This is a genomic window from Flagellimonas oceanensis (assembly GCF_003992595.1).
Taxonomy (GTDB): Bacteria; Bacteroidota; Bacteroidia; order Flavobacteriales; family Flavobacteriaceae; genus Flagellimonas; species Flagellimonas oceanensis.
Genome location: NZ_RZNA01000047.1, coordinates 115,343 through 173,013, shown reverse-complemented (window position 1 = coordinate 173,013; position 57,671 = coordinate 115,343). Strand labels below are relative to the sequence as shown.

The 57,671-nt window shown below is 43.4% G+C and carries 52 protein-coding genes and 1 tRNA gene (2 of these 53 running past the window's edge); 27 read left to right on the top strand and 26 right to left on the bottom strand.

Going from position 1 to position 57,671, the window contains the following annotated elements; all coding sequences use genetic code 11:
* From EO132_RS13795 to EO132_RS13780, 4 genes are all read left to right on the top strand, one after another.
* On the top strand, positions 1–1,202 hold the 3' portion of the coding sequence (locus tag EO132_RS13795) for a DUF3667 domain-containing protein (RefSeq protein ID WP_127138423.1). It extends 52 nt beyond the left edge of the window; the window shows 1,202 of its 1,254 coding nt (coding positions 53–1,254); its start codon lies off the left edge, out of view; the stop codon is at positions 1,200–1,202.
* A gap of 5 nt (positions 1,203–1,207) precedes the next feature.
* A complete protein-coding gene (apaG, locus tag EO132_RS13790; RefSeq protein WP_127138422.1) occupies positions 1,208–1,594 on the top strand; it encodes a Co2+/Mg2+ efflux protein ApaG in 387 nt (128 codons plus the stop codon).
* A gap of 74 nt (positions 1,595–1,668) precedes the next feature.
* Entirely contained in the window at positions 1,669–3,297 is a 1,629-nt protein-coding gene (pruA, locus tag EO132_RS13785; RefSeq protein WP_127138421.1) for an L-glutamate gamma-semialdehyde dehydrogenase, read from the top strand.
* Between the two features lie 74 nt (positions 3,298–3,371).
* The gene (locus tag EO132_RS13780; protein WP_127138420.1) at positions 3,372–4,136 is read left to right on the top strand and encodes a creatininase family protein; all 765 of its coding nucleotides are present in this window, start codon (positions 3,372–3,374) and stop codon (positions 4,134–4,136) included.
* Positions 4,137–4,396: 260 nt separating this feature from the next.
* Here EO132_RS13780 and rsmG read toward each other — a convergent pair whose 3' ends face one another.
* Entirely contained in the window at positions 4,397–5,032 is a 636-nt protein-coding gene (gene rsmG / locus EO132_RS13775) for a 16S rRNA (guanine(527)-N(7))-methyltransferase RsmG (protein WP_127138419.1), read from the bottom strand.
* Positions 5,033–5,148: 116 nt separating this feature from the next.
* Here rsmG and EO132_RS13770 point away from each other — a divergent pair, with 116 nt between their 5' ends.
* Both EO132_RS13770 and EO132_RS13765 read left to right on the top strand, forming a co-directional pair.
* On the top strand, positions 5,149–6,252 hold the full coding sequence (locus EO132_RS13770; protein ID WP_127138418.1) for a fatty acid desaturase family protein: 1,104 nt from the start codon (positions 5,149–5,151) through the stop codon (positions 6,250–6,252).
* Between the two features lie 13 nt (positions 6,253–6,265).
* Positions 6,266–7,453 carry a pyridoxal phosphate-dependent aminotransferase gene (locus EO132_RS13765; protein WP_127138417.1) on the top strand — a complete coding sequence of 396 codons (1,188 nt, stop codon included), beginning with the start codon at positions 6,266–6,268 and terminating at the stop codon, positions 7,451–7,453.
* A gap of 87 nt (positions 7,454–7,540) precedes the next feature.
* Here the strand turns inward: EO132_RS13765 and EO132_RS13760 are convergent, their stop codons facing one another.
* Together EO132_RS13760 and trkA are read right to left on the bottom strand one after the other, a co-directional pair.
* On the bottom strand, positions 7,541–9,031 hold the full coding sequence (locus EO132_RS13760) for a TrkH family potassium uptake protein (protein WP_127138416.1): 1,491 nt from the start codon (positions 9,029–9,031) through the stop codon (positions 7,541–7,543).
* Positions 9,031–10,380 (bottom strand): Trk system potassium transporter TrkA, encoded by a 1,350-nt coding sequence (trkA, locus tag EO132_RS13755; protein WP_127138415.1) that lies wholly within the window; start codon positions 10,378–10,380, stop codon positions 9,031–9,033. Before trkA ends, EO132_RS13760 begins: the two co-directional genes overlap by 1 nt.
* Positions 10,381–10,574: 194 nt before the next feature.
* Here trkA and ubiE point away from each other — a divergent pair, with 194 nt between their 5' ends.
* Positions 10,575–11,303: a bifunctional demethylmenaquinone methyltransferase/2-methoxy-6-polyprenyl-1,4-benzoquinol methylase UbiE gene (gene ubiE, locus EO132_RS13750; RefSeq protein WP_127138414.1), complete on the top strand. Its 729-nt coding sequence runs from the start codon at positions 10,575–10,577 to the stop codon at positions 11,301–11,303.
* A gap of 4 nt (positions 11,304–11,307) precedes the next feature.
* Positions 11,308–12,006 carry a type IX secretion/gliding motility protein PorT/SprT gene (gene porT / locus EO132_RS13745; protein WP_127138413.1) on the top strand — a complete coding sequence of 233 codons (699 nt, stop codon included), beginning with the start codon at positions 11,308–11,310 and terminating at the stop codon, positions 12,004–12,006.
* A 1-nt stretch (position 12,007) separates the two neighbouring features.
* Here the strand turns inward: porT and EO132_RS13740 are convergent, their stop codons facing one another.
* On the bottom strand, positions 12,008–12,727 hold the full coding sequence (locus EO132_RS13740) for a TrmH family RNA methyltransferase (protein WP_127138412.1): 720 nt from the start codon (positions 12,725–12,727) through the stop codon (positions 12,008–12,010).
* 72 nt (positions 12,728–12,799) lie between these two features.
* Between EO132_RS13740 and tamL the strand changes: the two genes are divergently transcribed.
* From tamL to EO132_RS13685, 11 genes are all read left to right on the top strand, one after another.
* Entirely contained in the window at positions 12,800–15,340 is a 2,541-nt protein-coding gene (tamL, locus tag EO132_RS13735) for a translocation and assembly module lipoprotein TamL (protein WP_313781234.1), read from the top strand.
* Between the two features lie 52 nt (positions 15,341–15,392).
* The gene (gene fbaA, locus EO132_RS13730; protein ID WP_127138411.1) at positions 15,393–16,460 is read left to right on the top strand and encodes a class II fructose-bisphosphate aldolase; all 1,068 of its coding nucleotides are present in this window, start codon (positions 15,393–15,395) and stop codon (positions 16,458–16,460) included.
* Positions 16,461–16,488: 28 nt separating this feature from the next.
* Positions 16,489–17,349 (top strand): acetyl-CoA carboxylase, carboxyltransferase subunit beta, encoded by an 861-nt coding sequence (accD, locus tag EO132_RS13725; protein ID WP_127138410.1) that lies wholly within the window; start codon positions 16,489–16,491, stop codon positions 17,347–17,349.
* Between the two features lie 139 nt (positions 17,350–17,488).
* Positions 17,489–17,758, top strand: a complete 270-nt coding sequence (gene rpsO / locus EO132_RS13720) for a 30S ribosomal protein S15 (protein ID WP_127138409.1) — start codon at positions 17,489–17,491, stop codon at positions 17,756–17,758.
* A 215-nt stretch (positions 17,759–17,973) separates the two neighbouring features.
* A complete protein-coding gene (locus EO132_RS13715) occupies positions 17,974–20,196 on the top strand; it encodes a polyribonucleotide nucleotidyltransferase (protein ID WP_127138408.1) in 2,223 nt (740 codons plus the stop codon).
* A gap of 153 nt (positions 20,197–20,349) precedes the next feature.
* On the top strand, positions 20,350–21,213 hold the full coding sequence (locus tag EO132_RS13710; RefSeq protein ID WP_100817395.1) for a sigma-70 family RNA polymerase sigma factor: 864 nt from the start codon (positions 20,350–20,352) through the stop codon (positions 21,211–21,213).
* Positions 21,214–21,400: 187 nt separating this feature from the next.
* Positions 21,401–22,060, top strand: coding sequence for a ribulose-phosphate 3-epimerase (gene rpe, locus EO132_RS13705; protein WP_127138407.1), 660 nt, complete (start codon positions 21,401–21,403; stop codon positions 22,058–22,060).
* Positions 22,060–23,037: a YpdA family putative bacillithiol disulfide reductase gene (locus EO132_RS13700; protein ID WP_127138406.1), complete on the top strand. Its 978-nt coding sequence runs from the start codon at positions 22,060–22,062 to the stop codon at positions 23,035–23,037. Before rpe ends, EO132_RS13700 begins: the two co-directional genes overlap by 1 nt.
* Positions 23,038–23,160: 123 nt before the next feature.
* The gene (locus tag EO132_RS13695; protein ID WP_127138405.1) at positions 23,161–24,702 is read left to right on the top strand and encodes a serine hydrolase; all 1,542 of its coding nucleotides are present in this window, start codon (positions 23,161–23,163) and stop codon (positions 24,700–24,702) included.
* A gap of 77 nt (positions 24,703–24,779) precedes the next feature.
* The gene (locus EO132_RS13690; protein ID WP_127138404.1) at positions 24,780–25,253 is read left to right on the top strand and encodes a glutathione peroxidase; all 474 of its coding nucleotides are present in this window, start codon (positions 24,780–24,782) and stop codon (positions 25,251–25,253) included.
* A 127-nt stretch (positions 25,254–25,380) separates the two neighbouring features.
* Positions 25,381–26,013 (top strand): acetolactate decarboxylase, encoded by a 633-nt coding sequence (locus EO132_RS13685; protein WP_205780366.1) that lies wholly within the window; start codon positions 25,381–25,383, stop codon positions 26,011–26,013.
* Here EO132_RS13685 and EO132_RS13680 read toward each other — a convergent pair.
* The 4 genes from EO132_RS13680 to EO132_RS13665 form a co-directional block, all read right to left on the bottom strand.
* Positions 25,999–27,042 (bottom strand): ATP-grasp domain-containing protein, encoded by a 1,044-nt coding sequence (locus EO132_RS13680; RefSeq protein WP_127138402.1) that lies wholly within the window; start codon positions 27,040–27,042, stop codon positions 25,999–26,001. The two genes, EO132_RS13685 and EO132_RS13680, sit on opposite strands and share 15 nt — an antisense overlap.
* A gap of 5 nt (positions 27,043–27,047) precedes the next feature.
* Positions 27,048–27,764, bottom strand: a complete 717-nt coding sequence (locus EO132_RS13675; RefSeq protein ID WP_127138401.1) for an NRDE family protein — start codon at positions 27,762–27,764, stop codon at positions 27,048–27,050.
* On the bottom strand, positions 27,752–28,237 hold the full coding sequence (locus EO132_RS13670; protein WP_127138400.1) for a DinB family protein: 486 nt from the start codon (positions 28,235–28,237) through the stop codon (positions 27,752–27,754). The genes EO132_RS13675 and EO132_RS13670 overlap by 13 nt, the downstream gene beginning before the upstream one ends.
* Positions 28,238–28,303: 66 nt before the next feature.
* Positions 28,304–28,750: a YHS domain-containing (seleno)protein gene (locus EO132_RS13665; protein ID WP_313781233.1), complete on the bottom strand. Its 447-nt coding sequence runs from the start codon at positions 28,748–28,750 to the stop codon at positions 28,304–28,306.
* Between the two features lie 242 nt (positions 28,751–28,992).
* Here EO132_RS13665 and EO132_RS13660 point away from each other — a divergent pair, with 242 nt between their 5' ends.
* Positions 28,993–29,505, top strand: coding sequence for a hypothetical protein (locus EO132_RS13660; RefSeq protein WP_127138399.1), 513 nt, complete (start codon positions 28,993–28,995; stop codon positions 29,503–29,505).
* Positions 29,506–29,698: 193 nt separating this feature from the next.
* Positions 29,699–32,098: a hybrid sensor histidine kinase/response regulator gene (locus EO132_RS13655; RefSeq protein ID WP_127138398.1), complete on the top strand. Its 2,400-nt coding sequence runs from the start codon at positions 29,699–29,701 to the stop codon at positions 32,096–32,098.
* Between the two features lie 38 nt (positions 32,099–32,136).
* On the opposite strand, the gene EO132_RS13650 is transcribed toward EO132_RS13655, so the two are convergent.
* From EO132_RS13650 to mraZ, 15 genes are all read right to left on the bottom strand, one after another.
* A tRNA-Arg gene (locus EO132_RS13650) sits at positions 32,137–32,210 on the bottom strand.
* An 11-nt stretch (positions 32,211–32,221) separates the two neighbouring features.
* Positions 32,222–32,674: a GatB/YqeY domain-containing protein gene (locus EO132_RS13645; RefSeq protein WP_127138397.1), complete on the bottom strand. Its 453-nt coding sequence runs from the start codon at positions 32,672–32,674 to the stop codon at positions 32,222–32,224.
* 100 nt (positions 32,675–32,774) lie between these two features.
* Positions 32,775–34,781 carry a cell division protein FtsZ gene (ftsZ, locus tag EO132_RS13640; protein WP_127138396.1) on the bottom strand — a complete coding sequence of 669 codons (2,007 nt, stop codon included), beginning with the start codon at positions 34,779–34,781 and terminating at the stop codon, positions 32,775–32,777.
* Positions 34,782–34,808: 27 nt separating this feature from the next.
* Positions 34,809–36,140 carry a cell division protein FtsA gene (ftsA, locus tag EO132_RS13635; protein ID WP_127138395.1) on the bottom strand — a complete coding sequence of 444 codons (1,332 nt, stop codon included), beginning with the start codon at positions 36,138–36,140 and terminating at the stop codon, positions 34,809–34,811.
* Positions 36,141–36,143: 3 nt separating this feature from the next.
* Positions 36,144–36,863 (bottom strand): cell division protein FtsQ/DivIB, encoded by a 720-nt coding sequence (locus EO132_RS13630; RefSeq protein ID WP_127138394.1) that lies wholly within the window; start codon positions 36,861–36,863, stop codon positions 36,144–36,146.
* Positions 36,853–38,202, bottom strand: coding sequence for a UDP-N-acetylmuramate--L-alanine ligase (gene murC, locus EO132_RS13625; protein ID WP_127138393.1), 1,350 nt, complete (start codon positions 38,200–38,202; stop codon positions 36,853–36,855). The genes EO132_RS13630 and murC overlap by 11 nt, the downstream gene beginning before the upstream one ends.
* Complete coding sequence (gene murG, locus EO132_RS13620) at positions 38,199–39,287, bottom strand: undecaprenyldiphospho-muramoylpentapeptide beta-N-acetylglucosaminyltransferase (protein WP_127138392.1); 1,089 nt, start codon at positions 39,285–39,287, stop codon at positions 38,199–38,201. Before murG ends, murC begins: the two co-directional genes overlap by 4 nt.
* On the bottom strand, positions 39,274–40,479 hold the full coding sequence (locus tag EO132_RS13615; protein ID WP_127138391.1) for an FtsW/RodA/SpoVE family cell cycle protein: 1,206 nt from the start codon (positions 40,477–40,479) through the stop codon (positions 39,274–39,276). The genes murG and EO132_RS13615 overlap by 14 nt, the downstream gene beginning before the upstream one ends.
* 3 nt (positions 40,480–40,482) lie before the next feature.
* The gene (murD, locus tag EO132_RS13610; protein ID WP_127138390.1) at positions 40,483–41,817 is read right to left on the bottom strand and encodes a UDP-N-acetylmuramoyl-L-alanine--D-glutamate ligase; all 1,335 of its coding nucleotides are present in this window, start codon (positions 41,815–41,817) and stop codon (positions 40,483–40,485) included.
* Positions 41,818–43,038 carry a phospho-N-acetylmuramoyl-pentapeptide-transferase gene (gene mraY, locus EO132_RS13605; RefSeq protein ID WP_127138389.1) on the bottom strand — a complete coding sequence of 407 codons (1,221 nt, stop codon included), beginning with the start codon at positions 43,036–43,038 and terminating at the stop codon, positions 41,818–41,820.
* Between the two features lie 8 nt (positions 43,039–43,046).
* On the bottom strand, positions 43,047–44,510 hold the full coding sequence (locus EO132_RS13600) for a UDP-N-acetylmuramoyl-L-alanyl-D-glutamate--2,6-diaminopimelate ligase (RefSeq protein WP_127138388.1): 1,464 nt from the start codon (positions 44,508–44,510) through the stop codon (positions 43,047–43,049).
* Positions 44,507–46,516 (bottom strand): penicillin-binding protein, encoded by a 2,010-nt coding sequence (locus tag EO132_RS13595; RefSeq protein ID WP_127138387.1) that lies wholly within the window; start codon positions 46,514–46,516, stop codon positions 44,507–44,509. The genes EO132_RS13600 and EO132_RS13595 overlap by 4 nt, the downstream gene beginning before the upstream one ends.
* Positions 46,516–46,833, bottom strand: a complete 318-nt coding sequence (locus EO132_RS13590; RefSeq protein WP_127138386.1) for an FtsL-like putative cell division protein — start codon at positions 46,831–46,833, stop codon at positions 46,516–46,518. Before EO132_RS13590 ends, EO132_RS13595 begins: the two co-directional genes overlap by 1 nt.
* Before the next feature lie 43 nt (positions 46,834–46,876).
* Positions 46,877–47,779: a 16S rRNA (cytosine(1402)-N(4))-methyltransferase RsmH gene (rsmH, locus tag EO132_RS13585; RefSeq protein ID WP_127138608.1), complete on the bottom strand. Its 903-nt coding sequence runs from the start codon at positions 47,777–47,779 to the stop codon at positions 46,877–46,879.
* Positions 47,772–48,227: a division/cell wall cluster transcriptional repressor MraZ gene (gene mraZ / locus EO132_RS13580; RefSeq protein WP_127138385.1), complete on the bottom strand. Its 456-nt coding sequence runs from the start codon at positions 48,225–48,227 to the stop codon at positions 47,772–47,774. Before mraZ ends, rsmH begins: the two co-directional genes overlap by 8 nt.
* Before the next feature lie 265 nt (positions 48,228–48,492).
* On the opposite strand from mraZ, the gene EO132_RS13575 reads away from it, so the two are divergent.
* From EO132_RS13575 to EO132_RS13565, 3 genes are all read left to right on the top strand, one after another.
* Complete coding sequence (locus EO132_RS13575) at positions 48,493–49,257, top strand: alpha/beta fold hydrolase (RefSeq protein WP_127138384.1); 765 nt, start codon at positions 48,493–48,495, stop codon at positions 49,255–49,257.
* A 2-nt stretch (positions 49,258–49,259) separates the two neighbouring features.
* Positions 49,260–49,877, top strand: coding sequence for a ribosome biogenesis GTP-binding protein YihA/YsxC (gene yihA, locus EO132_RS13570; RefSeq protein ID WP_127138383.1), 618 nt, complete (start codon positions 49,260–49,262; stop codon positions 49,875–49,877).
* Positions 49,878–49,979: 102 nt separating this feature from the next.
* On the top strand, positions 49,980–50,711 hold the full coding sequence (locus tag EO132_RS13565) for a pirin family protein (protein ID WP_127138382.1): 732 nt from the start codon (positions 49,980–49,982) through the stop codon (positions 50,709–50,711).
* An 81-nt stretch (positions 50,712–50,792) separates the two neighbouring features.
* On the opposite strand, the gene gldC is transcribed toward EO132_RS13565, so the two are convergent.
* Complete coding sequence (gene gldC / locus EO132_RS13560) at positions 50,793–51,128, bottom strand: gliding motility protein GldC (RefSeq protein ID WP_127138381.1); 336 nt, start codon at positions 51,126–51,128, stop codon at positions 50,793–50,795.
* On the bottom strand, positions 51,129–52,118 hold the full coding sequence (gene gldB, locus EO132_RS13555; protein ID WP_235856465.1) for a gliding motility lipoprotein GldB: 990 nt from the start codon (positions 52,116–52,118) through the stop codon (positions 51,129–51,131).
* A 66-nt stretch (positions 52,119–52,184) separates the two neighbouring features.
* Here gldB and nadE point away from each other — a divergent pair, with 66 nt between their 5' ends.
* Positions 52,185–52,973, top strand: a complete 789-nt coding sequence (gene nadE, locus EO132_RS13550; RefSeq protein ID WP_127138379.1) for an NAD(+) synthase — start codon at positions 52,185–52,187, stop codon at positions 52,971–52,973.
* A 159-nt stretch (positions 52,974–53,132) separates the two neighbouring features.
* Positions 53,133–53,762 carry a response regulator gene (locus EO132_RS13545; protein ID WP_127138378.1) on the top strand — a complete coding sequence of 210 codons (630 nt, stop codon included), beginning with the start codon at positions 53,133–53,135 and terminating at the stop codon, positions 53,760–53,762.
* A gap of 67 nt (positions 53,763–53,829) precedes the next feature.
* Here EO132_RS13545 and dnaG read toward each other — a convergent pair whose 3' ends face one another.
* The gene (gene dnaG, locus EO132_RS13540) at positions 53,830–55,803 is read right to left on the bottom strand and encodes a DNA primase (protein WP_127138377.1); all 1,974 of its coding nucleotides are present in this window, start codon (positions 55,801–55,803) and stop codon (positions 53,830–53,832) included.
* Between the two features lie 138 nt (positions 55,804–55,941).
* Between dnaG and EO132_RS13535 the strand changes: the two genes are divergently transcribed.
* Positions 55,942–57,671, top strand: the 5' portion of a protein-coding gene (locus EO132_RS13535) for a Xaa-Pro dipeptidyl-peptidase (protein WP_127138376.1). Its footprint extends 100 nt past the window's final position; the window shows 1,730 of its 1,830 coding nt (coding positions 1–1,730); its start codon is at positions 55,942–55,944; its stop codon lies off the right edge, out of view.

Below are 57,671 nucleotides of genomic sequence, written 5' to 3'. Positions count from 1 at the left end.
GGGGCGTAAAATGCCTCAACTGCGGACATCCGCTGGACATCAGTGACAAGTACTGCCCCAATTGCTCGCAGGCCAATAGCACCAAAAAATTAACGCTCAAGGATTTTTTCGATGAATTCTTTTCAGGATTGATCAATTACGACTCCAAGCTCCTTAAAACCCTGTATGCCCTATTATTGAGACCGGGCCGGATCACCAAAGACTACGTCAACGGGAAACGGGTAACCTACACGAATCCGTTTCGCTTTTTACTGAGTTTGGCCTTTCTATATTTTTTAATGTTCACCTACAATAGCCAATTTGATGATTGGGACGATGCCGCCAAGGATTTTGATGGGACCATCTACAACGGCTCACCTTTTAAGTTCAACACGGATTCGGGAGGTCTAGAAGTGGATAGCGTTGCGTTGGAGAAGCAGGGCAAAGCCACCCAAAATACCTTGGATTCATTAAAAAAAACAAATCCAGGCATCATGGTTGGCCTCAACAATCTTGATTCCATTAAAAAAGCAGACCCCAAACTTTTCTCTAAAATGGGAAATTTGGATTCTCTTGGTGTCTTTATAAAAGACATTGAAAAAACACAACGAAAAAAGGATTCTTTCATGAACGCCGACCCCTCAGGCTATTTTAAAACACTCGAGGAAAAATCAGGCATGGATGGGTTTTCCAAAAAAGCAGAGTTTTTTGGACTCTATATTAAAAAGGACACCTTAAAGAACTTTGAACAGGCCCGGAACCTTTACCATATTGAAGAGAGCACCACCAACAAAATGGCCTTCAACCTTTCAAACAGTATCTGGAAGGTTATGAGTGAACCTGGGACCTGGGTCAACGAAACCATCTCCAAGTTGCCTTTTGTAATTTTCTTCTTCATGCCTGTGTTCACAATCTTCATTTGGTTGGTTTACATCAGAAAAAACTACACCTACACCGATCATCTCATTTTTAGTTTCCACAATCAGTCCCTCTTGTTTATCTTGCTCATCCTTAGCCTTACATTGGATACCATATTCAATATGGACAGCTCGGGGATTTTTCTATTGATTTTTGCTTTTTACCTCTATAAGGCAATGCGAAAATTTTATGGACAAGGAAGATTTAAAACTATTGTGAAATACATCTTTCTGAACACTATATTTATGATTCTGGCCTTTTTCACGATCATAGTTACGTTTGCAGGAAGCGGTTTAACCTATTGATAGTTATGTTTACTCAGGTAACCAAAGGGATAAAAGTATCTGTACGCACTTCATTTGAAGGCACATTTTTTAAGAATTACAAAGTGCATTACGCATTTGGCTACACCATTACCATAGAGAACCAAAGTACGGACACGGTACAACTTACCGCTAGGCACTGGGATGTATTTGACGCGCTCAAGGACATCGAGACCATTGACGGAGAAGGTGTTATAGGCAGGAAACCGGTGATTAAACCTGGAAAATCCCACACCTATAGTTCCGGCTGCCTTTTGGCATCGCCCGTTGGTGCCATGCGCGGTTTTTATCAAATGGTCAACTTTTCCAACGCCGAGGAGTTCGAGGTGGAAATACCCACTTTTAAGTTTGCCGCACCCTTTGCCATAAACTAATCCCGGTCATTTTCTATTCCCTATAGGTTTCCCTATCTTTGATAGAATTGTTAATCATTAAAAAAAACATTTCTATGGGAAAAGGATTTTTTCAAGTTCCAACTGCATATAACGAACCTGTACTGAGCTATGCTCCGGGTTCTCCAGAACGAGAAGAAGTACTAAAACAATATAAAGCGTTTTACAATGACCATGTGGACATCCCATTGTACATTGGAAGCGAAGAAATAAAAACAGGCAACACCAAGCCATTATCCCCTCCGCACGACCACAAGCATGTGATAGGACAATACCATTTGGCGGAAAAAGCACATGTGGAAAAGGCCATCGCCAATAGTTTGGAAGCCAGAGAGGCATGGGCCAACTTGACTTGGGAACAGCGTTGCGCCGTCTTTTTGAAAGCTGCCGACCTCATCGCAGGGCCTTACCGCCAAAAGATGAACGCCGCGACCATGCTCGCACAATCCAAAAATATTTATCAGGCCGAGATTGATTCCGCCTGTGAGATCGTGGATTTCCTCCGTTTCAATGTGGAGTACATGTCCCAGATTTATGGCGAACAGCCCGAATCTTCTGAAGGCGTATGGAACCGTGTGGAATACCGTCCGCTGGAAGGTTTTGTCTATGCCATTACCCCTTTCAACTTCACGGCGATTGCAGGTAACCTTCCCACCAGTGCAGCGATGATGGGTAATGTTTCTATCTGGAAGCCTAGTGACAGTCAAATATATTCCGCTAAAGTGATCGTGGACGTACTTAAGGAAGCTGGTTTGCCCGATGGCGTCATCAACGTGGTCTATGGCGATCCCGTTATGATTTCCGACACCGTGTTGGACAGCCCAGATTTCTCCGGAATTCACTTTACTGGTTCCACAACGGTGTTTAAGAACCTTTGGAAACAAATCGGAAACAACATCCACAAGTACAAATCCTATCCGCGAATCGTGGGCGAGACCGGAGGTAAGGATTTCATCATTGCACACCCAACTGCCAAGCCCCAACAAGTAGCTACAGCGATCAGCCGAGGCGCCTTTGAGTTCCAAGGTCAAAAATGTAGTGCAGCATCACGTGTGTATTTGCCGAAATCCACTGCCGATGAAATCTTGGAATTGGTCAAAAAAGACATTGCCTCTTTCAACAAGCCAGGCTCTCCAGAGGACATGAGCAATTTCATAACTGCCGTGATTCACGAAGGGTCTTTTGACAAACTGGCCAAGTTCATCGATCAGGCCAAGGCCGATGACAATGCAGAAATCATAGCAGGAGGCAATTACGATAAGTCCGTGGGGTATTTTGTGGAGCCTACGGTTATTTTGACAACCGATCCGCAGTACGAAACCATGTACACTGAACTCTTTGGACCCGTGGTCACTGTTTATGTTTACGAAGACAAGGACTGGAGTGAGACCTTGAAATTGGTGGATGGCACTTCCGAATACGGACTGACGGGCGCGGTGCTTTCCGGGGACCGTTACTCCATTGATGAGGCGACCAAAGCATTACAGAATGCAGCGGGGAACTTCTACATCAACGACAAGCCAACGGGCGCCGTTGTGGGACAGCAGCCTTTTGGTGGCGCAAGAGCTTCGGGAACCAATGATAAGGCCGGATCCATGCAGAACCTATTGCGTTGGGTCTCCCCTAGATTGATCAAGGAGACTTTTGTAACTCCCGAGGATTATAGATATCCATTTTTGGGATAAGCCCAAAAACAGTTAATTTAAAGGCCGTCATTGAGTAATGATGGCCTTTTTTGTTTAACCTAACCCAGAGACCCATGCCCAGACCCTATATTTTGGCCGAAACCAATTGGAAACACCTCAAGGACGAATCTTTTGATTTGGCCATTTTACCTTGGGGAGCCACCGAAGCCCACAACTACCATCTCCCCTACGCCACCGATGTGATAGAAGGCACTTCGATAGCTGAGGAATCCGCCAGAATAGCCTGGGAGCAAGGAAGCAAGGTCGTAGTACTTCCCACTATCCCTTTTGGGGTAAACACAGGGCAATCGGACATATATCTGGATATGAACCTGAATCCGAGCACCCAATTTGCCATATTGAAAGACCTCATTACCGTATTGGACCGCCAGGGCGTAAAAAAGTTCATGATCATGAACAGCCATGGAGGCAACAACTGGAAAGCGATCGTAAGGGAACTGGGGCTACTTTTCCCAGATATGTTCCTTTGCGTCACGAATTGGTTTAAATTGGGCACTGAATCTGGTGTTTTTGACCTTCCCGGAGACCATGCAGATGAAATGGAGACCAGCCTTATCCTACATTTGACCCCAGAATTGGTATTACCTAAAGAAGATTGGGGCGATGGACAAGAACTCAAAAACAAAATCAAAGCCTTTTCCGAAGGTTGGGCCTGGACGGAACGACCCTGGTCCAAAATAACCAAAGACACCGGTGTTGGCGATCCAAGCAAAGCTTCAAAGGAAAAAGGCGAGGTGTTCTTCAATCTGGTTTGCGCCAAAATGGGACAGCTATTAGTGGATATCGCTGAGGCAGACATGCAAAACCTATACCAATAACAGTTACTTACCCCTACATATCAACAAATTGATACGCCAACAATAGTCAAAACACAATTTAAATGTAAATTTAACGTTAACTAATTGTAAACTTAACGTAACATATCGTATATTTGTTACATAAACTCAATTAGTTATGACAGCTCGAATCAATGCATGGTGGAGATTGATGATTAAAAAATATCAGCAATTATGGCATTATGCCAAGGACTACGCAAGAAAGTGTAGATTGGTGTATAAGCGTATGTACAGTATATAATTTAACCCTTATACTTCTGGGGCAAGTACACTACTTTTTTAGTCTCGAAGAATTCTTCCTCAAAATACTCGTTTAAATCAAATACCTGGACGGTTTCGTAGCCCTTCAGTTCCTCTGTAAGGTCTCCGCCTTTAAGATAAAGTATGCCGTTTTTGCGTTCGTGCACAGATTCCTTTTTGATTTTCCCCTTCGTCCAGTGCACAAAGGTGGGCATAGCGGCCACGGCCCGGCTAACGATAAAATCGAACTGTCCGGGAATGTCCTCCACTCGCGAATGATAAGTCTCGACATTGGTCAATCCCAACCCCTCAATCACTTCATTGACCACTTTTATCTTCTTCCCAATAGCATCAACAAGGGTAAATTTCACGTTTGGAAACAAGATAGCCAGCGGAATACCAGGAAAGCCGCCACCGGTCCCGACATCCAAAATTTCGGAACCTTCGTTGAACATCTGTATTTGTGCAATCCCCAGAGAATGAAGTACATGACGCAGGTACAACTCATCAATATCCTTCCTGGAAACCACATTGATTTTCTGGTTCCAGTCCTTATACAACATCTCCAACTTGGCAAACTGCTCTTTCTGTTCATCGTTGAGCGTCGTAAAATATTTATGGATGAGTTCCGCCTTCATGCTCCAAATAGTATTTTTGACAAAGCTAATACTTTTAAAGACCTTAACACCGTTCTAACAGAACCTTGTTAAATCTAAAGAAGCATTTTAATTATCTTTGTACAAACTTTTTTTTTATGGATAAGAATACCATCCGGTTTTCCAGAAGAGATTCCGCACAATTTTTCAGAACGCTGAACAAGAGAGTAAACGAATACTTCAAAGAAAACAACCTTAAGAAAACCGGGAACTGGAAACTTCACTTGAAAACCATTGTGATGTTTGCACTTTTTTTGACCCCCTATTTTTTAATGTTGACCCTTGATTTGCCTTTCTGGGGCTATTTGCTACTTTCCATAACCATGGGTGTGGGCATGGCCGGAGTCGGGATGAACGTAATGCACGATGGAAACCATGGTGCCTATTCCAATAAAAAGTGGGTGAACAAACTCATGGGAAGCAGTATCTACATCCTGGCAGGAAATGTGTACAACTGGCAAGTACAGCACAACGTATTGCACCATACGTACACCAATATCCACGAGCACGATGAAGATATGGAAGCGGGAAGAATCTTAAGGTTCTCCAAGCATGCCGAGTGGAGGAAACACCACAAGTTCCAACACTACTACTCCATTTTCCTATACGGCCTTTTGACCTTCAACTGGGCCATTACCACGGATTTCCAACAAATGTACCGTTACATGAAAAGGAAATTGAGCTATGGAAAACTGCCTAATCCAGTTATGAATTGGTCTACATTGGTCATCACAAAAGTGATTTACTTGACCATTTGGATCGTACTGCCGTTGATTTTTGTTGACATTGCATGGTGGCAGGTATTGCTCGGATTCTTCATTATGCACTATGTCGCAGGTGTAATTTTAAGTGTAGTGTTCCAATTGGCGCACATTGTGGACCATGCGGAAACTCCTTTGCCTGACGAAGAAGGAAACATGAAAAATACATGGGCCATCCACCAACTGTTCACTACTGTGAACTTTGGTACTAAGAACAAGATCGTCAACTGGTTTACCGGCGGATTGAACCATCAGGTAGAGCACCATATCTTCCCGAACATCAGTCACATTCATTACACAAATATTTCAAAAATTGTGAAACAGACCGCGCAGGAGTTCAATTTACCGTACCACGAATATAAAACTACCAGAAAAGCCATAATTTCGCACTTCAAACACTTAAGGGAGCTAGGTAAAAAACCAACGCTTCAGTATCAGTAAAAACGAAGTATCAATGAGCAACCATTTATCTGACAGGATTGCAAACATGTCCACGTCAGCAACTTTGGCCATGGCCGCCAAAGCACGGGAATTACGAAATGAAGGAAAGGATATTATCGGTTTGAGCTTGGGGGAGCCCGATTTCAACATTCCCGATTTTATCAAAGAGGCCGCCAAACAGGCCATTGACGAAAATTATAGCAGCTATACACCTGTTGATGGATACGGAGAGTTAAAAACCGCTATCTCCCACAAGTTCAAAAGAGACAATGACCTTGATTACGGATTGAACCAAATCGTGGTCTCCACAGGAGCGAAACAATCGCTCTTCAATGTGGCCATGGTGGTACTCAACCCGGGTGATGAGGTAATCCTCCCAGCACCTTACTGGGTAAGTTACAGCGATATCGTAAAATTGGCCGAAGGGGTTCCTGTAGAGGTACTTACACAAATCGATACCGATTTTAAGATGACGCCCGAACAATTGGAAGCGGCCATCACACCGAAAACCAAAATGCTCTGGTTCAGCTCTCCTTGCAACCCAAGTGGTTCCGTATACAGCAAGGAAGAGTTGGAAGGCTTGGCAGAGGTACTCAAAAAACATCCTGATATTTATGTGGTATCGGATGAAATCTACGAGCATATCAATTTTACCGAAGGCGGACACACAAGCATTGCTGGCATTGACGGTATGTACGATAGAACCGTTACCGTAAATGGTGTATCCAAAGCTTTTGCCATGACCGGATGGCGTATCGGTTACATTGGTGCCCCGGAATGGATTGCGAAAGGATGTACCAAATTGCAGGGACAGGTTACCAGTGGAGCCAATGCCATTGCACAACGTGCCGTTATCACTGCATTGGAGGCTCCCGTGAGCAAAATCCAGTTCATGATCGATAAATTCCACGAAAGAAGAGACCTTGTTCTCGGTCTTTTGGGAGAATTAGAAGGATTCAATCTCAATGTGCCCGAAGGTGCATTTTACGTTTTCCCAGATATTTCCGCATTCTTTGGCAAAACATTGAACGGGGTTACCATCAACAATGCCTCCGATTTTTCATTGTATTTATTGGAACATGCCAATGTGGCCACGGTTACGGGCGAAGCATTTGGAAACCCGAATTGCATCCGTATATCCTACGCGGCATCAGAAAAAGAATTGAAAGAAGCCATTTCGAGGATAAAGGACGTTCTTTAATCCTCAAACAAAATATGCTGAAATAAATTATTCAGCATCATCCAATAAAATCAAAACCTCTTGGAGTTCACTTCGAGAGGTTTTTTGTTAGGTCTTTTTCCAGAAGTACGGGGTCAATACGATAAGTACGGTAAACAGCTCCAAACGTCCCAAGAGCATCAAGAAACTGCACCACCACTTCCCGGCATCGGGAAGGCTATTGTAATTGCTCACAGGGTTCAGACTGCCCAAAGCCGGCCCCACATTACCCAGTGAAGAGGCAGAACCACCAACGGCGGACACAAAGTCCAAGCCCAAAAATCCGAGAACCAAAGAACCAATGATAAAGAGCAACATGTACAGTACGAAAAAAGCAACAACGTTGTACACAATGTGTTCCGTTACCGTCTTTTGATTGTAACGAACGGGAATCACCGCATTGGGGTGCAGGGTTCGTTTAAACTCCAAGATACCGTTCTTAATAATCAATAAATGGCGCATCACTTTAATTCCTCCCGCAGTGGAACCCGCCGAGCCTCCCAAGAACATCAAACCGAAAAAGAACACGGTCAAAAAGGGTGTCCATGAAGTAAAATCAGCTGAGACAAATCCTGTTGTGGTAATCACGGCAATAACCTGAAACAAGGTGTGCCTAAAGGCACTTTCGGCTTCCCCAAAAACCATGGGATGAAAATCCGAAACAGGAACATCTGCCCTAAAATAAACCCCCAGTGCAGCAATAATGGTAAAAACCACTATAAATCCGAAGTAATATTTAAACTCTTCATCCTTAAAAACACGTTTTACTCGTCCTGTCAGGGCAAAATAACTGAGCACGAAATTACTCCCCGCCAAAAACATGAAGAGCGCTACAATATATTGTATTAGTGGCTGGTCGTTCCAAAAGGCCAAACTGGCGTTTTTAGTGGAGAAGCCCCCAGTAGACATGGTCGCCAACGCATGATTGATGGCATCAAAAAATGACATGCCCGCCAATTTCAACAATAGAGTTTCCAACACGGTGTACCCAAAATAGATAAGCCATAACCTTTTGGCGGTATCCGTGATCCTTGGGTGGAGCTTATCCCCTCCCGGGCCGGGTGCCTCGGCCGCGAACAACTGCATCCCCCCTATCCCTAAAAGAGGTAAAATGGCAATGGCCAACACGATGATCCCCATTCCACCAATCCAGTGTGTAAGGCTACGCCAGAGCAGAACTCCTTCGGGCAATGCTTCAATATCATCCAAAATGGAGGCTCCAGTTGTGGTATATCCCGACATTGTTTCAAAAAAAGCATCGGTAATAGAGGGTATGGAACCGGAAAAAAGATAGGGCAACATTCCTGATATGGACATCACAATCCAACCAAAGGTCACAACAATATATCCTTCTTTCCTTTTAACCTCCTTCTTATGTCCACGTGTGTAGAACATGGCCATCATCCCAAAAAGCATGGTCACAATGGCCGCCAACATGATATCCATGGTAACACCGTCCTTATAAATGCCACTGGCCAGTGCAGCCAATAGCATGAAGGAGCCGTTGCAAAGCAACAGGAGCCCCATAATGTGGATAATGATTCGTGTATTGAGCTTCATTAGAGGAACAGCTTTTCGATCCGCGGTATGGCCTTTGGCAAGCAGCAGACCACTACCTTATCCCCTTCGGCAATCCTAAAATCACCCAAGGCAATGATTCCTTCCCCATTCCTGATAACCCCACCGATACTTGCTTCGCGTGGAAAATTCAACTCCCTGATGATTTCTCCATTCACAAGGGACGATGCCTTTACCTCAAACTCCAAAATCTCAGCGTTCAAATTGTTCAAACGGGTCAGGGCAAGCACTTCTCCCTTTCGGATATACCTAAAGATACTATTGGCCGCAAGGAGTTTTTTATTGATGAGGGTATCCACACCTATGGAATGGGACAATTGGAAATAGTCCATGTTTTCCACCAAGGCAATGGTTTTTTTGATCTTCTTGTTCTTGGCCACCAAACAGGACATGATATTGGTCTCTGAATTGCCCGTAACCGCGATAAAAGCATCCATGGATTCCAAATTTTCTTCCTCCAACAGCTCCACATTTCTTCCATCTCCATTGATGACAAGGGCATGGGGCAGTTCATCTGCTATATCGAATGCTTTTTCCTTGTTCTTCTCGATCAATTTCACATTGAACTTTTTGTTGCAAAGGTCTCGCGCTGTTTTATAGCCAACCTTACTTCCCCCAAGGATCATCACATTTTTGATATCCTGCTTTTGCATCCCCGAAAGCTTGTACAATTCCTCAACCCCCTTATCGGAAGTGATGAAGTACACTTGGTCGCCTTCTTTGAAAACGGTATCCCCTCTTGGGATCAAAGTAAACTGAGTTCCCGTTCGCTGAAGGGCAATGGGCATGAAATTGAGTTCTGGGAATATTCTTGCGGCTTCCTTGACCATTTTACCTACAAAAGGGGCTGTCTTGGGCAGTATTACCCCGAACATGGTCAACAATCCTTCTTCAAATTGATAGGTATCGTTAAAAGCGGACTGATTGAGCATCAACTGGATTTCCATGGCTGCGAGTCGCTCTGGGGAAATCAATTCATCTATACCCAATTGGTCGAATTTGATGAGTTTCCGGTTGTCCATGAACTCCGTATTGGAGATTCGGGCCATGGTACGTTTACAGCCCAATTGCTTGGCAAGAACACAAAGGGTCAAATTTGTGGTTTCCGAAGCAGTGACCCCGATTACGAGATCGGAATCGTCCACCTGCGCATCCTGCAATACCTGAATGGATGTGGCATCCCCCCGAAGCACCCGAATATCCAAATGGTTATCCGCATAGGAAAGTCTTTCCTTATCGGTATCGATCAAAGTAATATCCTGAGCCTCGTAGGACAACAATTTCGCCAAGTGGAACCCCACTTCACCAGCACCTGCAATAATGATTCTCATTGATTAGAATAGGATGTGTTCTTAAATAAACCCCATTTGCACGCTGCAAATGATGCTAAGAATGGTACGCTATACTTAAACTCCATACTTTTAACCAAATACGGAAAATAAATCCCTTTGGAGGGCAAAATTACACAAATATTTTTGTCTGCATCCCTTTAGCTAAGTTGTATATTTGCCAGCAAATTGAAGCAATGTCAAAAAAGGTAACGCCCTACAAAGAGTCCGAGCTTGGCAAAAAAGAGCAGGTAAAACAGATGTTCGATAACATTTCTGGCAATTACGATGGTCTTAACCGGGTAATTTCCTTGGGAACGGATGTAAAATGGCGCAAAAAAATAGTGGCCTTTTTAAAGGACAAATCCCCTGATTCCATTTTGGATATAGCTACGGGCACAGGCGACCTTGCCATTGCCATGACAAAGACAGGTGCGGAGAAAATAGTGGGCCTGGACCTTTCCCCAGGCATGCTGGAGGTCGGCAAGGCCAAGGTTTCCAGCAAAAGCCTACAAGACACCATTGAAATGGTGCTGGGCGATAGTGAAAACCTCCCTTTTGAGGACAATTCATTTGATGCCATTACCGTGGCGTTCGGCGTACGGAACTTTGAAAACCTGGAAAAAGGACTCGAGGAAATTTACAGAGTGCTGAAACCAGCGGGGCATTTTGTGGTTTTGGAAACTTCGGTCCCTACCAAAACACCTTTTAAGCAAGGGTACAAACTCTACACCAGGTATATTTTGCCCACTATTGGCAAAGTTTTTTCCAAGGACAAGTCCGCTTACAATTATTTGAGTGAATCCGCCTCGGTTTTCCCCCACGGAGAGGCTTTCAACAATATTTTGAAGAAAATTGGGTTTATAGGTGTAGAGAACAAACCGCAGACCATGGGTGTAGCATCCATTTATGTCGCTTCAAAATAGATTAATGAAAAATCTCCTTTTTCTTTTGGGACTGATTGTATTGTCGAACAACCTAGCAAACGCCCAGTTTGGTAGCGACCCCATTCTAAATCTTCAGAGCGAGGATAAGAAGTTTTTGAACTGGGGCTATTATCTCGGTTTCAACCAATACGACTTTCAGTTTGAATATAAAGATGATATTGGCAAGGACATTTTGGTGGACAAAAGCTTTGGTTTCAATGTAGGTCTGATCGGCGAACTCCGCATCAACGAGTTTTTGGATGCCCGTTTTGAACCAGGGCTGCTCTACACTTCCAGGACTTTGGGTTTTCCCGGGTTTACCGAACAGGTTGATGCGTTGCGCGAAGTTCGTTCCACCTATATCCGGTTTCCATTACTGATCAAGGCCAGTACCCGAAGAATAGGAAACTGGAAGCCTTTCATTATCGGCGGAGTTTACACTTCCATCAATTTGGGAAGCAACGAAGATAGCTTGGACGACAATAGTAGCGGACAATTTAGGATGAAGCAGAATGTTTATGGCTACGAGCTTGGTTTTGGGATTGATTTTTATACCGAATATTTCAAGTTCACCCCGTCCATAAGAGGGGTATTTGCCCTTACCGATGAACTCGTTCCCGATGCGGACCCAAACAGCCCTTGGACCGGAAACATTGCCGCCATGCGTACACGGGGCATCTTCATCAACTTCACTTTTGAGTAAACTAACCCCTTCGAATCTCGTTCAATAGGATCGCGGTCGCTGTGGCCACATTGAGACTTTCCGTAGTAACTGATCCATATTGCGGAATAGAAATCCTTTCAGAGATAAATTTTTCGACCCGGTCGGAAATCCCATTGGCCTCGTTGCCCATCACCAAAATTCCTTTTCCTCCCAAATCAGCTTCATAAATCGGCTTACCATCCATATACGCTCCATAGACGGGAAGCTTTGTACGGCCCAAAAAAACCGCTAGGTCCAAATATGAGATGTTCACTCTCGCTATGGACCCCATAGTGGCCTGAAGTACTTTTGGATTATAACAATCCACAGTATCAGCTGAGCACACAAGTTGTTTTATTCCAAACCAATCACAAAGTCGAATGATGGTTCCCAAATTACCCGGATCCCTAACGGCGTCCAAAGCCACAATCCAATCATTAGCTATGCCCTCCTTGGGTTGGACCATATGAAAAACTCCCAATACGCCATTGGGCTTTTTCAAATTACTCATTTGCTTCATATCCTTTTCGGATACGACCTCAACTTCTTTGCTGCTCCCGACAAGGCCAATGTCATCAACAAAAACCTTAAAGGGCTTCATTCCAGCTCCCAACAATTCATTTACCACCTTCTCCCCCTCGACCACAAAGAGTCCGTGTTGAGATCGGTACTTTTTTTGCTTTAGGCTAACAACTAGTTTAATTTGGTTTTTTGTAACCATCTAAATCGTGTATTTTTGGCTTCTATGAATGGTTCTTTTGGTGTAACATGCAACTGGGCAAAAATAGGGTTATTGTTGCTTTTGCTAAGCATTTTGGGTTGCAATACCTTAAAAAAGGTTGGGGAGGATGAGTTATTGCTCACCAAAAACACCATTTTGATCGATGACGAAAAAGTTACCGATAGCGAAATCAAGGGCCTTATCAGCCAAAAGCCGAACAGCAGTGTGCTGGGCTACCCCCTTAAACTTAATCTTTATAATCTTGCCAAGGAAAATCCCGATTCATCCTTTCAGGATTGGCTCCATCGAAAGGAAAAAAGGGAAAAACGCCTTGACAAGCTGCTTTCGGAAAAACAGGTCAATAGACTTCGCGAATCGTTCCTGGTAAAGGGGTACAGTGATTTTTTGAAAAGAATTGGGGAACCTCCCGTAATCATCGACACCTCGGAAACCAACAAATCCCTGAGCAAACTAAAATCCTATTACAATACCAAAGGATACTTCAACAATACCGGAGCATATGAAATTGTGAACGGCAAAAGAAAGAAAAGGGCCCAGATCGAGTACAACATTACCCTAAACTCGCCCTACATCGTGGATACCATCCAAAAGAACATCACATCACCAGAGTTGGACTCCATTTACGACCAAGCCAAAAGGCAAAGCTTTGTAAACCAAGGCGAACAATTTGACTTGGAAAAATTCACCATGGAGCGGGAGCGCTTGACGAACCTATTCAGAAACTCAGGGGTTTATAATTTTCAGGAAAGCTCCATCAACTATACCATTCTCAGGGACACAACCATGGCATCGGACGATCAATTGATGGATGTGCAATTGAACATTAAAAAATTCCGAAGCACAAACGATAGCACGGATACCAACATGCCCTACAAAGTGGCCCGTCATAAGCAAATCAATATTTATGCGGATTATGACATCAATGGAGCCATGGACACTTTGAAAAGCGTGCAGCATGAAAACTACAATATATACTACAGTGGCAAACTCAGGTATAGGCCCAAAGCACTTACCGATGCCATTTTCTTTGAAAAGGACAGCATATACCGTGATCTGGACAGGATTCGAACCTATAGGCAAATCACCAATCTCAATACCTTTAAATACCCCAACATTGATTTTGTGCCCGATTCCACACAAACAAAACTGGAGACAAATATTTATTTGGCTGCGAAGCCCAAATATTCGCTGAACCTGAATTTTGATGTTACCCACTCCAACATCCAGCAAGTAGGTACTGCCTTTAGTGCCTCGGTTATCACACGTAATGTTTTTGGGGGAGCTGAAACCTTGAATGTTTCGGCCAGGGGATCCATTGGATTGTTGAACGATGCCTCACTGTCCAACGAAACCTTTACCTCCGAACTCGGCGGGGACATCAACATTACCTTTCCACGCATTTGGCTTCCCTTTGGCACGGAAGGCATCATACCATACTATATGTTGCCCCAAAGCAGGCTGTCCGTAGGTACCAACTTCCAGCGGAACATTGGATTGGACAAACAGTCACTGAACTCCATTTTATCCTATAATTGGTCCCCAAACGCACGACTCAAAAACAATATTGAACTGTTGAACGTGGAATTTGTCCGCAATGTAAACACCAATAATTTCTACAATGTCTACCGAAACACCTTTTCCAATTTGGATGACATTGCAGATGATTTTCAGGACGACCCCAACTATTCCCCCTATTTTGAGCCCATTCAAGAGGAAGGGGAAGACCCAAGGTTAAGTATTCCCACGGGAGCAAACAATTTCGTGCGTTATGTTTTGAATGATTCAATCCCCGTGAGCCCAGAGGATAGAGAATTGGTGAACAGTATTGAGGAAAGACGTATCAGGTTAACGGAGAACAACCTGATTTTCGCCACCAATTTCACCCATACCAAAAACAGCAAGTCAGGGATAAACGATCTTGATTTCTACCAATACCGCATAAAATTGGAAAGCGCCGGAGGCATGCTCTCCCTACTGACCAACGTGATTCCCTTCAACAAAAATACCAACGGGCAAAATCTAGTGTTCAGCGTTCCCTATTCTCAATATGTGAAAACAGAGTTCGACTACATCCGTCACTGGAGCATTGGCGGTGGACAGGTAATCGCTTTCAGGAGTTTTTCCGGGCTGGCCATTCCCTACGGCAACTCGGACAACGTACCTTTTGTTCGCAGTTACTTTGCCGGTGGCTCCAACGATAACCGAGCATGGAACGCCTACGAACTGGGGCCGGGAAGCACGGACAACATCAACGATTTTAACGAGGCCAACCTAAAACTCGCCCTCAATCTAGAGTATCGTTTCCCTATCGCGGGGGATGTAAAAGGGGCTTTATTCGCCGACGCTGGCAACATTTGGAACGTCTTCGACAACGAGACGAACCCGGATGCCATTTTCAGCGGGTTCTCCTCATTGGGCGACATAGCACTGGGAACCGGATTGGGCCTTCGTTACGATTTCACCTATTTTGTTTTCAGACTGGACGTAGGGTTCAAGGCCTATAATCCCGCCAAAGATTGGTCTGATCGTTGGTTCGACGGATATAACTTCAAACAAGCCGTCTTCAACATCGGTATCAATTATCCTTTCTAGAGCAAATATTTTATTACTTTTGTTTCCTATTTAATTCGAAACCAATATAACTATGTCCCACAATATCAAGCCCGGGGTTGCTACCGGCGACGAAGTACAGGCAATTTTCAACCATGCAAAAGAGAACGGATATGCACTTCCGGCCGTAAACGTAATCGGTTCGGACAGTATCAATGCCGTAATGGAAACCGCCGCCACATTGAACTCTCCCGTAATCATTCAATTCTCTAACGGAGGAGCTCAGTTCAATGCAGGTAAAGGTCTATCAAACGAAGACCAAAAAGCTGCCATTTTGGGAGCAGTTGCCGGCGCAAAACATGTTCATCAATTGGCCGAAGCTTACGGAGCGACCGTAATCCTTCACACAGACCACTGTGCCAAAAAATTGTTGCCTTGGATCGATGGGCTATTGGACGCTAGCGAAAAGTATTACAAAGAAACTGGCAAATCATTGTTCAGTTCACACATGATCGACCTTTCCGAAGAGCCGATCGAGGAAAATATTGAAATCTGCAAAGGGTACTTGGAGCGCATGAGCAAAATGGACATGACTTTGGAGATTGAATTGGGAATCACCGGAGGTGAAGAAGATGGTGTGGACAACACCGATGTTGACGATTCCAAATTATATACCCAGCCCGAAGAAGTAGCCTTTGCTTACGAAGAGCTTTCAAAAGTCAGCCCTAGGTTTACCATTGCAGCGGCATTCGGTAACGTTCACGGGGTATACAAACCGGGTAACGTAAAACTGACTCCGAAAATCCTTAAGAACTCCCAAGAGTTCATTACAGAGAAATACGGTGTGGAGCACAACCATATAGATTTTGTATTCCACGGAGGCTCCGGTTCCACTGTAGAAGAAATTAGGGAAGCCATTGGTTACGGCGTCATCAAAATGAACATCGATACCGATTTGCAATATGCATTTTTGGAAGGTGTTCGTGATTACATCCAAGGTAAAGCGGATTACTTGCAGACTCAAATCGGCAACCCTGATGGGGATGACCAACCCAACAAAAAATTCTATGATCCACGTGTTTGGCTTCGTGAAGGAGAAAAAACCTTTATCGCCCGTTTAAAAAAGGCCTTCGAAGACCTGAACAACGTAAACACCTTGTAAGCCTTTAATCTAACTAAATATTGATTGCATGTCGTCTTGGTTTAAAAGAAAGGAAAAAGGAATACAGACCGCTACCGAGGAGAAGAAAGACACCCCCAAGGGGCTGTGGTACAAATCCCCTACCGGTAAGATTGTCGAGGCCGAGGATTTGGCCAAAAACTTCTATGTAAGTCCAGAAGATGATTATCATGTGCGCATAGGCAGTAAGGAATATTTTGAAATCCTTTTCGATGACAACAAGTTCAGTGAACTTGACACGAAAATGACATCCAAGGACCCTTTGAAGTTCGAGGACACCAAAAAGTATTCCGACCGTCTAAAAGCTGCCCAGAAAAAAACAGGGCTAAAAGATGCTGTGAGAACCGCAGTAGGTAAATCCCAGGGCAAGGACATTGTCGTGGCCTGTATGGATTTTGCTTTTATCGGAGGTTCCATGGGCAGTGTGGTAGGCGAGAAAATATCGCGTGCCATCGATGTGGCCAAAAGAAAGAAGGTTCCATTTGTGATGATCTCCAAATCCGGAGGTGCACGTATGATGGAAGCTGCACTTTCCTTGATGCAATTGGCCAAAACATCCGCCAAGTTGGCCCAGTTGGCCGATGCAAAGATTCCGTACATCTCGTTATGTACAGATCCGACCACAGGAGGGACCACCGCTTCGTACGCCATGTTGGGGGACATCAACATTGCCGAACCCGGTGCACTGATCGGTTTTGCTGGACCAAGGGTGGTAAAGGACACCACAGGAAAAGATCTTCCCGATGGCTTCCAAACATCCGAGTTTTTGAAAGAACACGGCTTTTTGGACTTCATTACCCATCGTAGGGACTTGAAGAAAAAAATCAATCTGTACATAGATTTGATTACCAATCAACCTGTAAGAAATTAAAAAAAGCCCCGAAATTCGGGGCTTTTTTGTTTTACCAATGGAAAATCGGCAAGAAGTCTTTAAAATTCAAATAAAAGCCTATCTTTGCACGCTGATTGAAGGTCAATCAATACATAAAAATCATTTAAATAATATTGGAATGTATTTAACAAAAGAAGTAAAGGCCGAGATTTTCAAGAAACACGGCGGCTCTGAGAGCAACACCGGTTCTACGGAAGGACAAATCGCTTTGTTCACGCACCGTATCAACCACTTGACAGGACACCTTAAAAAGAACCATAAAGATTACAACACTGAGCGTTCTTTGGTGGCATTGGTAGGTAAAAGACGTAGTCTTTTGGATTACCTGAAGAAAAAAGACATTGCAAAATATCGTTCCTTGATCAAGGAATTGAATATTAGAAAATAAAAACACAAGGGGAGGCTTAGGCTTCCCCTTTGTTTTGGTTGAACATGTTTCAACAGAAAGTCCCGGGAAATCGGGCAAACACAAAAAGCTACAAAATAGTTTTTCATTGGTCAAGTGCCCCTGGCACACACAACAACAACACAACCCGACCGCCCGGATGGCGGTAGACCAAATGTTTAACAACCCTTCCTCAAAGGTGGGGTAAGATTATTTTTATGATTCCAAAGACATTCAAAGAGGTCATAGACCTTGGTGACGGTAGAGAGATTTCTATCGAAACCGGAAAACTGGCAAAGCAGGCCCATGGCTCTGTTGTTGTCCAATCTGGCAAGTGTATGCTATTGTGTACAGTTGTCTCCAATTACAAAGCTGCGGATGTGGACTTTTTACCATTGACCGTGGATTATCGCGAAAAATTCGCTGCTGCAGGACGTTACCCTGGTGGTTTCTTTAAAAGGGAAGCCAGACCTAGTGATGGGGAAGTTTTGACCATGCGTTTGGTGGACAGGGTTTTGAGACCATTGTTCCCGAAGGATTATCACTCCGAAACACAAGTGATGATTCAGTTGATGTCGCATGACGAAGACGTTATGCCGGATGCTATGGCTGGATTGGCCGCATCAGCTGCCATTCAACTTTCGGATTTCCCGTTCGAATGTGCCATTTCAGAAGTTCGCGTAGGTAGAGTTGATGGTGAATTCATTATCAACCCGACCAGAGAACAATTGAAAGAGTCCGACATTGACATGATGATCGGTGCTTCTGCAGATTCTGTAATGATGGTAGAAGGTGAAATGGACGAGATTTCCGAAGAGGAAATGGTAGAGGCCATCAAATTTGCCCACGAAGCCATTAAAGCACAATGTGCTGCACAGGAAAAACTGGCCGAAGCTTTCGGTAAAAAAGAAGTTCGTGAGTACGAACCAGAAGCTGAGGACGAAGAGCTTCAGAAAAAGGTACACGACATGGCCTACGATAAGGTCTATGAAGTCGCCAAAGCTGGTTCATCCAAGAAAGAACGTAGCGAGGCATTTGCCGCAATCAAGGAAGAAATCAAAGCATCTTTCTCCGAAGAGGAATTGGAGGAAATCGGTGACTTGGTTTCCAAATACTACCATAAAGCCGAAAAAGAAGCGGTCAGGAACCTTACCTTGGAAGAAGGACTTCGCTTGGACGGTCGTAAAACAACGGATGTTCGCCCAATTTGGTGCGAAGTTGATTATTTGCCTTCTGTACATGGTTCCGCCATCTTTACCCGTGGTGAAACACAGGCTTTGGCGACCGTTACTTTGGGTACATCCAGAGAAGCCAACCAAATAGACATGCCATCTTACGAAGGTGAGGAAACATTCTATTTGCATTATAATTTCCCTCCTTTCTCAACTGGTGAAGCTCGACCCATCCGTGGTACTTCACGTAGAGAGGTAGGACACGGTAACTTGGCACAACGCGCCCTTAAAGGAATGATTCCAGAGGATTGTCCATATACCGTTCGTGTAGTTTCCGAAGTATTGGAATCCAATGGATCATCTTCCATGGCTACCGTATGTTCAGGAACCATGGCCTTGATGGATGCCGGCGTGCAGCTGAAAAAACCTGTTTCCGGTATCGCAATGGGATTGATTACCGATACGGAAACTGGTAAATACGCCGTACTATCCGACATCTTGGGCGATGAAGACCACTTGGGAGATATGGACTTTAAAGTGACCGGTACTGCAGATGGTATCACAGCTTGCCAAATGGATATTAAGGTAAAAGGACTTTCTTACGAAATCTTGGTAAAAGCTTTGATGCAGGCGAAAGATGGTAGAATGCACATTTTGGGCAAACTTACCGATACGATTGCCGCTCCAAGAGAAGAAGTTAAATCTTACGCACCAAAAATTGTGACCAGAATCATTCCTGGTGAATACATTGGCGCTCTTATCGGAAAAGGTGGTGAAGTAATCCAAGAGCTTCAGAAAACGACCAATACTACTATTGTGATCAACGAAGATCCGGATACCGAAGAAGGTATTGTGGAGATTCTTGGTACAGATCAAGATGGTATCGACGCCGTATTGGCCAAAATCGATGCCTTGATGTTCAAACCTGAAGTGGGAAGTGTTTACGAAGTGAAAGTGATCAAAATGCTTGACTTTGGAGCCGTGGTGGAATACACCGAAGCACCGGGGAACGAAGTATTGCTTCACGTATCCGAATTGGCATGGGAACGTACCGAAAACGTATCCGATGTAGTGAACATGGGCGATGTTTTTGATGTGAAATACTTCGGTATCGACCCGAGGACCAAAAAGGAAAAGGTATCAAGAAAAGCCCTGTTGCCAAAACCTGAAGGTTATAAAGAACGTCCACCTAGAAATGATAGAGGTGACCGTAGAGGTGGTGGCGACCGCAGAGGTGGCAACCGAGACAGAAAACCAAGAAGGGATTAGTTTCAACACCATCCCATACTATAAAAACGACCCCGAGGAAACACCTCGGGGTTTTTTTAAAAAAAAATGTAACCAAAATGTAACTTTTTGGTTTTTTGAACGTATAACCTAATGAGCTCCGGTTCACAAATTTAATTTGAAGGGATTTTTTAGATGAGACAGTTAAAGATTACAAAACAGGTTACCAATAGGGAAACCGCATCGTTGGACAAGTATTTGCAGGAAATCGGTAAGGTGGATTTGATTACCGCCGATGAAGAGGTGGAGTTGGCACAGCGAATCAAAGCGGGAGACCAAGTAGCCTTGGAAAAATTAACTAAAGCCAACCTTAGGTTCGTGGTTTCTGTGGCAAAGCAGTACCAAAACCAAGGGTTGACACTTCCTGACTTGATCAATGAAGGAAACTTGGGACTTATCAAAGCCGCACAACGTTTTGATGAAACCCGTGGATTTAAATTTATTTCCTACGCCGTTTGGTGGATCCGTCAATCCATTCTACAAGCCTTGGCTGAACAGTCCCGTATTGTTCGTTTGCCCTTGAACAAGATTGGTTCCATCAACAAGATCAACAAAACATTCGCTTTCTTGGAGCAAGCGCACGAGCGCCCGCCTTCCGCAGAGGAAATTGCCAAAGAATTGGACATGACCGTGGAAGACGTGAAGCAATCTTTGAAAAACTCAGGTCGCCACGTATCCATGGACGCACCTTTGATCGATGGTGAGGATTCCAACCTTTACGATGTATTGCGTAGTGGTGAATCGCCTAACCCGGATAAGGAACTTTTGCACGATTCCCTGCGTACCGAAATCGAGCGTGCATTGGAGACCCTTACCCCTCGTGAAGCTGATGTTATCAGACTTTATTTTGGTTTGGCAGGACAACATTCCATGACCTTGGAAGAAATCGGCGAGACTTTTGACCTTACCAGGGAAAGGGTTCGTCAAATCAAGGAAAAAGCAATCCGTAGGTTAAAACATACCTCCAGAAGCAAGATTTTGAAAACATATTTGGGGTAAAGTGTAAAAAACACCCCCTAAGTTACAGTTAAACTATCCTTAAATTTGATTTTTGGCAGGAAAGTTGTAATTTAGTAAGATATAACAGTTTATCATGACTGTTCGTTTTTTGATTGATGAATAAACTCCGGCTGATTACCGGAGTTTTTTTCGTTTAAGGATGGCCGTAATTGGCTAACTTTGTAACATGAACAAATCAATGATCGCTCCTTCGCTGCTGGCATCTGACTTTGCCAATCTTCAACAAGAAATAGAAATGGTAAACCAAAGTGATGCCGATTGGTTCCATTTGGATGTGATGGACGGTGTTTTTGTACCCAATATTTCCTTTGGAATGCCAGTGATACAAGCCATCGCCAAGCATGCTGAAAAGCCATTGGACACCCACTTGATGATTGTTGACCCAGACAAATACATCAAAACATTCGCGGATTTAGGGGTGAATCATTTGACGGTTCATTACGAAGCATGTCCTCATTTGCACAGAACCTTGCAAGCCATAAAAGCAGAGGGAATGAAAGCCGGGGTAGCTATCAATCCCCATACCTCTATAAAACTATTGGAAGATACCATTCAGGATATCGACATTGTGATTGTGATGAGCGTTAACCCAGGCTTTGGAGGACAATCCTTTATCGAGAACACCTATCAAAAGGTCGCTGATTTAAAAAAACTGATCAATCGTAAAAACGCCAACACCTTGATTGAAATCGATGGGGGCGTAAATGCGGACAATGCCAAGAAATTGGTCGATCATGGGGCGGACGTTTTGGTCGCGGGCAGTTTTGTTTTCAAAAGTGCCAATCCGACCGAAACCATTAAAAAACTAAAAGAAGAAATAGCATAATGCAGCAATTTGATGTTGTCATCATTGGGGGTGGCCCCATCGGAATCGCCTGTGGCCTCGAAGCCAAAAAACAGGGCATTTCCTATATCATTATAGAAAAGGGACCTATCGTGAACTCCTTGTTCAACTATCCCATGAACATGCAGTTCTTCTCCTCTTCCGAAAAATTGGAGATAGACGAAATCCCTTTTATCAGTAAAGAGGCCAAGCCCAAGCGCAATGAGGCTTTGGAATATTACCGTAGGATCGTGACCTCCAACCAGCTCAACATCCATCTTTTTGAAAAGGTACTGGATACCGAAAAGCAAGGAGACACATTTTTGGTCAAGACGGATAAAGAGGAATACCAGGCCAAAAACGTAGTGGTTGCCACTGGGTTCTACGACTTGCCCAACAAGATAGGTGTTCCCGGAGAAGATCTGCCTAAGGTATCCCATTATTATAACGACCCGCACTTTTATGCCAGTCAAAAACTGGTGGTGGTCGGTGCGAGTAACTCAGCCATAGATGCGGCTTTGGAATGTTGGCGGAAAGGTGCAGAGGTAACCCTCGTGATTCGCGGTCCCGAAGTGGGCTCACGCGTAAAATATTGGGTACGCCCGGATATCATCAACCGTATTGAAGAAGGCAGTATTGAAGCCTACTACAATTCAACCGTCAAGGAAATAAAACCCCATGAAATCGTCATCAACTCTCCAGAAGGGGAAGTTACCTTGGAAAACGATTTTGTGCTGGCACTGACCGGATATCGTCCCAATTTTGCTTTTTTGGAAAAACTGGGCATCACTTTGTCGGACGACCCAAAAAGACTCCCGACCTACGACCCAGCAACCATGGAGACCAATGTGGACGGTCTATTTTTGGCCGGTGTCATCTGTGGAGGAATGGAAACCCATAAATGGTTTATCGAGAATTCGCGTATCCACGCGCCAATCATCATGAAAGCCATCAAGCAGAAAAAAGCCGTAACGGACTAAATTGTGCATACCCATGCAACATTGCTGAAAATCCTTTGATTGCACAAGCTGGGAAATTATCCACTATATTTATGAAAACAATCGAACCACCTGAAGGGAACCGGTTTTCATAAATTCAATTCCATGCAAAAGATTAGATTTTTTCTTGTTGTCCTTTATCTGATTTCCCACAACCTACAAGCACAATCCACCACCAATCCCCACCTCGAGGCCATGGATGCCTATTTTACCAAAATGGTGGAGGATTGGGATGTACCGAGTGCATCCATTGGAATTGTAAAGGACGGTCAACTGGTCTTTACGGGAAATTATGGTGTACTGGAAGTTGGGGAAAATAAAAAACCCAATGAGAACACTTTATATGCCATTGCATCCAATTCCAAAGCGTTTACCACTGCTATTATTGGGATGTTGGTACAAGAAGGCAAGTTGGATTGGAACGACAAGGTCAAGAAATATCTGCCCTATTTTGAATTGTACGACCCTTGGGTCAGCGACAATACCACGATCAGGGATATTTTGAGCCACCGAGTCGGTTTGGGCACTTATAGCGGGGACAATATTTGGTACAAATCCAATTTGCCCGCCAAAGAACTGATAAAGCACTTCAAATACGTTCCGCAGGCATACGATTTCAGGGCAGGCTACGGATATTCCAATTTAATGTTCATTACGGCAGGGGAACTCATTGAGACCGTTACCGGAAAAAGCTGGGGAACCAATGTAAAAGAACGTTTTTTGGAACCCTTGGGAATGGACCGGACCATTTCATCCATCAATGATTTGGACAGTAAGGGGAATTATGCCACCCCACACGCCAGAAAAAACGACCAGAACTACGCCATCCCATGGGCCAATTGGGACAATGTAGCGGCCACGGGCGGACTCATTTCCAGCGTTTCGGACATTTCCAAATGGATGATTTTCAACTTGAACCATGGGATCATTGGTAAAGACACCCTTTTGACGAAACGTACAAGAAATATGGTCTGGACCCCTCATAACAACCATTATGTGGACCATACCGTTTCCAATGACTTCAACCAACATTTTAACGCTTATGGCCTGGGATGGGGCTTGAGTGACTATCAAGGACGATTAAAGGTCGGTCATACCGGTGGATATGATGGTATGATCACGGCCATCACTATGGTTCCAGATGAAAATTTGGGCGTTGTTGTTCTGACCAACGGACCCAAAAGCCCTATTATGGCAGCAACATACTACGCTTTGGACAAGTTTTTAGGTGTGGCCACTGAAAAGGATTGGTCCGCGGATTATCTCAAATTGAAAAATGAAGCCCTGAAAAAAGATACCCGTATTGCCGATAGAAAGAAAAGCAGGGTTTTGAACACCGAGCCCATCATCAAACCAGAGGATTTCGTGGGTAAGTATGAATCCAAAGTCTACGGCGAAATCACCATTGTGGAAAAGAACAATGAGCTGAAGTTGGAATTCTCCCATTCCCCGCTGCTCTCCGCCACCTTGACGCATTGGAATTATGATGTATGGCAAATCCACTGGGACCACCCACAAGCCTGGTTCAGTTTTGGAACCATCAAGATCGAAACGGATAACAATTTAAATGTGACCGGTTTTGATTTTGATGTACCCAACGACGATTTCTTTTTTGAGGAGTTGAAACCCCAAAAAATCGATAAATAAAACTTATCTTCTAGGGGCATGATATATTGCAACATACTATTTTACATTTCTAAATCATCCTAGAAAAACTTTCTCAAATGAACTTTTACGATTTTGAAGCGGAACGATTGGACGGCACTCCAGAGTCCATGGGAAAATACAGGGGCAAAACAATTATCGTGGTCAATACCGCCAGTAAATGTGGCCTTACACCCCAGTATGAAGGTCTGGAATCCCTTTACAAGACATACAAGGAGCAAGGATTGGTGGTTTTGGGCTTTCCCTGCAACCAATTTGGAAACCAAGAACCCGGTAGTGCCAGTGATATCCAGGAATTTTGCCAAGTGAATTATGGTGTCAGCTTCCCCATGTTTGCCAAAATAGATGTGAACGGAAGCGATGCACACCCTATTTTCAAATATCTCAAATCAGAGTTGAGTGGTTTGTTGGGTGGTAAAATCAAATGGAACTTCACAAAATTTGTCATCGATAAAACCGGTAAGCCTGTAAAACGATTTGCGCCGACCACAGAACCTTCTGGAATGGAAGAATTTATCCAAAAAATAATCTAGGCAAATCATACTGCTAATGACAAATACAAAAATCTTATGGGCTTTGCCTGTTATCCTATGTATTCATTGTAAATCACCTCAAAAGGAGACTCCAAACAATCCATCAACATTACAAATAGTCGATGCCATGAAAAATGTAATGTGGAATGGTGACTTGGAAGGAAAAATTGAATTGGATTCCATTCAAAACAAATCAGGTCTTTATGGAATTGGTCCTCAAAGCTTCCTGACAGGTGAGCTATTGATTAAGGATGGTATTAGCTATTTATCTAAGGTCACTTCCGATTCCACCATGTCCGTTGAACGAAACTTTCAGGTATCCGCACCTTTTTTCGTTTACACCAATGTAACAGAATGGAAAGAAATAAAGCTCCCAAAAGATATAAGGGGAGTTAACGACTTAGAAAACTTCATAAGCTCCATTACCCAAGAACAGGGGCCCCCGTTTGTTTTCAAGTTGACGGGAAATGCTTCACATGCTATCATCCATATTCAAAACCTGCCCTTGGGAACCAAAGTGTCTTCCCCAACGGAAGCCCATAAAGGACAAATCAGCTATTCCCTTACTGATGAAGATGCGGAAATAATCGGATTCTTCTCTAAAAAACATCAAGGCGTCTTTACCCATCATGACTCTTATTTCCACATGCACCTCATTACCAAGGACGAGAGCAAAATGGGACATTTGGATGAAATTGAGATAGGGAACATGGTACTATACCTTCCTGAAGAAATTGAGACATCATCAAACCACCTTTAAACGGGACTGCAATGCCCCAGTTTCCTTTAGCATGGCCCTGCCATCCTTAAAACTCAGATAGGAATAACCAGCCTTTTTATTGGCTATGCTGATATCGCACAACATGCCCCAATGGCGGGCAACCTCCCTCCATGCCCAGAACAAGGAATGTTTGGGGTCGTAAATATGGGTAGCCTCCCCCCCTGCCCCATTAACTTCAATGATGCTAAAGTTTTTTCCTTGGCAAAGTTCATCAAAATTGTCATAGAGCACATCCAATCGACCATAATGGAAACCTTCCATTTGGGAACATATTCCATCAATGGTTTGCACCAACTCCCTATTGATTTTATGGCTGATATCCACAAACTTGGCCCCTCGGGTATGGCTTCCATACGGCACAAGGATAAATTCTTCGTCCTTTTCCAATACATATTGAAGCTGTGCACCAAACCTTTGTTCCAACACCTTTAGCTGTAAGTGGCTTCGAGGGTTTCTTTTGATGAGTTCCAGCATGGTACTTTGACCATCACCTGAAATGGACAAAAACTCTTTGGACACCAACCCTGTGATTTTCCCATGTGCTTCATTGGGTTTGCGCACGTAGAATATTCCCACTTCCTTTTGGTATGGAATAAGTTCCTGCACCAAAAAGTGGGAAGGCGTCCAATTCACGTATTTCTGAAATTCATCCTTACTATGGATTTTCTCCACCCCAAAGGCCTTCATGCCAATGTCTGGTTTGGCAATAAAAGGAAAACTGATGCCTTGCTTCAAAATACGCTCTAAAGTCAAATCCGGAGTCTCATCTTTATCGACAAAAAGGGTTTTAGGAATAAATTCATCGGGAATCATACGATAAATATCCATTTTGGATATCATGGCCATGCCTCCATTTTTCATTCCAGGATTGGCTGCGTTAAAAAAGAAAAAAGAACGCGCTTTAATGGAATAGCACAACCAAACAGGTGCCATGGGATAATAAATCAACCAAAACGGCCAATACTCCCAATGGGTAAGTCGATGCCATATCAGTTTTAGCGAATCCATTCCAATTAAAACGTAAGCTGTGTGGGCGAAAAGGGGACTTCGAAAAACCTATCGTTCAACAAATCCATGTGGCGCATCACAATTTCCCCCTCATCCAAAACGGCCTGGGTCACACTAAATGTTTTCAAGCCTGATTCCCTATCAATTATAAATCCATTCTCAAAATCATCATGGTTGTTGGAATGAAAGTCAACCACTTCATTAGGAGTGATTTCGGAATTTTGTTTTATAAACTTCCGAAATAGGTTCCGTCGATGTTCGATCACTTCATCTTTATAAAGCGTTGCCGATGACCAAATATGATTTTTTGCAGCATCCAATGGTCTGTAATATTTCTGATGGCCATCCCACCTAAACTCCAATAGGTTACCATTGAACAAGACCAAAGTGAACGGCTCAATGTTGAGGAGCTCCATTTCCTGAATCAAGTCATAGGGTTGCTCCGATGCAATGACATCCAGTAGCACCAATCCCCGGCTACGGGCATAGTTCCCAGTTGGCACATGATTTACAAAGCCGCCATTGAGGAGCACGGCCACCGAACCATTTTCATTGAGTGCGAACCAAGTCCCTCCCGCTTTCGGGTCCTTGGGAAAAAGCACCTTTACGGAACCTATGGTTTCTTCTTGTGGTCGCAAGGCCAAAGGCCTTGAAATATGTTCATCTCGGTTGGAGGTAATAAGCCGCCTACACCCGGAAGCTATAAAACTTACTGTGCACATACCTTTCTGTATTGTATGGTGGATGGCGCCACCCCGAAAGATTCCGGGATTTCTTGCGTGGAAAAATGCTTGATACCCACCTTGATCAATGCCTGGTGATGAATGGTATGCTCCAAGTTGTACATTACCTCTCTAAAGTAATTGGAACCCATACAGTTTTCTTCCCCGGCAAGCTCATAACTGATTTTTATCGTCTTATTGGGTTTCTCCAAATGCTCTTGAATATACGTCAAGCTATCCAACGCATAGTCCAAATTCTCCTCAATCTGAACGTTGCGCTCCCTGCGATCATAGGAGACATCGGAAAGCTCATATCCTTTGATCAAACAAAGATAGAGTTCAATGATGTGCCGGGTGTGCTGACCAATGGTCGCATTGGACAATATATCGCATGATCGGGAATAACAATCTTTGGGCAATTCTGACAGCACCTGCTTGAACTGCTCCAAAGTTTCCAAGGAAGATTTGAACATGATGTTTACTTAAAGGTTGTTTCTATTCGTTTTTTGATGAATTTGAGTATAAGATAGAAAGAATAATCAATTCTTTATTTTTTCCCAGTTTTTATCCGCTTTGGAAACCAAGTCATTTGGAGTGGCGTTGAGCCAAAACTGCAGGGTATTGTTTTTTCCCTTGTTGTAGAATAAATAAAGTTTTCCTTCCCTTATTTCGTAGGTCTCCGGGTCTACATTTACCTTTTTGCCGTTGACGGCTACCGCATACGCACAATAGCCCCCATATTTTGGCAGATATTCCGAAGGATTCTTCTTGAACCTTTCTAAATTCTCTTGATTGTCGAACTTAAACTTGGTACCATCATAGGTTGCGGAGAACTCTTTTTTACCTTCCAACGGCTTCCCTTCAAAATACGATACCACATCATAGCCATGGATGGCATATCCATTTTTGGTATTGTAATCCACAGATTGGGAATAGCCGATAATTCCAATCATCAAAAAGACAAATGCGATGGTTTTCTTCATCATTAATTGGGGTTTGCTTTTGATTTAGTCCTCGGTATGGTTATTTCCTTTCAATGAATGAAAAAATAATTGTTTGACAAGCCCTGTTGTCCCAAACAGCACATCCGTCAATTCATGAGCATCATTCATCAATTGCTGTTGAAGCACTGAAAATCACACCCTAAATTTGACAATATCAATGTAAAAAAGTCGATTCCCATGAAAACTATATCCGTTATCACCAAAAAATAGCGACATACCTATTATTGAGTTCTGTCCTTATCATATTTTCATGTTCTGGAGAAGATGGTAAAACCGGCCCACCAGGAAAAGATGGGAATGCCAACGTAATTGTTTCGGACTGGATGCCCATTGTGTGGACATGGGAAGATTATCAGACAGCTGATGCCTTTATGGATGTTCCCGTGGAAGATATGACTTCATATTTAGATAATGGAGATGTTGTAGTGATGTACATTAAGAATTATAGCAGAGTAGAAGCGCTTCCTTCTAGTTTTAGCAGTGGATACTTGTCTTTCGATTTTGGTACGTTTCCAGCCAGTGAAAGCTTCGAAACCAATGATTTTGAAGGGTTTAGATTCTATTCTGAAGGTAATCTTAGCATCTTAAATATATTCCAGAACGATTCCGAAAAAATAGATGTCCGTTATGTACCCGTCCCTGCTAATGTTGTTGAAACAACAGGGCTCTCTATGGACTCAAAACTCAATTTAGAAGAAACCATGGAACTCATAGGAATGGATTCTAATCAGTATTGAACCGTTACGGCATACTTTCATTTAATGACCTTCTTTTGTTGTTCATCGAGGTTTTCCCCGATTATATCTAATGATTGTTAGTTACAGGTGGGTTAGCGTACTAATTATCTAGCTTGACCGTTAGTTAGAATATAAAACCAACAAACAGGATTCCACTTTCCCAAAGAGTGGTTTTCCGGTCAAAACCTACTTAATGCGCCAGATGGTCCCCCATATATTGTTTTTGAGGATAGGTATCCTTATATTTTTGTTCATTTCCAGTATTTCAAATGCCCAGAACCGGGAAAATCAAAATTTCACAGAGGCAATTTCATTACGTCCGATAACGTCTGTTCTATTGGCAGGACAGCAAGACTACAGTTTTGAGGAAGTTAGGAACAATTCCAAATTGGATTTTGTTCCACTGACCAGTTTAAAGGAAAATCTCGGATTCTCCAGTGACAACTATTGGTTGACCTTTACCTTGGAAAACACAACCGATAGCTACAAACAATATTACTTGGAAACCGCACGTCCCATTACTGATGTTGTTAATCTTTTCCTTATCAATGAGGAAAATCGTGTGGAAAAACAGTACAGCGGAGATAAAATCCCTTTTTCAAAAAAAACCATACAGCACAGAAAATCAATTTTTGATATCGGTCTCAGACCCGGAGAGAGCGTTGAGGCCTATATCCACCTTGAAAGTGATGGCGAGGTGGTGATGCTTCCCATGGAACTTTATCAAGAGGCCAGTTTTTTCAATCTCACATATAAGGAACAAGTCTTTTATGGCTTCTTTTACGGCATTTTGATCTTGGCCTGCATCATATACCTATTTTTCTTTTTTGCCTTAAAGGACAGAGCCTTTGTATACTATGCGCTCTATGTTCTTTTCATAGCCTTGATGCAATTTTCACTTGATGGTTTTTTCCATCAATATTTTACCCCTCAAGGGGGATGGCTTTCCGATAGAGCCGTTTTACTGACCGCTTTTGTTTCGCTGTTCTTCTTTGGAAGGTACGGGGACATCTTTCTTAATCTTAAGAAAAACAGTCCCATTTTACACCTTGCCAATATAATGATGAGCTGGGCGATAGCCATCGGTGTGCTCCTATTGGCAGTCTCCCAAAACTTTGAATATTGCTATCCTTTGGCCAATGCCATAGGCATTTTGGTACTGGTTCACATGATAGCTTCCCTAGTGGTCATGAAATTGAAAAAACAAAAAGTCGATATATTCTTTGTATTGGGCATTTCCTTCTTGGTCTTCGGATTCGTGGTTTTCATTATGAACAATTTCAACACCATAGAGAATTCATTCTTTACCAGTAACGGCACCAAGTTCGGTATTGGTTTTGAAATCATATTCCTATCCATTTCGATGAGCAATAGGATTCGTAATCTGCGAATGGAGAATGAACAGAACCAAATGCTCGCACTTCAACGCGCGCAGGACATGAACGAAATTAAATCGTCCTTCCTTTCCAACATTAGTCATGAGCTTCGCACACCCCTCAACCTGATTATGGGAGTGGCCACTTCACTACAGGAAAACAAAGAGGAAGAAAATCTGGATGAAAAATGTAAAATGCTCCTCAATTCCTCCAAAAACCTGTTGGGTTACATTGAGGACATCCTCGACTTTACCGTCATTGAAAAAGGCGACCAAGAATTGAAAGAGGTATCCTTTGAATTAAGATCGACCCTTCAAAAGGTATTGAACCTTCAGGAAAAGAAGGCTACGGTAAAAGGACTGGCTTTCAATACATCGATTCCAGATGATTTACCCGCCAGGATAGTCGGAGACAAAGCAAAACTGGCTCAGATTCTCAACCATCTTTTGGACAACGCCATTAAATTCACCAACAAAGGAAGCGTGGATGTCGACATTATCTGCAAAAAGAAAGATGACCGGGCTACAATCAACTTCAACATTAAAGACACTGGTATTGGAATTTCTGAGGAAAAAATGAGTACCGTATTTGAATCCTTTACCAAAAAATCCTTCATGGACAAACGTGAATTCAGCGGTTTGGGATTGGGTCTATATATTGTGAAAACCTATGTTGATCTGCAAAAAGGAAATGTAACCCTGAAAAACAATCCAAACCAAGGTACAATTTGCGAATTGAGCCTAAGTTTTGAGATAGACGAAGATCAGGTAACCACTAAAGAAGATTCCAAATCATCGATTACCGAAATGCAAAAGGGCGCTGGGAACATTCTGTACGTAGAAGACAACAAAATGAACCAGACCGTTGTAAAGCTGTTGTTCAAAAAGAACTGGGGCAAAGCGAACCTGACCATTGCCAACCATGGTAAAGAAGCATTGGAAATCATGAAGGAAAAGTCATTCGATATGATTCTGATGGATCTTCAAATGCCGGAAATGGACGGTTTTGAAACAACTTCCCTGATAAGGAAAGGGGAGGCCAATTGCAGTCCTGAAATTCCAATCATAGTTCTTACAGCGGACAACACCAGTCAAACCAGAAAAAAGATATTTGAATTGGGGGCCAACGACCTTGTGACCAAACCCGTGAATGGACAGTTGCTGTTCTCCAAAATGAGTAAGAATACAATTGGCAAAACAATTAGCAAAGTCGCCTAAGAAAATAAAAAAGCCTGCAAAATTTGCAGGCTTTTTTGTGACCCCTCAGGGATTCAAACCCCGAACCGCTGGAGCCGAAATCCAGTGCTCTATTCAGTTGAGCTAAGGGGCCCTCATTTATATTTATGAACTTAATTTGGCTTTTACGATAGCGGAAATGGTCTTTCCATCAGCTTGACCTGCCAATTCTTTGGAAACAATCCCCATTACCTTGCCCATGTCCTGCATACCTGAAGCTCCCACGGAGTCAATGGTCATAACGACCACTTTTTCAATTTCTTCTTCGGTAAGCTGTTCCGGCAAAAACTTTTCGATTACCGCTACTTGTGCCAATTCAGGTTCAGCCAAGTCATCACGACCTTGCTCTTGGTAAATCGCAGCACTGTCTTTGCGTTGCTTTACCAACTTTTGAACCAATTTAATCTCCTCCTCTTCGGATAGTTCAGCACCTCCACCTTTATCGGTCTTGGCCAATAAAATAGCGGACTTCACTGCTCGCAAAGATTCCAAGGCAACGGTATCCTTTGCCTTCATTGCGGCCTTCATTTCTGTCATTACCTTTTCTTGCAAACCCATGTTTTCCAATTTAGTTGGCGAAGATAAAAAATAAACCCGAAAGTTTTTGCACTTCCGGGTTTATGATGTCCATTAAAAATGGATGTTAATTTAAACACTACTAATCAACATTATCGTGTAAAAAAGAGTTGTTGGAACGCAACTGTAAATCATCGTTGCTATCCTCTCCCAAGCTGGTCCTGGATACTTTTTGTTCCTTTGGAACATCGTTCAAGTCGACTCCTTGGCGCTTGTATGCTGGCTCTTTTTCAATATCGTCTATACTGTTCCTGTTGTTCTGGAACTTATAGTTGAAGTTTTTCAATTTCCTCCTACGTTCGTCAGCACGGTCTTTTAGGATATCACTGATGGAACTGTTCATAGGGTCAAGACTGCTAGTTGTCTCTTCGTTTTCTCCTGAGCCTTCACTCTTTTCTTCCACCTTGATTTCCTTCTTCTCAAAAACAAGCTCGTTCTCCATCATTTTTGGCTCATGCGTCTCTGCTTTTGATTTGGCTCCAGTCAACTTTTCCTCCAACTCCATATATTCTTGAAGATCGTATCTGGTCTCTCCCTCTTTCTTATATTCCAAAACAGGTTTTACCTCTACATAATCGTTTACCTCCACGTCTCCCAGACCGTCATCATCCAAGTTGAAGGTCACCGTATGTTCTTTTTCATCCTCCTCTTCCTCTGCTTGGTTCAAAGGCATGTCAAAACTCAAGGTAAACTGATCCTCATTGCTTTTGGCAGGCACTTCTTCTGCATCAACCACATCAATATTGTTGATTACATTCTTGGCTTCTATAATGACAAAGTCATCTTCTACTGGCTCAGCGACCACTTCTTCATAGAACACATTGAAGTTTCTGATGTAACTGGTCGTTGGAATCAAATCAGGGTCTTTCGCCTCAACTTTTGGTTGGATTCCCCCCTGCTCTTCCTCCATGTCCAAAGTGTGTTTTACCACTTGTGGTTCTGGCGTTGGTTCCGGTTGAGGCTCTGGTTCGGGAGTTGGAGTTTTTTCAACTTTAACCTCCTGTACCGATGTAGCCTCTGGTGTTAGGTCCTGCTCCGCAGTTTGCTCATCCTCCAAGGTGTAAAAAACCTTCTTGGACTCAGTGTTCACAATATTATCCTGCTGGTCTGTGTTAAAGCCTGTGGCAATTACCGTAACCGCAATGGCCTCGCCCAAGCTTTCATCTTCGCCCACACCCATGATGATGTTGGCTCCGTGACCTGCTTCAATCTGGATATGATCATTGATTTCCCCGATTTCATCGATCGTGATTTCTTGAGAACCTGAAACAATCAGCAACAACACATTTTTGGCACCGTTGATTTTGTTATCGTTCAACAATGGGGAGTCCAAGGCTTTCATGATGGCCTCTGTGGCCCTTGAGGAACCTGATGCTGCTGCCGAACCCATAATGGCAGTACCACTATTGGAAAGTACGGTCTTGGCATCCCTAAGGTCAATGTTTTGTGTGTAGTGATGGGTTATTACCTCTGCGATACCCCTTGCCGCAGTGGCCAATACTTCATCTGCTTTTGAGAAACCGGCCTTAAACCCAAGATTACCGTATACTTCTCTAAGTTTGTTGTTATTGATCACAATCAAGGAATCCACGTTGGCACGTAGTTTTTCTATCCCGATTTGTGCCTGTTTGTTACGCATGGCTCCCTCGAACTGGAACGGCATGGTAACGATACCCACCGTAAGAACATCCATTTCTTTGGCAAGCTTAGCTAAAACCGGAGCTGCACCTGTACCGGTTCCACCTCCCATTCCTGCAGTGATGAATGCCATTTTGGTATTGTTGTCCAACATGGCCTTCAAATCCTCCATGCTTTCCAATGCGGCCTGCTCACCAATGTCTGGGTTGGCTCCCGCTCCCAATCCTTCGGTCAGGGATACCCCTAATTGGATTTTATTGGGCACGGCACTGTTTTGCAAAGCTTGGGCATCGGTGTTGCAGATTACAAAATCGACTCCGTTGATACCGGCCTGGAACATGTGGTTGATAGCATTGCTACCACCGCCTCCTACTCCGATAACTTTAATTACGTTGCTCTTGTTCTTGGGCAAATCAAAAGCGATATTGTCAAATTCAGTGTTCTTACTCATGACAGTTGTGTTTCTCTTCTGGGGTTATTATTCTGCGTTGTCCAAAAAGTCCTTCAACTTTTCTGACCATTTGTCAAAAATGGATTTTCTCTCCGTATGGGTGGCCGCAGCATTTGCTTTGGCTCCCATATCGTTTTCTTGGCCCACCAAAACCTCTTCTTCGTGGACTTCTTCTTGATGCACCACTTGGTTTTTCTTTTTGGCCTCCAAGGAATTCATCAGTAATCCAACGGCCGTTGCGTACAATGGGCTTGCTACCTCCTCGTCCGAATCTCCGGCAAGGTGTTCGTTTGGATAACCGATTCTTGTGTCCATACCGGTAATGTATTCCACCAATTGCTTCAAATGTTTCAATTGGCTACCACCACCCGTAAGTACAATTCCCGCGATCAATTTTTTCTTTTGTTCTTCGTGTCCGTAGTTTTTGATTTCCACATACACTTGTTCCACGATTTCCACTACTCGCGCGTGAATAATCTTGGAAAGGTTCTTTAATGTGATTTCCTTGGGCTCACGACCTCGTAGCCCAGGAATGGAAACGATTTCGTTATCCTTGTTCTCCCCTGGCCAAGCGGAACCAAACTTTATCTTTAGCAATTCAGCCTGCTTCTCGATGATGGAGCATCCCTCTTTAATGTCTTCAGTGATTACGTTACCTCCGAATGGAATTACGGAAGTATGGCGAATGATACCATCCTTGAAAATGGCCAAATCCGTAGTACCACCTCCAATATCGATCAAAGCAACACCTGCTTCTTTCTCCTCTTGACTCAAAACAGCATCAGCGGATGCCAAGGGCTCTAAAGTGATGTTCCCAAGGTCCAATCCGGCACTTTTGATACACCTTCCAATGTTTTTAATGGAGGACACCTGTCCGACCACTACATGAAAATTGGCTTCCAATCGACCACCGTACATACCCACGGGCTCTTTTATTTCCGATTGGCCGTCCACTTTGTACTCCTGTGGCAATACATGGATAATCTCCTCTCCGGGAAGCATGACCAACTTGTACACTTGGTTGCACAGCTTATCCAAATCATCATTATCTATAACCTCTTCGGAATTGGGTCTTGTGATATAATCGCTGTGGTGCAAGCTGCGAATATGTTGTCCTGCAATACCCACGACCACGGAACCTATCTTTAACCCTGAATTCAATTCAGCCTGTTCCACCGCCTGCTGAATAGACGAGATGGTCTGTGTGATGTTGTTGACCACTCCACGGTGAACACCCAAACTCTTTGATCGTCCGGTGCCCAAAATCTCAATTTTTCCATACTCATTTTCCCTACCGATGATCGCTACGATCTTAGTAGTTCCAATATCCAATCCAACTGAATAATTACCTTGTTCCATAATTTAAATTTTGGTGCAAACCACTTGATTGTTGAATTCCAAACTCACTGTTGCATAATCTTCCAAGGAATTGTCCTTGGCGGCCTTTGCATAAAAGGCCATAAAATTTTTGAACTTTTTGTTCAAATTGTCCACTCCGCCCAAGTTCACCACAAAATTTTCCATGCGGAATTTGAGCTGATATTTTCCTTCGTCCTCGATATGTATCCCAATGACATTCTTCCTTAGAAAATCATCATTGTTGATATAGTCCAAAATCGCATAAGCATCCTCAAGGGTTTTCCCCGTAATCTTTCCAGTGATTATTGGGACCCTTGCCGAATGATGTCTTGACAATGGCATGCGTTTACCCTGATCATCCAAATAAAATTTGGAGACACCTTCTATTCTTCCAATTGGCTTTCGCTGAACAATCTTGGATACAAGTTCCCCGTTTACAGTAAGATACACCTGGGCATTTTTGACCATATCATTGGATAGTATAACTTCCTCTATGGTATTCAAAACTAACTGTTCTTTAGGCGTATTCTCTAGGGCTCCGTAATTTTGTATTAACAATTTATTAACCGCATCCTCAGTTAAATACAAATTGTTTTCCCCTACGAATTTCACGGTGACATTTTCCACCATTTTGCCTCGGTTTCTTTGATCGGCGAAACCGAAGAGCGCAACTACGGCAACCGACAAGAATGCCAGTTTTATGTAATCCCAATTAATGCGCATAACTCAATTCTTTTTTGATTTTTGGCACTTCCAGCCCAATATCCCCTGCACCAAGAGCAACCAAGACTCCTGATTTGCAGTTTTTCACCTCTTCCAGCAACGCTGATTTAGAAATCAGTTTTTTGTTGGGATTCTCTATTTTATCCAACAACCATTTTGAGGTCACCCCTTCAATAGGTTCTTCCCTGGCTGGGTAAATGTCCAACAGTATGATTTCATCAAAATCCGATAGACTTGCGGCGAAATCATCTGCAAAATCCTGTGTTCGCGAGAACAGATGTGGTTGAAAAATTACCGTTACCTTTTGCCCTGCATGCATTTCTCGAATCGCCTGATGCACGGCACTGATCTCTGTGGGGTGATGTGCATAATCATCGATAAACACAAAATCCTTTTCCTTAATCTGATAAGAGAACCTACGCTGCACTCCTTTGAAAGTCCCTAAAGCTTCGGCAAGGCGGTGTGGTGGGGAACCAGTTTGCACCGCCATCGCAAAAGCAGCTAATCCATTGAGCAAATTGTGCCTCCCAGGTTTGTTGAACTTTACGTTCTTTAGGACCTCAGAAGGTGTTACCAGATCAAATATGTAGGCTCCATGTTCAATTTCAATATTTTTTATGCAGTAATCGGCTCCATCTTCAATACCAAAAGTGGTTCCTTCCAAAGGCAACCCCTTTCTCACAAATAACTTTCCTTCAGGTTTGATTCTTCCGATAAACTCTTTGAACGATCGCTCCAACTCCTCTTTGGTGCCATAGATATCCAAGTGGTCGGCATCCATAGATGTGATGCATGCCACTGTCGGTGTCAAACGCAAAAATGAACGATCGAACTCATCTGCCTCCACTACCGAATATTCGGTGCCATCCAGCACAAAATTGCTGTCGAAGTCTTCCGAAACTCCCCCTAAAAATGCAGTCATCGGCAACTCACACTCCTTAAGTAAATGCGCCAAAATACATGTCGTGGTCGTTTTGCCATGTGTCCCGGCAACCGCTAAACAGAACGAATCCTTGGTTATAATCCCAAGCACTTCTGAGCGCTTTTTCAAGTCAAATCCCTGGTTCAAATAATACTGATATTCCGAATGCTTTGAAGGCACTGCAGGGGTGTAGACCACTAATGTGTTGGGGTGTTTGAAGGTATCGGAAATCAAATCGACATTATCCTCAAAATGTACCGAAATGCCTTTTTCCATCAATCCCTCCGTAATAGGTGTGGGGGTGCGATCATAACCCGCCACTTCTTTGCCCACGAATTTGAAATAGCGTGCCAAGGCGGACATTCCTATGCCTCCAATGCCTATAAAATAAACGCTATGTATATTCTTCAAGTTCACTTCAACAACTTTACGATTTCATCCACAATATGTTCCGTGGCCTTGGGCATGGCCATTTTTTTAATGTTTTTCCCCAGTTTTTCTCGGCTTTCTTCTGAATCCATTAATTCAGAAAAACGTCGTTCAAATTCAGTATCCAACTCATTTTCCCTTAGCATAATGGCTGCATCTCTGGCCACCAAAGCTTTTGCATTTTGGGTTTGATGGTCCTCTGCAACGTTGGGCGATGGAATAAAAATCACAGGTTTGCCCACCAAGCAAAGCTCGGAGACCGACCCCGCACCAGCTCTTGAAATGATAACATCTGCAGCTGCATAGGCCAAATCCATTCGATTTATGAAAGCCAAGACTTTGACCTTATCGGATTCATGTTTCTTATATTCCTCATGATACAGTTTGCCACATTGCCAAAGCACTTGCAATCCCTTTTCTTCAAAAAAAACAAGCTCTTTTTCAATCAATTGATTGATTCGCCTAGCTCCAAGACTACCACCCAATATCAGAACCGTCTTTTTATCTCCATCAAGTCCAAAAAAGACAGCTGCCTCTTTTTTCCCTTCCTTTACTTCCACCAAATCGGTTCGGATGGGGTTTCCCGTCTTCACAATCTTTTCCTTTGGAAAAAAGCGCTCCATGCCATCGTAGGCCACACATATTTTTTCCGCATTCCCAGCCAGTAGTTTGTTCGTGATTCCCGCGAAGGAATTCTGTTCTTGCAGCACACAGGGAACACCCGAACTTTCGGCCATGCGCAATAATGGTCCACTGGCAAAACCTCCCGTGCCAATGGCCACATGTGGTTTGAACTGTTTCACTATTTTGCGCGCTTTTAACAAACTACTTATCAGTTTAAAGGGAAACATGAGATTTTTCAATGTCAGTTTCCGTTGTATTCCACTTATCCACAAGCCTTTGATTTCATATCCTGCTTGCGGTACTTTTTCCATTTCCATTTTATCCTTTGCCCCTACGAACAAAAACTCGGCATCGGGATATCTTCGCTTCAATTCGTTCGCTATGGCCACGGCGGGATAAATATGTCCTCCCGTTCCCCCTCCAGAAAGTATAAACCTATATCTGTCCACTTAATACTTCTAAAGGATTCGTTTCATCTATACCATGGGATTGCTCCTCTAAATTTTCTTTTTTATTGCTCGCACTCAGCACAATTCCTATGGCCATACAGGTCATCCAAATGGATGTCCCCCCCATACTGATCAACGGCAATGGCTGCCCCGTAACGGGAAACAATTGCACCACCACTGCCATATTTATGAAGGCCTGGAACACGATTGGCAACCCGACCCCTATTACCAATAATTTAGAAAACACCGTTTTGGACGAATGCGCCACAACTACGATCCTAAACAATAGCAACAGATAGAAAAAGAGCAAAGCTCCCCCTCCCAGTAATCCATATTCTTCAATAATGATGGCGAAAATGAAATCCGAAGTACTCTGGGACAACATGTTCTTCATCACACTTTTCCCAGCTCCTTTGCCCACAACACCACCTTCTGCCACAGCAATCTGCGCCAAGGTCAATTGGTGCAGATCATCCTTATCTGCCTGTTCGGGATGGATAAAGGTCTCTATCCTTGATTTCCATGTACCCGCACGTTGTGGCAATACTTCGGGGGCTTTGAACAGCACAAACAGGAACATTCCCGCAAACACGACCCCTGTTGCCACCATGGCAAACAAATATTTTAAAGGGTAACCTCCGAGAAAACACAATACCAAAGCCATAAAACTAATGATGGCCGCCGTTGAAAAGTTCTCGGGTAAAATCAAGAGCACCACTAAGGCCACAGGCAGCCAAAGTGGAAGAATGCTTTCTTTGAATGTTATTTTGACATCCTTGATCTTGGTCAGGTATCTTGCAATCCAAATCATCAAAACCACTGCTGCCAATGTCGATGTCTGGAAGTTGACTCCCACCAACGGAATCTTGATCCAACGATTGGCCGTCACCCCTCCTATTCGGGTTTCCACCGTCAAGGTGTAAATGAGCAATAGGATAACTATGGGCATAGCGATAATGGAAAGCCCCTTGAAATAATGCGTAGGTATCCTGTGCACGGCATAAATAATACCGAACCCCAAGAACAGTAGCACGGCATGTTTTACCAAATGTCCCAAAGTGGTTCCGTCACCATTGACATAGACCAGGTTGGTACTGGCACTGTACACTGGCAAAAATGAGAAAAGTGCCAAGAGGGCCACTACGCCCCAAATGGCTTTATCACCTTTCAGATTTTTGAATACTCGTAGCACCTTTTACAGATTTTTTATCGCGTTTTTAAATTGATCTCCTCTATCCTCATAGTTCTTGAAAAGGTCAAAACTTGCACAGGCCGGCGACAACAACACAGCATCTCCGCGCTCCGAAACCTTATAAGCTACCTTAACAGCTTCTTCCATGGAATAGGTTTCCACCATAAGGTCGATTACGTTTCCAAATGCATCTATCAACTTGGAGTTATCCACTCCCAAGCATATAATCGCCTTTACCTTTTCTCTTACCAATGGCATCAATTCGGAATAATCATTTCCCTTATCCACACCTCCAACAATCCAAACAATGGGCTTTTTAATGCCGTCCAACGCATAATAGGTGGCATTTACATTCGTGGCTTTGGAATCGTTGATGTATTCCACATGATTGATTTTCAATACATTTTCCAGTCTGTGGGGCACGCCCTGAAAAGACTGAATACTCTGGCGAATCGTCTCTTTTCTGACCTTAACCAGCATGGCTGCCATACTCGCTGCCATTGTGTTCTTTACGTTGTGCTGACCTTCCAAGGCCAAAATATCTTCACTCATTTCCAAGGTTTTATTTTCTAATTTTATTTTAATCGTTTTATCTTCCAACCAAGCTCCTTCTTCCAGTTTCTGTTTCACTGAAAAGTGCAATACTTTGGATTGAACCGGGTGTTTTTTCAACCAATCCTGAATCACTTCATCATCGGCATCGCAAATCAGGTAATCATCTTTATCCTGATTCATCGCGATTCTGAATTTGGACGCGATATAATTTTCGAACTTATACTCATACCTATCCAAGTGATCGGGCGTTATATTGGTGATCATGGCGATATGTGGCTTAAAATCCACAATACCATCCAACTGAAAGCTGCTTATCTCCAACACATAGTGGTCAAAGTCTTTTTCGGCCACCATTTTAGCATAGCTATCGCCAATATTGCCCGCCATACCAACGCTGAGTCCTCCATCTTTTAAAATATGGTTGGTCAACATCGTGGTCGTGGTCTTGCCGTTGCTTCCTGTTATCCCGATTAAAGTAGCATCCGTATATCTTGATGCAAATTCTATCTCAGAAATCACAGGGACACCTTTTTCAATAAGTGCTTTTACCAAAGCCACTTTATCTGGAATACCAGGACTCTTCATGACCACATCGGCATTCATAATCTTGGCTTCGGTATGCTCACCGGACTCCCATTCAATCTCAAAATGTTCAAGAACTTTTTTGTAATTCTCTTTTATTTCGCCTTTGTCCGAAACAAAGACCTCAAATCCTTTTTGCTTCCCCAAAATGGCGGTTCCAACGCCACTTTCCCCTCCTCCAAGTATCACTAAGCGGTCCATTTATCGAATTTTAAGCGTAACAATACTGATAATGGCCAGCATGATTCCTATAATCCAAAAACGGGTTACTATCTTGCTCTCGTGATATGATTTCTTCTGATAATGATGGTGTAATGGCGCCATCAAGAATATTCGCCGTCCCTCTCCATATTTCTTCTTCGTGTGTTTGAAATAACCCACTTGCAACATCACAGATAACGATTCGGCAAAGAAGATTCCGCACAAAATGGGAATCAACAATTCCTTTCTGACGATAATGGCAATTACAGCAATGACACCACCAATGGTCAAACTCCCTGTATCGCCCATAAACACTTGGGCAGGAAATGTGTTGTACCATAAAAATCCCACCAAGGCTCCCACAAAAGCGGCTATAAACACCACCAGCTCACCTACTCGAGGCAAGTAAAAAATATCGAGGTAATCTGAGAACTCAATATTACCTGACACCCATGCAAAAATCCCCAAGGTCAATACGATAATCGCTGATGAACCCGCAGCCAGACCATCAATACCATCCGTTAGATTAGCACCATTGGACACAGCTGTCACGATCAATATCACAACTGGAATAAAGATCAGCCAAGCATAATCTTCGGCCCCTTTACCCATCCATGAGATAAAATCCGCATAATCCAATTCGTTATTCTTAAAGAAAGGCACATTGGTACGAACGGACTTGGTTTCGTCTCCAAATACCTTTTCCACCTTAAAGTTCTCGGTAATCGTGGTTGTATCCTTTTCCTTGATGGTCACTGCAGGATGAAAGTAGAGTGTCAACCCCACGATCAATCCCAATCCGACCTGACCCATTACCTTAAATCTACCTTTTAGACCCTGCTTATCTTTTTTGAAGGTTTTGATGTAGTCATCGATAAACCCGATGATACCCATCCAGATGGTGGTCACTATCAATAGGATGACATAAACATTTTTGATGTCGGCAAAAAGAATCACTGGCAGCAAGGTGGACATGATGATGATCAATCCGCCCATGGTGGGTGTTCCAGCCTTCTGCTTCTGTCCTTCCAGGCCAAGATCGCGGATGCTCTCGCCAATTTGTTTTTTCTGCAAAAACAATATGATCCGTTTTCCGTAGACCATGGCGATCAATAGGGACAACAACACGGACAAGGCCGCCCGGAACGTAAGGAACTGAAAAAGTCCTGCGCCAGGCAGTTGGTATTGTTTCTCTAAAAATTCGAACAAGTAGTATAACATGGACTACATTATTTTTTAAGGCTCTCCAGAGCTTCTTTCACTTCTTTAAAATCATCAAAATCGACCCGGACACCATTGGTCTCCTGATAGGTCTCGTGACCTTTTCCCGCCACTAGAATGATATCGTTGGCCACCGCGAGCTTGCAAGCTGTTTTAATGGCCTGTTTTCTATTTTCGATGGACAATACTTTTCGAACGTTCTGGGCTTCGACCCCAGCTTCCATCTCTTCGATAATCACTGATGGGGACTCAGTTCTTGGATTGTCGGATGTGAAAATGGCCTGATCGCTCATTTCTGAAGCGATATGACCCATAACCGGACGCTTTGACTTATCACGGTCACCACCACACCCCACTACGGTGATGACGTTTTCATTTCCAGTCCTCAATGCATTGATAGTAACCAATACATTTTTGAGTGCATCCGGCGTATGGGCATAATCAACAATAGCCGTTATCCTATCTTTTGATATGTAATATTGAAACCTGCCATCCACATTCTCCAACTCGCTCATCAGTCTAAGGGTCTCCATTTTTTCGAGCCCCAGAATGTCGGCAGTGGCGTAAATGGCCAGTAAATTGTATGCATTAAAATCCCCGATCAGTTTGGACCACAATTCATTTTCATCAACTTTCAATAGCTGGCCGTTGAACTGTTTTTCCAAAATCTGCGCCCTGTAATCGGCGAAGGTTTTTAGGGCATAAGTATATTTTTTGGCTCTGGTGTTCTGCAACATTACCAGTCCGTTCTTATCATCGATATTGACCAAGGCAAAAGCTGTTTTTGGCAGTCCATCGAACAATTTTTTCTTGGTATCCCGGTATTCAGCAAAGGTTTTATGGTAATCCAAATGATCATGGGACAAATTGGTAAAGATGGCTCCTTCGAAATGCAATCCCTCTGCCCTTTTTTGATGAATTCCATGCGAACTCACCTCCATAAAGCAGAACTCAACACCTACCTCGTTCATCATGGACAAGTAATTGTTGATGGTCATCACATCCGGAGTGGTGTGTGTAGTTTTGAACTCCTTATCATCCACCAATACCTTAATGGTGGAAATCAATCCAACCTTAAAACCAGCTTTCTTGAACAGGTTGTACAAAAGCGTGGTTACCGTGGTCTTGCCATTGGTACCGGTAACCCCGACCAACTTCAGGTTTTTTGAAGGGTTATCATAAAAGTTGGAAGCAATCACGGCCAATGCACTATTGCAATTGTTTACTTGCAGATAAGTAACACCGTTGACCATAATTTCGGGAAGCTCTTCACATACGATGGCCCGAGCCCCGGAATCCACGGCCTTTTGAATGAACTTATGACCATCGGTAAGGGTCCCACGAATGGCCACGAACACATCATCCATCTCCACTTTTCTGGAATCGAAATGCACATGGTTCACCATTACGTTGGTATCCCCACTTACCGCAGAGAGGCTTACACCATATAATATGTCCTTCAATAACTTCATGAAAGCTCCAATACTATTTTTTTGACCTGTTTGATATTGGTCCCTTGGTTTACCGACTGATTTTTCACTTTTCCGTTGCCGTGCACCTCAACTTCGATTCCCAAGTTTTCCAACAGGGAAACCGCATCCATTCCACTCATTCCCTTCACATTGGGCACGGTACTGTACTTTTTTTGGACTTGGGCGAAGTATTGTTGATACTGCTCGTCCAACTTTGAATCCTCTATGATTTTGTTGTCCACCTCATCCACCATGGGTGAGATGGCGTGTATTTTTTGCGCCATGGATTTGAATACAGGACCTGAAACATCAGCTCCGTAGTATCCCTCATCCTTATCTGGCTCATGAATGACCACGATACAGGAGTATTTGGGGTTATCCGCGGGAAAGTATCCGGCAAAAGAGGAGATGTAGGCCAATTTATCCGGGTTCTTCTCCACATAATTCTTTTGAGTAGTTCCCGTCTTTCCGGCCATGGAAAAGTTTTTGGAGTACATCTTGTGCCCTGTACCATATTCTTTTTCCACTACATCCTTTAAAAGTTGCTGCGCTTTTTTAACGGTCTCCTTGGAGCAGATGGAAGGGTTCAAAACCTCCTTGTCAAATCGTTTTAATACCTTATTGCCCTCGCGTACTTCTTGAATCAAACGAGGTTTTACATATTCCCCGTCATTGGCAATAGCATTATAAAAGGCCAAAGTTTGAATCGGCGTCAACGACACTTCATATCCGTATGACATCCAGCCCAAGGAAATCCCGGACCATCCCTTGTCCCCAGGATAACGGATTACCGGATCGCCTTCACCTATGATGGGAAGTCCTAATTTTTTATGAAGTCCCATGTTCATGAGGCGATTGACGAATTTTTCGGGCTGCTCCTTATAATTTTCGTTGATGATCTTTGCAAAAGCCGTGTTGGATGAAACAGCAAAGGCTTCGGCCACGCTGATTTCTCCGTACCCACCCCATTTGGAATCCTTTACGACACCATCATAAATACGATATCTACCCTTTTCGGTATCGATGACCGTACTGGTATCCACCACCTTATCTTCCAAAGCGGCCACCATCGACATCAATTTAAAAGTGGAACCTGGCTCATGGGATTCACCAACGGCATAGTTCAACTTTTCATAATACTTTCCTTCGGTTGTCCTGCCTAAATTGGAAATGGCCTTGATTTCTCCGGTTTCAGTTTCCATTACCACCACACAACCGTGGTCTGCCTTATATCTTTCCAATTGCTTCAACAATTCATGATGGGCGATATCCTGGATATTGACATCGATGGTGGAAACCACGTCCAAACCATCTTGAGGCTCCACGATATTGTCCAGCCCCACAGGCTTCCACTGCCCTTTGGCTATTTTTTGTTTTAATCGCTTACCTTCCTTACCACGCAGATAAGACTCTCCAAAGGCACCATCCAATCCTACACGGGTATAATACCCGTTCTCATCCACACGCTCGTAACCAATGCTTCTGGCTGCCATTTTACCCAAAGGGTATTCACGAACCACCCGATGCGTTTCTATAAAGCCTCCTTTATATGGACCAAGGTTGAACAATGGAAATGACTTGATTCGCACATAATCCAAATACCCTACGTTACGCGCCACCAACTTATAGCGATTGCCATTGGCTCGTGCTTTACGGAACAATTGCCTGTAATAAGAGGATGGTCTATCGAACAATTTGCCCAAGGAATCGGAAAGGGCAGCTACGTTGTTCTCAAAATTTTCTTGGGAAACGGTCTTGGCATCAAACCGGATTTCATATTTGGGAACCGATGCCGCCAACAAACTGCCATCTTCGGAATATAGGTTTCCACGATTGGGCTCAATGGTAAACATCTTCTCGGTCTTGCTCAGGGCAAGCTCCTTATATTTTTCACCCTGCACCATTTGAATATCCACCAACTTCACCACAACGGCAATGGCCAACACAAGAAGGCCTCCTGCTACGAGGTAAAGTCTGTTCATGATATTTTTTTCGGTAATGGCCACTATTTAGCTGATTTAACTTTTATTTTTTTTGGTGGGTTCTGTGATGGCGCCAACCCTCTTTCGGCCACCACCTCGCGCAAAGTCGATTCGAGTTTCAATTGCTGCACATTGGAACGGGCCTCAAAAAACTCACTTTTAAGTTTTCTCACCTCCTCGTTCAACTCGGCAATCTCCAGTACTTTTTTATCGGCATTATGACTACTGGAAATCATCAAGGCCGCCAAGAAAGAGGCGAACAACAAAAACATCCAGTTCTTGGGAGCATCCCCGCTCACCAAAAACTTTCCTTTTAATATGTCCAGTAATCCTTTTCTCATTTAGTGTTCTTTTTTTTAGGGTTCCACTAAAGTGAAAACCTATCTATATGCGCTCCGCAATACGGAGTTTTGCACTTCTCGCCCTGTTATTGTTGGCTATTTCTTCTGCTGATGGAACAATCAATCCTCCCACTTTTTTCAAGGGAACATTGATATTCCCGTAAAAATCCTTTTCTGGCTCGCCGTCAAACTTACCGGCCCGGATAAAGCGCTTGGCCAACCGATCTTCCAAGGAGTGGTAACTGATCAAACTCAACCGTCCACCTTCTTTCAGCACCTCGGGCACTTGCTCCAAAAATTCCTTGAGCACTGCAATCTCTTGGTTCACCTCTATCCTAATGGCTTGATAGATTTGTGCCAAAATTTTGTTCTCCTTCATTTTGGGCAAAAACTTCACCAGCACCTTTTTAAGGTCGTCGGTCGTTTTGATGGGTTCTTCCGATCTGGCCGCAACAATTGTCCTGGCCATGGCATTTGCATTTCGCAATTCACCGTACTGAAAAAGAACCGACGCTAAATCTTCTTGGGAATAGGTGTTCACCACCTGAAAGGCCGACAACTCATTGTTTTTATCCATCCGCATATCCAAATCTGCATTGAACCGAATGGAGAAACCGCGCTCGGCTTCATCGAACTGATGGGAGGAAACCCCAAAATCCGCCAAGATTCCATCAACTTTCCGAATGCCATAGAACTTTAAAAACTGTTTGAGGTAGCGAAAATTCTGATTGATCAACTGAAACCTTTCATCATTTAATGTATTCTGAAGGGCATCTTCATCTTGATCAAACGCGAACAACTTTCCGCCACTACCCAATCTTTTCAAAATTTCTTTGGAGTGTCCGCCGCCACCAAAAGTGACATCCACGTACACTCCATCCTCTTTTATTTGCAATCCATCCACTGATTCCCTCAGCAATACCGGATTGTGATATGCACTACTCATCGTCATCAAAAATCTCCTCGGCGAGGTCTGCGTAATCCTTCTCGCTTTCTGCCAAGACTTTCTCATACATATCCTTGTTCCAAATCTCGATTTTGTCAAAAACCGCATTCAGAACCACTTCTTTTTCAATTCCAGCAAACTCCACCAAGTTTTTAGGGATTTGCAATCTCCCCGAGTCACCATCAATGCTGACCTCCTTCATTCCTGCCACAAAATTTCTCACAAAAGCATCGTACTTTCGGTTGATTTTGCTTTTCTTCATCACTTTCTGCATCAACACATCAAACTCAGCCTTGGGATACAATTCCAGGCATTGCTGAAATACAGACCGCTTGATCACGAACCCATCCTTGATTACGGGCAACAATTGGTTCTTCAAAGAAATGGGCAATAAAACCCTTCCTTTGGAGTCCGCTTTGCAATCATGTTGTCCTATGATATGGGTCACTAGAAATCAATTGGTTACTTAATACAACTCAAATATATAGATTTTATTTCCACATTTCTCCACTTAACACCACTTTTGTTGATAAATTCCCCACTTTTGGACAAAATCCGCTTGTTTGTTCCCCAAAGTGGAACTCGCGATCGATGTGCCGATATGAGACTAGATTTGGCTCAAATGAAAAAACTTGGCTCAGTTATCCCAAAACCTGAAATCTTTGTGGTATGAAATTCCTATATTTGCGCCTCTTACTACCAACTGACTATAGATGGAAGAGCATTTAATCGAGGATGGCAAATACCGATATATAGAAAAGGGAGAAGGGACTCCCATGATTATATTACACGGTTTGATGGGAGGTTTGAGTAACTTCCAAGGGGTATCCGAATATTTTCCACCTAAAGGATACCAAGTACTGATTCCCGAATTGCCCATTTACGATATGCCGCTACTAAAGACCACGGTAAAAAACTTTGCCACGTTCTTGGAAGGATTTATCGAACACAAGGGCTTAAAGGATGTTATCTTACTTGGAAACTCCCTAGGAGGACACATCGGACTTTTGCACACGAAAATGTTCCCCGAAATGGTCAAGGCTTTGGTAATCACAGGTAGTTCCGGTTTATATGAGAGCGCCATGGGTGATGGATATCCGAAACGTGGTGACTACGAGTTCATTAAAAAGAAGGCCGAGGACGTATTTTACGACCCAAAAGTGGCCACCAAGGCAATCGTAGACGAAGTTTTTGCCACAGTAAACGACAGAATGAAATTGGTCAAGACATTGGCCATTGCCAAGAGTGCCATTCGCCACAATATGTCCAAAGACCTGCCCCACATGAACACACCAACATGTATTATCTGGGGAGAGAACGATACAGTAACCCCACCCAATGTAGCCAAGGAATTCCATGATTTGCTACCTGATTCCGATTTATATTGGATAGAAAAATGTGGCCACGCCCCAATGATGGAGCACCCCAACGACTTTAACCATATTCTGGAAGCTTGGTTGAAAAAGCGTAACTTCTAGACATGAAAATTACCTCAGCAGAATTTGTGATGAGCAACACCAATGTTGCCAAATGTCCCAATGAGCCCTTACCTGAATACGCTTTCATTGGAAGGTCCAATGTGGGAAAGTCATCCTTGATCAATATGCTGGTGGAACGAAAAGCGCTGGCCAAAACCTCTGGGAGACCGGGAAAAACACAGCTCATCAACCATTTTAAAATCAACAACAATTGGTTTTTGGTGGATTTACCGGGCTACGGCTACGCCCGCGTTTCCAAAAAGGATAAAAAAACCTTTCAGAAATACATTACAGAGTATTTTCAAAAAAGAAAGCAACTGGTATGTGGTTTTGTTCTGGTGGATATCCGCCACGAACCACAACCCGTGGACTTGGAATTCATGGAATGGCTGGGCACCAATCAGGTTCCCTTCGCCATCATTTTTACCAAAGCGGACAAACTTAAACCCAAGGCCATAGAGAGACAAGCAAATGCCTACCTTCAAAAATTATTGGAAGGCGCTTGGGAGGAAGCACCTCCACATTTTACCACTTCATCCACCAACCGAATGGGAAGAGAAGAACTTCTGGAGTTCATCGACGGTATCAACCAACAGTTTTTCCAGAACAACAAACAATAGCAAAGCCCTACTTTCCTCATCAATCAAACAAGGTAAGATTAGGTTGAACCTTACGACTAATCAGCTACCTAAAAAAGCTTTTATAAATCAAAAATTGATACAATGAAATCTGTATTGCACAAAGCAGCAACCCGCGGATATGCGGACCATGGCTGGTTAAAATCGCATCATACATTTAGTTTTGCAGGCTATCATGACCCTGAGCGCATGCATTTTGGCGTATTGCGTGTACTCAACGATGACCAAGTAGCACCTGGCAGAGGATTCGGAACACACCCACACGATAATATGGAAATCATCTCCATTCCTTTGGAAGGGGATTTGGAACATAAGGACAGCATGGGCAATACGACCACTATTAAAGAAGGGGACGTACAGGTGATGAGTGCCGGTACAGGTATTCAACATAGCGAATACAACAAAAACACCGACCAGGAAGTCAAGTTTTTACAGATATGGGTTTTCCCGAACAAACGCAACGTGGAACCCAGATATGATCAGATTTCCATTCGGGACATTGAAAAACAAAACGCCTTTTACCAAGTACTTTCGCCTAATCCTGATGATGATGGGGTTTGGGTGCATCAAGATGCTTGGTTCCATTTGGGGAAATTTAAAGCGGGCGCCTCGGATTCCTATCAGATTAAAAAGGAGGGCAATGGTGTTTACGCATTTGTTTTGGAGGGAGAAGTGGAGATTAATGGCCAAAGACTGGAAAAAAGAGACGGTTTTGGTGTTTGGGAAACCGATTCCTTCAATTTTAAAGCAACAAGCGACAGTAGAGTATTGTTGATGGAAGTTCCTATGAGCTTGATAGCATCGGACAATAATTAATTCCACTTATTTAATATAAAAAAGCCCCAAAATGGGGCTTTTTTTTCTTCCTGTTTTCTAAACGTGCTTCTTAAGCCAATGCTATTTCTTCAATTCCAACTTTTCTGCGAAGTATTCACAAAAATCTTTCATCGTGGCCGTCATTTTCTCATCTTGGGTCGCTTTGAAAAAAGTATCCGCCATAGTTACCAAGGTCTGGTGAAAAAACACCTTCATCTCATCCACGGGCATGTCCTTTGTCCAAAGATCTATTTTCAAGGACTCTTGGTTTTTGCTGTCCCAAACGGAAAGCATCATGGCCTTGGCCTCTTCTTCATTAATACCACCGTCCTGTGCCGACCATTTCAATTCCTCGGGCACTCGGTTCTCATCCAATCCAACCGTTAAGGTTATCTCCGAAGTGTGTTCTACTGCCATCTATCTTTTTGGTTTGTAATTTGATTGTTTTAAAATTTCATCCGCGGGGGTTTCCAATAATTGTTTCAGGCCTATATCCGTTTTTTCCATAAGGGCCCTAACTATTTGCCATCCCATATATCTTCCTAATCTTGGAGGCGATTCGTTGTCCAGCTCCAATCCAAACTTGGTAAAAGGCGCTGGGTCCAAAAACTTTCTATCCAATCCGGTGTCCGTACTGTAGAGTAGTTCCCGTTCCACAAAATACGTCCACATTTGTTCTTCATTGGCCTTTGCCCACTCCATCTCTTCTTCGGAATATCCAATTTTCTGGGCATCCGTCGCGGAGGGCATCAATCTATCTTTTAAATAAAGTTCCTTTCCATAATATACCATGCGCGAAAGCAGGGTTCGGTTACGCGGAAAATTGAGCACTTTTTTAGAAAAAGCACTGGCCACATCGGAAATCAGAAACTTTTTGTCCAAAGAGGCCGCAATGTATCTTTGGATTCCTTCGTAAAAATGATGGTCCTGCCCTAAATAATTGTCCAGACCAATCAATAAAAGGGAGTCCGTTAAAATAACCCGGCTTTCGTATCGAACATCCGAAGTAAGGGTAACCACATGGGGTATTTGCGTCTCTGGAAAATAATATTTAATGTGTTTGAAGAGGGATTCCAAATCCGCAGATTCCTCTTCAAAATCACCAAAAGCCTTAGCAACTTCATCAGACAATTCAACCTGAATCGTATCGGTAAGTTTAGCAACCCAAACACTATCGTGAAATTGCTCCGGGAACAAATACGGATATTTTACCTTTAAATTAGGGATGTCACTTGCATTGGCATTTGCAAATTCCTCATCAAACCTTGAAACCTGTAACTCAACGACGACCTTGTCTATTTCCTCTTCGGTCTTATCGGTTTCCCCACAAGATGAAAGCAACAAAATCATTACCAAAACAAAACTTCGGAACATGGGAATTGTAAAGTATTTGAACAACCACTTCATTTTTAAGGGCACAGGGTTTAAATTTACAGGGCACAAAGGTAATTTATAGAATCTAAATAGTAAGATATGCAAACAGAAAAGGTAATCGACCATATTGTGAATTGGCTAAAAACGTATGCCGAGAATGCAAAATGCAAAGGTTTTGTGATCGGTGTTTCGGGCGGAATTGATTCCGCAGTGACCTCGACACTCTGCGCAAAGACCGGGTTGGACCTTTTATGTTTGGAAATGCCCATCCATCAGGGCGAGAACCAAGTGACCCGAGCCGACAGGCATATTGATTGGTTGATTGAGAATTTCCCGGCCGTTTCCAGACAACCCGTAAACCTAACCCCAGTTTTTGATAGCTTGGTGGATGCCTTCCCTAAAGTGAACAATGAAGAAGAACGTTTTATGTCGCTCGCTAATACAAGGGCCAGATTACGCATGACCACCCTTTACTATTTTGCTGCGCTGAAAGGATATCTGGTTGCGGGAACCGGAAACAAGGTAGAGGATTTCGGCATTGGGTTCTACACTAAATATGGAGATGGTGGTGTTGACCTTAGTCCTATTGCGGACCTGGTTAAAACAGAGGTTTATGCTTTGGGCGCTGAACTCGGAGTAAACCAAGATATTATGGAAGCCGCTCCGACCGATGGCCTTTGGGGAGATAGCCGAACTGATGAAGATCAAATCGGTGCTTCTTATCCAGAACTGGAATGGGCCATGGAAATGGATGATCAAGGTAAGAGTGCCGAAGATTTTTCTGGCAGGGAAAAAGAAATATTCACTATTTATAAAAGGTATAATACTGCAAACAAACATAAGATGGTTCCCATACCTATTTGCGAAATTCCAGGTGGGTTAAAGTAGCGGTTTGTCTGAAAAATCCCAGTTTAAGACGAAAAAAACCCCAGAAAAACTATGGTTTTAAGAAAAAAATTACAGTTTTACATGATTAAATTGTTATCTTGCTCGCTATACTTAATAGTATATAAGAGCTAACCATTAATTAAAATTAAACCGAATCAAATGATAAAAGTATTGATTGCTGACAACCATCCTATCGTTAGGCTTGGTATTAGACAGGTACTTGAATCGAGCTCAGACATTGAAGTTATTGCTGATGTTTCAACTACCGAAGAGCTTTTTAATACATTGAAAACTGTAACCCCCGATGTAGTAATTTTAGAGATGGATATTCCAGAAATCAATGGAATTGCCACGCTCAGAAAAATGAAATTGGAATTTCCTGACATCAAAACTCTGATGTACAGTGGACAGTCCGAAGATGTTTACGCCCTCAGCACCATACGAGCAGGTGCGTTTGGGTACTTATCCAAAACCGCGGACTTGGAATATATTGTTTCCGCGGTCAAGAAAGTAAGTGAAGGAAACATGTTCATTACCAATGAACTGGCACAACGCCTTGCTTTTGACGAAGGAACACAAAAACCACGCAGATTCTTTAGAAAACTCTCTTCCCGTGAAGTCGAAGTACTTAAACTATTGGCAAGCGGAAAAAGAAACAAGGAAGTTGCTGAAGGTTTAAATCTCAACGAAAAAACAGTAAGTACATACAAAGCCCGTTTGATGAAGAAATTGAACGTGGATAATTTGGTGGACTTGCTGCAACAGGCCAAAGCCCTGGAACTCTATTAGGAATACCCAACCAAACCAACTATTGTGGAAGCCCCTTTCAACCAACCATTGGAAGGGGTTTTATATTTTAGGATAGTACGCGGTTCAATTTAGCGTTCAACAGTTTGTTGAGCTGAAGGTAATTCATGATTTCTTCCAAGACCTCCGTGTGGTCTCCTTGGCTATCCTGGGTTCTCTCCTTTAATTTTTCGATACGGTTCTTGATCAAGTTACAGCGAAGGGTAAGGATGGTCTCTCCCACCAATTGGGCAACACCAATCTGCTTCTCTTTCGGATAAATGTCACGTCGTTCCCAATCGTGCAACACATACTGCTCTTCCTCCATCAAAATGGAAGATACCTGCGATACGGTATCCTGATCTAAATCCGACAAAAAGGTATTGATTGAAAAATCCGTATCCTCATTCAGCTTCTCAATCAATTTATAATAAATCGTTTTGAACTGCTCGTTGGTCAGCTCAATTTCATCTTCCTGAAGATCTAAATAGACCTTTTCATACACCTTTGCCTCCGAAACCTCAGGTTCCAATACCAATTCACCCTCATCGTTCTCCTTGAGCACCAAATCTTCGAATTCCTGCTTTTGGTTTCCGTACAGCAACAGCACCTCTATGATCTTTCGTTCCAACTCATACTGCACATCTACCTTCTCAACTACAGCATCGTTCTTTACAACTTCAAAGGCCTTCTGTTCTTTCTTTACTTTTTTGGAAGCATCCGTTTGATGTTTTTTATCAATCTGCGCTAGGGTGTTATAAAGTACATCCTCAGAGATCTGCATGATCTTTGCACATTCCTGCACATAAATTTCCTGTCGGATGCGATCTGGAATCTTGCTGATACTGTTGACAATATCCCGTACCGTATCGGCTCGTTTTATAGGGTCGTTGGCAGCTTCCTCCGCCAACAAAGAAGTCTTGAACTGAATGAAGTCCTTGGCATTTTCATCCAAGTACTGCACCAAATCCTCGTAAGTATTGTTTTTGGCAAAACTATCAGGGTCCTCTCCTTCTGGAAAGGTACAGACCTTCACGTTCATTCCTTGTTCCAGAATAAGGTCAATACCCCGCAAAGACGCACGCAATCCCGCTGCATCACCATCAAACAGAACCGTAATATTCTTGGTCAGTCTATTGATAAGTCGAATCTGCTCAGGGGTCAATGCCGTTCCACTAGAGGATACCACATTCTCAACCCCTCGCTGATACATTTGAATGACATCGGTGTATCCTTCCACCAAAAAGCAGTTATCTTCCTTGGCTATGGCCTGCTTGGCATAGTAAATCCCATACAGCACCTTGCTCTTATGATAGATTTCGCTTTCGGGCGAGTTCAGGTATTTCGCGGCTTTTTTATCATTGGTCAAAATACGGCCACCAAACCCCAGTACTCGACCGCTCATGGAGTGTATGGGGAACATGACACGACCCTTGAACCTGTCAAACCTTCTGCTTTCCCCTCCAGCTTGCTCCTTAACAATGGTCAGACCCGTTTTTTCCAAAAACTCCAATTGGTAACCTTTTTCCAAAGCGGTTTTGGTAAAAGCCTCCCACTCGTCCAAACTATAGCCCAAACCAAACTTCTTGATGGTCTCGTCGGTAAAGCCACGCTCCTTGAAATAGGTCAGTCCAATGGCTTTGCCCGGTTCAGACTCCCAAAGGGTCTCGGTAAAGTATTTTTGTGCATACTCTGATACCAGATACATGCTCTCCCGCTCATTGGCCTGTTCCTTCTGCTCATCGGTCTGTTCGGTCTCCTCTACTTCAATATTGTATTTTTTCGCCAGGTATTTTATGGCCTCGGGATACGTAAAATGTTCGTGCTCCATCAAAAAAGCCACCACATTACCTCCTTTTCCGCTACTGAAGTCCTTCCATATCTGCTTTACAGGGGAAACCATGAAACTGGGGGTACGCTCATCGGTAAAGGGACTCAACCCCTTAAAATTGGACCCTGATTTCTTCAATTGCACAAAATCACCGATAACCTCTTCCAATCGGGCGGTTTCATATACTTGGTCTATGGTGGTTTTCGAAATCAAAGCGTCCTATTCAAAATAGCTGTTAAAGGTAAATAAAAACATTGTTTTTGATCAATCCAAATAGGAATTCCCTCTTTTAGTTTTAGTATCTTGGGAACTCATTCCAGCCCAAGGGCAAGAACGATAAAAATTGATGATATGGTAAAGAAAGAAGCAAAAAGTTACTCGACTCTGGTTACTCTTTTATTGGCTTTTGTGCTGACAGCCCAAGGGCAAATGACTGAAAAGTCTGGTCCTGTTATAGAAAATGGCGAAGCTCAAGTGGTCGATGCATTTTCCGACCCCAGTACATGGATACGCCACGACCTTTGGGTGGAAACCACTTTTGATTCGGATGGCGATGGCAAATTGGACCGTATGCATGTGGATGTGACCCGCCCTGAACAAACTGACTCAGAAAACCTGAAACTTCCTGTTATCTATGAATCCAGTCCTTATTATGCGGGAACAGCTGGATTGGCCAAAGGCATTTTTTGGGATGTACAACACGAGCTGGGCGAAGCAGGGAAACCAAGAAAGCACCCAAGCGTTACAAGGGTCGGCGAACGTCCGATAATTTCCAATTCCCAAGTGAGAACATGGGTGCCACGAGGCTATATCGTGATCCACTCCTCCTCTCCTGGGACAGGACTTTCCGATGGCGCCCCAACTGTAGGCGGTGACAACGAATCCTTGGCCCCTAAAGCTGTAATAGATTGGCTCAATGGAAGAGCAAAGGGCTATACCGAAAGAGACGGCAACACGGAAGTCAAAGCCTATTGGTCCACGGGAAAAGTGGGCATGACGGGCACCTCGTACAACGGAACCATTCCTCTGGCCGCTGCTACCACTGGCGTCGATGGTCTAGAGGCCATAATCCCCATTGCACCGAATACCTCGTATTATCATTATTATCGATCCAATGGCCTCATACGTTCCCCTGCCGGATATCTGGGCGAGGATATTGATGTGCTCTACGATTTTATCCACAGCGGAGACGAATCCAAAAGAGCCCGAAACAATAAAGTCATCCGTGATACCGAAATGAAGAACGGACAGGACCGCATCACTGGGGATTACAACGACTTTTGGGCAGGAAGGGATTACCTGAACGACATGAAGCCGATGAAAGCAGCCCTTTTAATGTCCCATGGTTTCAACGATTGGAACGTAATGCCGGAGCATAGTTATCGGATTTATAAAAAGGCCAAAGAAATGGGATTGCCCGTTCGGATTTATTATCATCAAAACGGTCATGGGGGGCCACCGCCGATCTCTATGATGAACCGATGGTTTACCCGCTACTTATATGGCGTGGAAAATGGCGTGGAAGATGAACCTAAAGCATGGATTGTTCGGGAGAACGACAAAAAAGACAATCCGACCCCTTATGCGGACTATCCCAATCCGGACGCAAAAGATGTGCAATTGTTCTTGAGCAAAGGTGCACCCGAAAAAGGGCAATTGACCGCCACAAAGCCCAAACAGCAGGGGACGGAAACCTTAGTGGACAACTATTCCTTTTCCGGTGCCAGCTTGGCAAAAGCTGAGACCACAGAGCATAGACTCCTATATGCCACTGCTCCTTTGGAAGAGGATGTCCATATCTCTGGAGTGACCAAAATCAAAATCAAACTGGCCAGTAGCAAACCTGCGGCCAATTTATCCGTTTGGTTGGTATCCCTTCCCTGGACCGATGCCTTGAACACCAAAATAACGGACAATATCATTACCCGCGGATGGGCCGACCCCCAAAACCACAGTTCATTGACAGAAAGTGAACCTTTGGTTCCCGGAAAATTCTACGAAATGGAGTTTGAACTGATGCCCGATGACCAGATTATTCCCAAAGGACAGCAAATCGGTCTGATGATTTTTTCCAGCGATAA

Coding starts and splice junctions, on each gene's coding strand:
- murD (WP_127138390.1), bottom strand. CDS start 41,817: ATGGACCGCTTAGTGATACTTGGAGGAGGGGAAAGTGGCGTTGGAACC.
- EO132_RS13695 (WP_127138405.1), top strand. CDS start 23,161: ATGCAAAAGATTAGATTTTTTCTTGTTGTCCTTTATCTGATTTCCCAC.
- EO132_RS13665 (WP_313781233.1), bottom strand. CDS start 28,750: ATGATGAAGAAAACCATCGCATTTGTCTTTTTGATGATTGGAATTATC.
- ftsZ (WP_127138396.1), bottom strand. CDS start 34,781: ATGAGTAAGAACACTGAATTTGACAATATCGCTTTTGATTTGCCCAAG.
- EO132_RS13565 (WP_127138382.1), top strand. CDS start 49,980: ATGAAATCTGTATTGCACAAAGCAGCAACCCGCGGATATGCGGACCAT.
- EO132_RS13630 (WP_127138394.1), bottom strand. CDS start 36,863: ATGCGCATTAATTGGGATTACATAAAACTGGCATTCTTGTCGGTTGCC.
- EO132_RS13740 (WP_127138412.1), bottom strand. CDS start 12,727: ATGGTTACAAAAAACCAAATTAAACTAGTTGTTAGCCTAAAGCAAAAA.
- rsmG (WP_127138419.1), bottom strand. CDS start 5,032: ATGAAGGCGGAACTCATCCATAAATATTTTACGACGCTCAACGATGAA.
- rpsO (WP_127138409.1), top strand. CDS start 17,489: ATGTATTTAACAAAAGAAGTAAAGGCCGAGATTTTCAAGAAACACGGC.
- EO132_RS13575 (WP_127138384.1), top strand. CDS start 48,493: ATGGAAGAGCATTTAATCGAGGATGGCAAATACCGATATATAGAAAAG.
- EO132_RS13700 (WP_127138406.1), top strand. CDS start 22,060: ATGCAGCAATTTGATGTTGTCATCATTGGGGGTGGCCCCATCGGAATC.
- accD (WP_127138410.1), top strand. CDS start 16,489: ATGTCGTCTTGGTTTAAAAGAAAGGAAAAAGGAATACAGACCGCTACC.
- EO132_RS13675 (WP_127138401.1), bottom strand. CDS start 27,764: ATGTGCACAGTAAGTTTTATAGCTTCCGGGTGTAGGCGGCTTATTACC.
- gldC (WP_127138381.1), bottom strand. CDS start 51,128: ATGGCAGTAGAACACACTTCGGAGATAACCTTAACGGTTGGATTGGAT.
- fbaA (WP_127138411.1), top strand. CDS start 15,393: ATGTCCCACAATATCAAGCCCGGGGTTGCTACCGGCGACGAAGTACAG.
- EO132_RS13680 (WP_127138402.1), bottom strand. CDS start 27,042: ATGGATTCGCTAAAACTGATATGGCATCGACTTACCCATTGGGAGTAT.
- EO132_RS13655 (WP_127138398.1), top strand. CDS start 29,699: ATGCGCCAGATGGTCCCCCATATATTGTTTTTGAGGATAGGTATCCTT.
- apaG (WP_127138422.1), top strand. CDS start 1,208: ATGTTTACTCAGGTAACCAAAGGGATAAAAGTATCTGTACGCACTTCA.
- EO132_RS13780 (WP_127138420.1), top strand. CDS start 3,372: ATGCCCAGACCCTATATTTTGGCCGAAACCAATTGGAAACACCTCAAG.
- gldB (WP_235856465.1), bottom strand. CDS start 52,118: ATGAAGTGGTTGTTCAAATACTTTACAATTCCCATGTTCCGAAGTTTT.
- ubiE (WP_127138414.1), top strand. CDS start 10,575: ATGTCAAAAAAGGTAACGCCCTACAAAGAGTCCGAGCTTGGCAAAAAA.
- EO132_RS13645 (WP_127138397.1), bottom strand. CDS start 32,674: ATGGGTTTGCAAGAAAAGGTAATGACAGAAATGAAGGCCGCAATGAAG.
- porT (WP_127138413.1), top strand. CDS start 11,308: ATGAAAAATCTCCTTTTTCTTTTGGGACTGATTGTATTGTCGAACAAC.
- EO132_RS13600 (WP_127138388.1), bottom strand. CDS start 44,510: ATGAAGTTATTGAAGGACATATTATATGGTGTAAGCCTCTCTGCGGTA.
- EO132_RS13690 (WP_127138404.1), top strand. CDS start 24,780: ATGAACTTTTACGATTTTGAAGCGGAACGATTGGACGGCACTCCAGAG.
- EO132_RS13670 (WP_127138400.1), bottom strand. CDS start 28,237: ATGTTCAAATCTTCCTTGGAAACTTTGGAGCAGTTCAAGCAGGTGCTG.
- EO132_RS13590 (WP_127138386.1), bottom strand. CDS start 46,833: ATGAGAAAAGGATTACTGGACATATTAAAAGGAAAGTTTTTGGTGAGC.
- EO132_RS13770 (WP_127138418.1), top strand. CDS start 5,149: ATGGATAAGAATACCATCCGGTTTTCCAGAAGAGATTCCGCACAATTT.
- EO132_RS13765 (WP_127138417.1), top strand. CDS start 6,266: ATGAGCAACCATTTATCTGACAGGATTGCAAACATGTCCACGTCAGCA.
- EO132_RS13715 (WP_127138408.1), top strand. CDS start 17,974: ATGATTCCAAAGACATTCAAAGAGGTCATAGACCTTGGTGACGGTAGA.
- EO132_RS13545 (WP_127138378.1), top strand. CDS start 53,133: ATGATAAAAGTATTGATTGCTGACAACCATCCTATCGTTAGGCTTGGT.
- pruA (WP_127138421.1), top strand. CDS start 1,669: ATGGGAAAAGGATTTTTTCAAGTTCCAACTGCATATAACGAACCTGTA.
- trkA (WP_127138415.1), bottom strand. CDS start 10,380: ATGAGAATCATTATTGCAGGTGCTGGTGAAGTGGGGTTCCACTTGGCG.
- rpe (WP_127138407.1), top strand. CDS start 21,401: ATGAACAAATCAATGATCGCTCCTTCGCTGCTGGCATCTGACTTTGCC.
- EO132_RS13710 (WP_100817395.1), top strand. CDS start 20,350: ATGAGACAGTTAAAGATTACAAAACAGGTTACCAATAGGGAAACCGCA.
- nadE (WP_127138379.1), top strand. CDS start 52,185: ATGCAAACAGAAAAGGTAATCGACCATATTGTGAATTGGCTAAAAACG.
- rsmH (WP_127138608.1), bottom strand. CDS start 47,779: ATGAGTAGTGCATATCACAATCCGGTATTGCTGAGGGAATCAGTGGAT.
- ftsA (WP_127138395.1), bottom strand. CDS start 36,140: ATGGAACAAGGTAATTATTCAGTTGGATTGGATATTGGAACTACTAAG.
- EO132_RS13760 (WP_127138416.1), bottom strand. CDS start 9,031: ATGAAGCTCAATACACGAATCATTATCCACATTATGGGGCTCCTGTTG.
- EO132_RS13685 (WP_205780366.1), top strand. CDS start 25,381: ATGAAAAATGTAATGTGGAATGGTGACTTGGAAGGAAAAATTGAATTG.
- mraY (WP_127138389.1), bottom strand. CDS start 43,038: ATGTTATACTACTTGTTCGAATTTTTAGAGAAACAATACCAACTGCCT.
- yihA (WP_127138383.1), top strand. CDS start 49,260: ATGAAAATTACCTCAGCAGAATTTGTGATGAGCAACACCAATGTTGCC.